General features: G+C 72.7%; 50 protein-coding genes (2 of these 50 cut by a window edge). 15 read left to right on the forward strand and 35 right to left on the reverse strand.

Going from position 1 to position 56997, the window contains the following annotated elements; genetic code table 11:
- Together AB0I49_RS05515 and AB0I49_RS05520 are read left to right on the forward strand one after the other, a co-directional pair.
- On the forward strand, positions 1-740 hold the 3' portion of the coding sequence (locus AB0I49_RS05515) for an enoyl-CoA hydratase-related protein (RefSeq protein WP_363225531.1). The gene continues 79 nt to the left of window position 1, outside the view; only the last 740 of its 819 coding nucleotides appear in the window; the start codon falls outside the window, past its left edge; it ends in the stop codon at positions 738-740.
- 60 nt (positions 741-800) lie between these two features.
- Positions 801-1469: a flavin reductase family protein gene (locus tag AB0I49_RS05520; RefSeq protein WP_363225532.1), complete on the forward strand. Its 669-nt coding sequence runs from the start codon at positions 801-803 to the stop codon at positions 1467-1469.
- A 95-nt stretch (positions 1470-1564) separates the two neighbouring features.
- Here the strand turns inward: AB0I49_RS05520 and AB0I49_RS05525 are convergent, their stop codons facing one another.
- The 5 genes from AB0I49_RS05525 to AB0I49_RS05545 form a co-directional block, all read right to left on the reverse strand.
- Positions 1565-2533: a hypothetical protein gene (locus tag AB0I49_RS05525; protein ID WP_363225533.1), complete on the reverse strand. Its 969-nt coding sequence runs from the start codon at positions 2531-2533 to the stop codon at positions 1565-1567.
- Between the two features lie 781 nt (positions 2534-3314).
- Entirely contained in the window at positions 3315-4382 is a 1068-nt protein-coding gene (locus tag AB0I49_RS05530; protein WP_363225534.1) for a Zn-dependent alcohol dehydrogenase, read from the reverse strand.
- Between the two features lie 120 nt (positions 4383-4502).
- Complete coding sequence (locus AB0I49_RS05535) at positions 4503-5966, reverse strand: aldehyde dehydrogenase family protein (RefSeq protein ID WP_363225535.1); 1464 nt, start codon at positions 5964-5966, stop codon at positions 4503-4505.
- Complete coding sequence (locus AB0I49_RS05540; RefSeq protein ID WP_363225536.1) at positions 5963-7168, reverse strand: acyl-CoA dehydrogenase family protein; 1206 nt, start codon at positions 7166-7168, stop codon at positions 5963-5965. Before AB0I49_RS05540 ends, AB0I49_RS05535 begins: the two co-directional genes overlap by 4 nt.
- A 154-nt stretch (positions 7169-7322) precedes the next feature.
- On the reverse strand, positions 7323-8234 hold the full coding sequence (locus AB0I49_RS05545) for an SDR family oxidoreductase (RefSeq protein WP_363225537.1): 912 nt from the start codon (positions 8232-8234) through the stop codon (positions 7323-7325).
- Positions 8235-8332: 98 nt separating this feature from the next.
- On the opposite strand from AB0I49_RS05545, the gene AB0I49_RS05550 reads away from it, so the two are divergent.
- Positions 8333-9259 carry a cyclase family protein gene (locus tag AB0I49_RS05550; protein WP_363225538.1) on the forward strand — a complete coding sequence of 309 codons (927 nt, stop codon included), beginning with the start codon at positions 8333-8335 and terminating at the stop codon, positions 9257-9259.
- Between the two features lie 248 nt (positions 9260-9507).
- Here AB0I49_RS05550 and AB0I49_RS05555 read toward each other — a convergent pair whose 3' ends face one another.
- The 4 genes from AB0I49_RS05555 to AB0I49_RS05570 form a co-directional block, all read right to left on the reverse strand.
- Entirely contained in the window at positions 9508-10032 is a 525-nt protein-coding gene (locus AB0I49_RS05555; RefSeq protein ID WP_363225539.1) for an ATP-binding protein, read from the reverse strand.
- 414 nt (positions 10033-10446) lie between these two features.
- A complete protein-coding gene (locus AB0I49_RS05560) occupies positions 10447-11409 on the reverse strand; it encodes an acyl-CoA dehydrogenase family protein (protein ID WP_363225540.1) in 963 nt (320 codons plus the stop codon).
- A gap of 2 nt (positions 11410-11411) precedes the next feature.
- Positions 11412-12581 (reverse strand): acyl-CoA dehydrogenase family protein, encoded by a 1170-nt coding sequence (locus tag AB0I49_RS05565; RefSeq protein WP_363225541.1) that lies wholly within the window; start codon positions 12579-12581, stop codon positions 11412-11414.
- Positions 12581-13783: an amidohydrolase family protein gene (locus AB0I49_RS05570; RefSeq protein ID WP_363225542.1), complete on the reverse strand. Its 1203-nt coding sequence runs from the start codon at positions 13781-13783 to the stop codon at positions 12581-12583. Before AB0I49_RS05570 ends, AB0I49_RS05565 begins: the two co-directional genes overlap by 1 nt.
- A gap of 207 nt (positions 13784-13990) precedes the next feature.
- Between AB0I49_RS05570 and AB0I49_RS05575 the strand changes: the two genes are divergently transcribed.
- A complete protein-coding gene (locus AB0I49_RS05575; protein WP_363225543.1) occupies positions 13991-15610 on the forward strand; it encodes an AMP-binding protein in 1620 nt (539 codons plus the stop codon).
- On the opposite strand, the gene AB0I49_RS05580 is transcribed toward AB0I49_RS05575, so the two are convergent.
- The 3 genes from AB0I49_RS05580 to AB0I49_RS05590 all read right to left on the reverse strand — a co-directional run bounded on the left by AB0I49_RS05580 (position 15592) and on the right by AB0I49_RS05590 (position 22642).
- Entirely contained in the window at positions 15592-18375 is a 2784-nt protein-coding gene (locus AB0I49_RS05580; protein ID WP_363225544.1) for a protein kinase, read from the reverse strand. The genes AB0I49_RS05575 and AB0I49_RS05580 overlap by 19 nt on opposite strands.
- Positions 18376-18606: 231 nt before the next feature.
- On the reverse strand, positions 18607-20502 hold the full coding sequence (locus AB0I49_RS05585; protein ID WP_363225545.1) for a serine/threonine-protein kinase: 1896 nt from the start codon (positions 20500-20502) through the stop codon (positions 18607-18609).
- Between the two features lie 433 nt (positions 20503-20935).
- The gene (locus AB0I49_RS05590; RefSeq protein ID WP_363225546.1) at positions 20936-22642 is read right to left on the reverse strand and encodes a glycerol-3-phosphate dehydrogenase/oxidase; all 1707 of its coding nucleotides are present in this window, start codon (positions 22640-22642) and stop codon (positions 20936-20938) included.
- Positions 22643-22836: 194 nt separating this feature from the next.
- Here AB0I49_RS05590 and AB0I49_RS05595 point away from each other — a divergent pair, with 194 nt between their 5' ends.
- Positions 22837-24099, forward strand: coding sequence for a nucleotide sugar dehydrogenase (locus AB0I49_RS05595; protein ID WP_363225547.1), 1263 nt, complete (start codon positions 22837-22839; stop codon positions 24097-24099).
- Between the two features lie 57 nt (positions 24100-24156).
- Here the strand turns inward: AB0I49_RS05595 and AB0I49_RS05600 are convergent, their stop codons facing one another.
- Complete coding sequence (locus AB0I49_RS05600) at positions 24157-25308, reverse strand: rod shape-determining protein (RefSeq protein WP_363225548.1); 1152 nt, start codon at positions 25306-25308, stop codon at positions 24157-24159.
- Positions 25309-25398: 90 nt separating this feature from the next.
- Between AB0I49_RS05600 and AB0I49_RS05605 the strand changes: the two genes are divergently transcribed.
- The gene (locus tag AB0I49_RS05605; RefSeq protein WP_363225549.1) at positions 25399-25890 is read left to right on the forward strand and encodes a hypothetical protein; all 492 of its coding nucleotides are present in this window, start codon (positions 25399-25401) and stop codon (positions 25888-25890) included.
- Positions 25891-26138: 248 nt separating this feature from the next.
- Positions 26139-26765, forward strand: coding sequence for a hypothetical protein (locus AB0I49_RS05610; protein ID WP_363225550.1), 627 nt, complete (start codon positions 26139-26141; stop codon positions 26763-26765).
- A 108-nt stretch (positions 26766-26873) separates the two neighbouring features.
- On the opposite strand, the gene AB0I49_RS05615 is transcribed toward AB0I49_RS05610, so the two are convergent.
- From AB0I49_RS05615 to AB0I49_RS05630, 4 genes are all read right to left on the reverse strand, one after another.
- A complete protein-coding gene (locus AB0I49_RS05615) occupies positions 26874-28001 on the reverse strand; it encodes a GuaB3 family IMP dehydrogenase-related protein (RefSeq protein ID WP_363225551.1) in 1128 nt (375 codons plus the stop codon).
- Positions 28002-28177: 176 nt separating this feature from the next.
- Positions 28178-29680 carry an IMP dehydrogenase gene (guaB, locus tag AB0I49_RS05620; RefSeq protein ID WP_363225552.1) on the reverse strand — a complete coding sequence of 501 codons (1503 nt, stop codon included), beginning with the start codon at positions 29678-29680 and terminating at the stop codon, positions 28178-28180.
- Between the two features lie 336 nt (positions 29681-30016).
- Positions 30017-30592, reverse strand: coding sequence for a sigma-70 family RNA polymerase sigma factor (locus AB0I49_RS05625; RefSeq protein WP_363131920.1), 576 nt, complete (start codon positions 30590-30592; stop codon positions 30017-30019).
- A 370-nt stretch (positions 30593-30962) separates the two neighbouring features.
- On the reverse strand, positions 30963-31574 hold the full coding sequence (locus AB0I49_RS05630; protein WP_003948568.1) for a response regulator transcription factor: 612 nt from the start codon (positions 31572-31574) through the stop codon (positions 30963-30965).
- A 396-nt stretch (positions 31575-31970) separates the two neighbouring features.
- Here AB0I49_RS05630 and AB0I49_RS05635 point away from each other — a divergent pair, with 396 nt between their 5' ends.
- Positions 31971-32285 (forward strand): WhiB family transcriptional regulator, encoded by a 315-nt coding sequence (locus AB0I49_RS05635; RefSeq protein ID WP_363225553.1) that lies wholly within the window; start codon positions 31971-31973, stop codon positions 32283-32285.
- 190 nt (positions 32286-32475) lie between these two features.
- Here AB0I49_RS05635 and AB0I49_RS05640 read toward each other — a convergent pair whose 3' ends face one another.
- Entirely contained in the window at positions 32476-33387 is a 912-nt protein-coding gene (locus AB0I49_RS05640) for a LysR family transcriptional regulator (RefSeq protein WP_363225554.1), read from the reverse strand.
- 80 nt (positions 33388-33467) lie between these two features.
- Here AB0I49_RS05640 and AB0I49_RS05645 point away from each other — a divergent pair, with 80 nt between their 5' ends.
- A complete protein-coding gene (locus AB0I49_RS05645) occupies positions 33468-34187 on the forward strand; it encodes an MOSC domain-containing protein (protein ID WP_363225555.1) in 720 nt (239 codons plus the stop codon).
- Positions 34184-34957 carry an SDR family oxidoreductase gene (locus AB0I49_RS05650; protein WP_363225556.1) on the forward strand — a complete coding sequence of 258 codons (774 nt, stop codon included), beginning with the start codon at positions 34184-34186 and terminating at the stop codon, positions 34955-34957. Before AB0I49_RS05645 ends, AB0I49_RS05650 begins: the two co-directional genes overlap by 4 nt.
- A gap of 180 nt (positions 34958-35137) precedes the next feature.
- Here the strand turns inward: AB0I49_RS05650 and groL are convergent, their stop codons facing one another.
- Positions 35138-36760 carry a chaperonin GroEL gene (gene groL / locus AB0I49_RS05655; RefSeq protein WP_363225749.1) on the reverse strand — a complete coding sequence of 541 codons (1623 nt, stop codon included), beginning with the start codon at positions 36758-36760 and terminating at the stop codon, positions 35138-35140.
- A gap of 136 nt (positions 36761-36896) precedes the next feature.
- On the reverse strand, positions 36897-37205 hold the full coding sequence (gene groES, locus AB0I49_RS05660; RefSeq protein WP_363131915.1) for a co-chaperone GroES: 309 nt from the start codon (positions 37203-37205) through the stop codon (positions 36897-36899).
- Between the two features lie 771 nt (positions 37206-37976).
- Here groES and AB0I49_RS05665 point away from each other — a divergent pair.
- Positions 37977-39188, forward strand: coding sequence for a methyltransferase domain-containing protein (locus AB0I49_RS05665; protein WP_363225557.1), 1212 nt, complete (start codon positions 37977-37979; stop codon positions 39186-39188).
- A gap of 52 nt (positions 39189-39240) precedes the next feature.
- Here the strand turns inward: AB0I49_RS05665 and AB0I49_RS05670 are convergent, their stop codons facing one another.
- Positions 39241-39618 (reverse strand): hypothetical protein, encoded by a 378-nt coding sequence (locus AB0I49_RS05670; RefSeq protein ID WP_363225558.1) that lies wholly within the window; start codon positions 39616-39618, stop codon positions 39241-39243.
- A gap of 87 nt (positions 39619-39705) precedes the next feature.
- On the reverse strand, positions 39706-41181 hold the full coding sequence (locus AB0I49_RS05675; RefSeq protein ID WP_363225559.1) for an MFS transporter: 1476 nt from the start codon (positions 41179-41181) through the stop codon (positions 39706-39708).
- A gap of 98 nt (positions 41182-41279) precedes the next feature.
- On the opposite strand from AB0I49_RS05675, the gene AB0I49_RS05680 reads away from it, so the two are divergent.
- On the forward strand, positions 41280-42002 hold the full coding sequence (locus AB0I49_RS05680; protein WP_363225560.1) for a TetR/AcrR family transcriptional regulator: 723 nt from the start codon (positions 41280-41282) through the stop codon (positions 42000-42002).
- A gap of 57 nt (positions 42003-42059) precedes the next feature.
- Here the strand turns inward: AB0I49_RS05680 and AB0I49_RS05685 are convergent, their stop codons facing one another.
- Together AB0I49_RS05685 and AB0I49_RS05690 are read right to left on the reverse strand one after the other, a co-directional pair.
- A complete protein-coding gene (locus AB0I49_RS05685; protein WP_363225561.1) occupies positions 42060-42998 on the reverse strand; it encodes an alpha/beta hydrolase in 939 nt (312 codons plus the stop codon).
- A gap of 307 nt (positions 42999-43305) precedes the next feature.
- Complete coding sequence (locus AB0I49_RS05690; protein ID WP_363225562.1) at positions 43306-44568, reverse strand: phenylacetate--CoA ligase family protein; 1263 nt, start codon at positions 44566-44568, stop codon at positions 43306-43308.
- A 183-nt stretch (positions 44569-44751) separates the two neighbouring features.
- Between AB0I49_RS05690 and AB0I49_RS05695 the strand changes: the two genes are divergently transcribed.
- Complete coding sequence (locus tag AB0I49_RS05695) at positions 44752-45645, forward strand: arylamine N-acetyltransferase (protein ID WP_363225563.1); 894 nt, start codon at positions 44752-44754, stop codon at positions 45643-45645.
- Between the two features lie 65 nt (positions 45646-45710).
- Here AB0I49_RS05695 and AB0I49_RS05700 read toward each other — a convergent pair whose 3' ends face one another.
- The 4 genes from AB0I49_RS05700 to tsaB form a co-directional block, all read right to left on the reverse strand.
- Positions 45711-45911: a hypothetical protein gene (locus AB0I49_RS05700; RefSeq protein ID WP_363225564.1), complete on the reverse strand. Its 201-nt coding sequence runs from the start codon at positions 45909-45911 to the stop codon at positions 45711-45713.
- A gap of 73 nt (positions 45912-45984) precedes the next feature.
- Positions 45985-46338 (reverse strand): hypothetical protein, encoded by a 354-nt coding sequence (locus AB0I49_RS05705; protein ID WP_363225750.1) that lies wholly within the window; start codon positions 46336-46338, stop codon positions 45985-45987.
- A 174-nt stretch (positions 46339-46512) separates the two neighbouring features.
- Positions 46513-47007, reverse strand: coding sequence for a ribosomal protein S18-alanine N-acetyltransferase (gene rimI, locus AB0I49_RS05710; RefSeq protein ID WP_363225751.1), 495 nt, complete (start codon positions 47005-47007; stop codon positions 46513-46515).
- A gap of 32 nt (positions 47008-47039) precedes the next feature.
- Positions 47040-47726: a tRNA (adenosine(37)-N6)-threonylcarbamoyltransferase complex dimerization subunit type 1 TsaB gene (gene tsaB / locus AB0I49_RS05715; RefSeq protein WP_363225565.1), complete on the reverse strand. Its 687-nt coding sequence runs from the start codon at positions 47724-47726 to the stop codon at positions 47040-47042.
- Between the two features lie 160 nt (positions 47727-47886).
- On the opposite strand from tsaB, the gene AB0I49_RS05720 reads away from it, so the two are divergent.
- Positions 47887-48465, forward strand: coding sequence for a L,D-transpeptidase (locus AB0I49_RS05720; protein ID WP_363225566.1), 579 nt, complete (start codon positions 47887-47889; stop codon positions 48463-48465).
- 34 nt (positions 48466-48499) lie between these two features.
- On the opposite strand, the gene AB0I49_RS05725 is transcribed toward AB0I49_RS05720, so the two are convergent.
- The 4 genes from AB0I49_RS05725 to alr all read right to left on the reverse strand — a co-directional run bounded on the left by AB0I49_RS05725 (position 48500) and on the right by alr (position 52056).
- Positions 48500-48706 (reverse strand): hypothetical protein, encoded by a 207-nt coding sequence (locus tag AB0I49_RS05725; protein ID WP_363225567.1) that lies wholly within the window; start codon positions 48704-48706, stop codon positions 48500-48502.
- A gap of 250 nt (positions 48707-48956) precedes the next feature.
- Complete coding sequence (gene tsaE, locus AB0I49_RS05730) at positions 48957-49490, reverse strand: tRNA (adenosine(37)-N6)-threonylcarbamoyltransferase complex ATPase subunit type 1 TsaE (RefSeq protein WP_363225568.1); 534 nt, start codon at positions 49488-49490, stop codon at positions 48957-48959.
- Positions 49491-49669: 179 nt separating this feature from the next.
- Entirely contained in the window at positions 49670-50899 is a 1230-nt protein-coding gene (locus AB0I49_RS05735; RefSeq protein WP_363225569.1) for an alpha/beta hydrolase, read from the reverse strand.
- A complete protein-coding gene (gene alr / locus AB0I49_RS05740; protein WP_363225570.1) occupies positions 50896-52056 on the reverse strand; it encodes an alanine racemase in 1161 nt (386 codons plus the stop codon). The genes AB0I49_RS05735 and alr overlap by 4 nt, the downstream gene beginning before the upstream one ends.
- Positions 52057-52240: 184 nt before the next feature.
- Between alr and AB0I49_RS05745 the strand changes: the two genes are divergently transcribed.
- Entirely contained in the window at positions 52241-53668 is a 1428-nt protein-coding gene (locus tag AB0I49_RS05745; RefSeq protein ID WP_363225571.1) for an NAD(P)H-hydrate dehydratase, read from the forward strand.
- Between the two features lie 77 nt (positions 53669-53745).
- Here AB0I49_RS05745 and AB0I49_RS05750 read toward each other — a convergent pair whose 3' ends face one another.
- The 3 genes from AB0I49_RS05750 to glmS form a co-directional block, all read right to left on the reverse strand.
- Positions 53746-54981, reverse strand: coding sequence for a helix-turn-helix transcriptional regulator (locus AB0I49_RS05750; protein ID WP_363225572.1), 1236 nt, complete (start codon positions 54979-54981; stop codon positions 53746-53748).
- 645 nt (positions 54982-55626) lie between these two features.
- Positions 55627-55995, reverse strand: coding sequence for a holo-ACP synthase (locus AB0I49_RS05755; protein WP_363225573.1), 369 nt, complete (start codon positions 55993-55995; stop codon positions 55627-55629).
- Positions 55992-56997: the 3' portion of a glutamine--fructose-6-phosphate transaminase (isomerizing) gene (gene glmS / locus AB0I49_RS05760; RefSeq protein WP_363225574.1), read on the reverse strand. 848 nt of this gene lie beyond the right edge of the window; 1006 of the gene's 1854 nt are visible here — the last part of the coding sequence; its start codon lies off the right edge, out of view; the stop codon is at positions 55992-55994. The genes AB0I49_RS05755 and glmS overlap by 4 nt, the downstream gene beginning before the upstream one ends.

Genomic DNA, 56997 nt, shown 5'->3' on the forward strand with positions numbered 1-56997 from the left:
ACCGCCCCGCAGCGATGAACGCCGTCACCTGGGACCAGCGAGAACGCATCATTTCGCTGCTCGACGAAGCCTCCGCCGACCCGGCCGTACGAGCCGTCGTGATCACCGCGACGGGCAAGGGCTTCTGCGCCGGCGCGGACCTCCGCGGCGCCCCCGCCACCGGCGGCGCCGAGCGCGTGGCGGGCGATGTGGCCCGTACGATCCGGCGCGGCGCCCAGCGGCTGGTCAGCGCCGTCCTGGACTGCGAGAAGCCCGTCGTCGCCGCCGTCAACGGCACCGCGGCGGGGCTCGGCGCGCACCTCGCGCTCGCCTGCGATCTCGTGCTGGCGGCGGAATCGGCCCGGTTCATCGAGGTGTTCGTGCGGCGCGGACTCGTACCGGACGGGGGCGGCGCGTACCTCCTGCCGCGGCTGGTGGGTCCGCAGCGCGCGAAGGAGCTGATGTTCTTCGGCGACGCGCTGCCCGCCGCCGAGGCGGAGCGGCTGGGCCTGGTCAACCGGGTCGTGGCCGACGCGGAGCTGGCGAAGGTCGCGCGGGAGTGGGCCGAGCGGCTGGCCACGGGCCCCACCCGCGCGCTCGCCCTCACCAAACAGCTGGTCAACGCCTCGCTCGACACCGACCGTACGACTGCCTTCGCGGCCGAGGCCGCCGCGCAGGAGATCAACATGACGACATCGGACGCGCGGGAGGGCGTCGCGAGCTTCGTCGAGCGACGCACCCCCGAATACCGAGGAGGCTAGCCAAGTGTCACGTTCTGTCCATCACTTCCCATCCAAAACCTCGTCAGATTCAATGAAGTCATGATGGGACACGCAGGGATGGCAGCCACCGCCGTGCGCTATCTGCGGTCGGTGGGTGCGCCCACCACAGCCGGTCAGCCGGTCGATCCGCTCCCCCGCCCCGACCTGCGCGCGGTCGGCGAGGACGAACGCTCCCCCGTCGAGGCGGCCGAATTCCGGCGCGTCCTCGGCAATTTCGCGAGCGGCGTCACCATCGTCACCGCGCCCGCCGAGCCGGAAAACGGGACAGGCAGGCCGGACCCCAGAGCCCCCTCCGGCCCGGCCGGTTTCGCCTGCCAGTCCTTTTCGTCGCTCTCCCTCGACCCGCCGCTGGTCGCCTTCATGGTGGCCCGTACGTCCACGACCTGGCCGCGCATCGCCCGCGCCGGCGTCTTCTGCGTCAACATCCTGGGCGCCGGGCAGGGCGACCTGTGCCGCGGCTTCGCGGTGAGCGGCGCGGACAAGTTCGCCGGGGTGCCGTACGAGCCGTCGCCGGTGACCGGATCGCCGCTGCTCACGGGCGTACCCGCGTGGATCGACTGCACCATTCACACCGTGCACACGGGCGGCGACCACCTCATCGTCGTCGGCCGCGTGGAGGCGCTCGGCGCTGCGGAGGACGAGGACGTGACCGCGGCGGGTCCGCTGCTCTTCCACCGGGGGACGTTCGGCTCGTTCGGCAGCCTCTGAACCACACCGTCGGGCTCAGGGCCAGTCGGGCTCAGGGCCAGTCGGGCTCAGGGCCAGTCGGGCTCAGGGCCGAGGGGTCCGCTCGTCAGCGCTGATCAGTGCCCGTCGGCGCCGACGGCACCGGCACGGTCCTGGCCGCTGCCGTGGTCATGGCCGTGCGAGCCGTGGTTCCGTCGCGCCTGCTGCTCGGCCTTCTTCTTCGTCGTCTTCGTCAGCACATAGCGCTTGCCGGAACCCGGCTTCCCTATCTCGTGGAACATCCGCGGCTTCTTGGCCGTACCGCCGACGCTCCACTCCCGCACCAGTTCACAGGCGTTGATCCGCATGGACACGCCCTGGACGTGACCGCTCTCCTTCACCGAACTCCAGGTCCCGGTGCCCTCGCAGTCCTTCGGCTTGTCCTTGCCGGTGCCGTCCCACACGAAGTTGTCGAGCCCCTCGGCGACGGCCTTCCCGTCCTTGGCCAGCTCCACCATGCCGCCGTGCCCGTCGCTCCAGGTGCCCTCGATGTCCGAGGCGCTGAGGCGGGGCGGTTTGTAGACGCTGACCAGCCCGGTTCCGTACGCGGCCGTGCCGAGCACAGCGACGCCGAGCCATGCCACGGCGGCGTTGCGCGCGACCCGCCGCACGAGACGCCCGCTGCGGCCCTCGCGGGCCCGCCCCCCGGCGGTCCGCGCGACCACGGTCGCCGGCGCGAGGGCGGCGGTGAGGGCGGCCCACCACTCCAGGTACGTCAGGGGCTGCGCGAGCGCCCGGCTGCCGAGCGCGGCCACCGCCCCGAACGCGCCGACCAGCACCGCCGACACCACCGGTACGGCCGCGAGGGCCCTCCACCAGTTGTCGGTGCGCTCCTTGCGCCGCGCCCACCAGCGCGCGAGCGACAGCGCGGGCATGACCGCGATGGCGGAGACGAAGCCGCTCAGCAGCACGCCGACGAGGCCGAGGGCGAGCACCGCCGCGACGATCACCGCGGCGCTGCCGGGCAGGCCGTCGTGCTCGCGCGCGAGCACGACGAAAACGGCCAGGGTCCCTCCGATGACGGCTTCGGCGCACAGCGTCGCCATCGAGGAGCAGAAAGCCGACCCGAAACCGTCCTCTACGGCCTCTGCGTCCTTGCCGGTCTCGGCGGCCTCTGCGTCTTCGGCGCCCTTGGCGCTCTGGACGCCTCCGGCGTCTTCGGCCTTCTCCGGAGGCGTATCCTCCGCGGCCTTCCCGTCTCCCGCGACCCCCTCGTCCTCCGCCGCCTCCCGGGGCTTTCGGGGCTTCCGAGGGCTCGCCTTCGTCAGGTCGACGCGAGCGGAGGCCGGGCCGGGGGCGGCATCTGGCCCAGGAGCGTCGTCCTGCCCAGCGGAGGCATCCGGGCCAGGTACACCGGCCGGACCAGGAGTACCGGCCGGTCCGGGGGCGGAGCCCGGGGCTGTCCGGGGAGCGGCGGGCGCGGCCGTTTTCGGGCGCACCGATTCCCCGTCCGCCTCCGCCGGTATAGCGCCAGGCCCCGTCTGCTGAGTCATATCCGCCCCTCTCACCAAGAATGATTCCTTGTGGGGCCGGAAGGTTCCGCTCCAAATGGGCCGGCCGTCGGGGCTCTCAACGGGCGACGGCACGCGCCGGTGCCCGCACCTCTCCTACGGGGCCGCCCTCTGAACCGCACGCCGGCCCCGTCACCGCCTCAATCGCCCGGCGAATCGGTCCTGTTGATACCGACACGCACCGACTGTCCCGTACGCACCACCCACCCCGTACGTACGGGAACCCTCACCCGGAGCCAACAGTGTGGTCCTCGTCACTATCGGCCGCTCATCGCACCCTCAGGGGCGGGCTCCGCAGGCTGTGCGGTACGGAGTGTCAGAAGGTGAGCACGCAGCGCGCCACCCGCCCGTGGTGGGCGTCGTCGGCGGCTTTCGCGAAGTCCTCCACCGGATAGGTCTCCGTGATCAGCTCGTCCAGCAGCAGCCGGCCCTCGCGGTAGAGGCGCGCGTAGAGGGCGATGTCGCGCTGCGGTCGCGAGGAGCCGTAGCGGCAGCCGAGTATCGACTTGTCGAGGTACATGGACGAGACGAGGAAGGACGCCTGCGCGTCGGCCGGGGGCACGCCGAGCAGGACGGCCTGGCCGTGCCGGTCGAGGAGGTCGACCGCCTGCCGGATCAGTTTGGTGTTGCCGACGCATTCGAAGGCGTGGTCCGCGCCGGTCGGCAGGATTCCCTTCACCGCGGCCGAGGTGTCCGGCGTGGTGGAGGCGTCGACGAAGTGGGTCGCGCCGAACAGCCGGGCCGCCGCTTCCTTCGACGGATTCGCGTCCACCGCGACGATCGTCGACGCCCCGGCGAGACGCGCCCCCTGCAGGACGTTGAGGCCGATGCCGCCCGCGCCGATGACGACGACCGATTCGCCCTGGCCGACCTCGGCCCGGTTGAGCACCGCTCCTACGCCGGTCAGCACTCCGCAGCCGATGAGCGCGGCCGAGGTCAGCGGCACATCGTCGGGGATCTTGACGGCCTGGACGGCTTTGACGACCGTGCGCTCGGCGAAAGCGGAGTTGGAGGCGAAGTTGAAGAGCTTCGCGCCGCGCCGCGTGAAGGGCTGCCCCGGCATGCCGATGGCCTTGCGGCACATGGTCGGACGGCCCCGGTCGCACTCGGCGCACGTGCCGCAGTTGGCCAGGGTGGACAGGGCCACGTGATCGCCGGGCGCCACGTGCACGACGCCCGCGCCGACCGCCTCGACCACGCCCGCGCCCTCGTGGCCGAGCACCACTGGCACCGGAAAGGGGATGGTGCCGTCGATGACCGAGAGATCGCTGTGGCACAGGCCGGCCGCGACGACCGCGACCAGCACCTCGCCGGGGCCCGGCTCGCGGATCTCCAGGTCATCGACGACCTGGGGCTGTTTGCCGTCGAAGATGACGCCTCGCATTTTGCCGTCCCTTCAAGGTGGCCTTGACCAAGGCCGGAGAGGAAATCCACAGAGGAATCCGGTGCGGAAGGCGGGGTCCGGTTCCCGGGCCCCGCCGCGGTGCCCTTGCGTTGCCGCTGGTCAGGAGGGCCAGACCACGGATTGGAGCTCGCTGTACGCGTGCAGGCCGAACGATCCGCCGTCGCGGCCGACGCCGCTGTCCTTGAAACCGCCGAACGGGGTCTCGGGGTGCCGCTGCACGGTGTTGATGCCGATGTTGCCGCTGCGCAGGCGGGCCGCGAGCGCCCATGCGCGGCCCGCGTCGGAGCTGAAGATGTAGTCGTAGAGGCCGTACGAGGTGCCGTTGGCGATACGGACGGCCTCGTCCTCGTCGTCGAAGGGGATCGCGACGACGACCGGGCCGAAGAGCTCCTCGCGCGCGACCGTCATATCGGGGGTGACATCGGCGATGAGGGTAGGCGGGACGTAGAAGCCCGGCTTGAGGTCGGGGCGCGCGCCGCCGACGACGATGCGGGCGCCCTGGTCACGGGCGCCGGCGATATACGCCTCGACGCGGTCGCGCTGGGCCGCGGAGATCAGCGGGCCGACGATCGTGGAGTTATCCACAGGGTCCCCGACTGTCAGTGCTCGCGCGTACTGTTTGAGATCGGCGACGACCTTCTCGTACAGCGATCGATGGACGAGCACGCGGGTCGGCGCCGTGCAGATCTGTCCGCTGTGGAACGACCAGACCGAACCGACCGCCCTGATCGCCGACGCGACCGTCTTGTCGTCGGCATCCCCCAGGACGATGGCCGCGCCCTTGCCTCCCAGCTCCATCAGGGTGCGCTTCATCGACCTCCCAGCGGACTCGGCGATCTGCTTTCCCACCGCGGTGGACCCGGTGAAGCTGACCATGTCGACGTCCGGGTGGGACACGAGTTCCTCCCCGGCGGCGACCCCCGATCCCGTGACGACGTTGAAGGCGCCGTCCGGCAACCCGGCCTCCTTGAGGATGGGGCCCAACTCCAGGCAGGCCAGCGGGTCTTGCGGCGCCGGCTTGGCGACCACGGTATTGCCCATGGCCAGGGCGGGCGCCGCCTTGCCCGCGAGGTTGACGATGGGGAAGTTGTAGGAGGTGATGCACCCGATCACGCCCATGGGGCGGCGTACGGCGGCGGCGCCGATGAGTCCGCCGGGGGCCAGCGCGCTGGCCCGCACGGGCTGCGGCGCCAGCGGGACGACATCCGGTTCGAGCGCGCCGCGCGCGTAGCGGCGGAAGCGGTCGGCCGCGGTGGGCACCTGCATGGTCGAGGCGAGGCGCATGGTCGCGCCGGTCTCGGCCTGGAGCAGGGGCACGAGGTCTCCGCCGTGTTCGGTGAGGAGATCGGCTATCCGGTCCAGCACGGCCGCGCGTTCGCGCGGGTCGGTGCGGGACCAGCCGTCATAGGCGGCCCGCGCGGCGGTCACGGCAGCGGCGACTTCGGCTCGCGTCGCTTCCGGGGCCTCCCCGACGACCTCTTCGGTCGCCGGATTGACAACTGCATAGTGCCCTTGGGCGGGCTCGCACCAGGAGCCGTCGATCCAGTGCCCGTACGCGGTCATCGGGACTCCTTCGGCAGGCCGAGCACCCGCTCGGCGATGATGTTGCGCTGGATTTCGTCCGAGCCGCCGTAGATGGTGTCGGCGCGTGTGAAGAGGAAGAGGCGCTGGAGGGCGTCGAGTTCGTATGGGCGCTCGGTGTCCCAGGCGGCGGGGCCGAGGGCCGAGGCCGTGCCGCGGACCCGCATGGCCAGTTCGCCGAGCCGCTGGTGCCAGCCGCCCCACAGCAGTTTGGCGACGCTGGGCGCGCCGGGCACATCCGTGCTGCCCAGCGTCCGCAGGGCGTTCCAGCGCATCGTCTGGAGCTCGGCCCATTGCCGTACGAGCCGGTCGCGCAGTACCGGTTCCGCTGCGGTGCCGCGCTCCAGGGCGAGGCGGATCACCTGGCGCAGCTCGGCGGCGAAGCCGATCTGCTGGACGAGCGTGGAGACTCCGCGTTCGAGGGCGAGGAGGCCCATGGCGACCTGCCAGCCGTTGCCCTCCCGGCCGACGAGGTGGTCGGCGCTCGCCAGCGCCCCGTCGAAGAACACCTCGTTGAATTCGGCGGTCCCCGACATCTGCCGGATGGGCCGGACCTCGATGCGGCCCGGCTGGTCCATCGGCACGAGCAGGAAGGAGAGTCCGTGGTGGCGGCGGGAGTCGTGGTCCGTTCTGGCCAGTACGAAGCACCAGTGGGCGTCCTGGGCGAGCGACGTCCATATCTTCTGGCCCGTGATGCGGTACGGGCCGCCGGGCGCGGCATCGCGGGTGGCCGTGGTCCGCAGTCCGGCCAGGTCGGAGCCGGCGTCGGGCTCGCTGTAGCCCTGGCACCACAGTTCCTGGCCCCGGGCGATGGGGGGCAGGAACCGCTCCCGCTGCTTCTCGTCCCCGTAGGCGATCAGGGTCGGGGCCAGCAGGTTCTCGCCGATGTGGCCGACGCGTCCGGGCGCACCCGCGCGGGCGTATTCCTCGGCCCAGACGACCTGTTGGGTCAGGGTCGCGGCGCGGTTGCCGTAAGAGCCTGCCGTGCGGTCCCAGCCGAGCCCGATCCAGCCGGCCGCGCCGAGTTCACGCTCCCAGGCACGGCGGATCTGGGGGAGCTCATGTTCGCTGCCGGGTCCGCCGTGGCCCGCGGCCTGGGCGAACTCGCCGGTCAAGTGTGCCGAGAGCCATTCCCGCGCCTCTTCGCGAAAGGTCTCGTCCTGTGGCCCGAAGGCGAAATCCACGGCGTCTCCTTCCTTCCGCGCGCACCGCGCGGGTTCGCCCGGCTGCGCGCCGGCCGGGCTGCGGCTCGGGGCCGCCGGGCCGAGGCCGCCTCGCAGGGGCCGCCTCCTCGGGGCCGCCTCGTGGGGGCGGCACTCCGCGCCATTGCCAGCGGCTTCACGCGTTGGGGCGCTCCTTGGCCGCCGCGGCGGCCGCCATCGCCTCCAGTTGCGCCAGCATCGGCATGGGGTCCGTGCCGACCGTTCCGGGCAGGAAGTCGGCGATCTTCTCGGGGGTCCACGCGCCGTCCGCGTAGGCGGACCGCAGTTCACGGGGCTGGGCCCAGACCGCGATCTTGGGGCCGGCGATCGTATAGACCTGCCCGGTGATCTTCTCCTCGCGGGCTCGTTCGCTGAGCAGATAGACGACGAGCGCGGCCACGTCCTCCGGTTCGCCGATCTCCTTGAGCTCCATCGGCACGTTCGCCGACATCCGGGTGCGGGCCACAGGGGCGACGCAGTTGGCGGTCACCCCGTATTTGTTGAGGCCCAGGGCGGCGCTGCGCACCAGGGAGATGATGCCGCCCTTGGCGGAGGAGTAGTTGGCCTGGGCGACGCTGCCCTGGTGGTTTCCGCTGGTGAAGCCGATGAGGGTGCCGGAGCCCTGCTTGCGCATCACCGCCGACGCGGCCCGGAAGACGGTGAAGGTGCCCTTGAGGTGGGTGGCGATGACCGGGTCCCACTCCTCCTCGGACATGTTGAAGAGCATCCGCTCGCGCAGGATTCCGGCGACGCATACGACGCCGTCGATCCGCCCGTACCGCGTCAGGGCCGCGTCGACGATGCGCTGGCCGCCCTCCATCGTCGCGACGTCGTCCGCGACGGCGACAGCCTCGCCGCCGGCCGCTTCGATCTCCTTCACCACCGACGCGGCGACCTCGCTGGTGGGCTCGCCGCCCTCGATGGATACGCCGTAGTCGTTGACGACGACCTTCGCGCCCTCGGCGGCGCACGCGAGGGCCACCGCTCGCCCGATGCCGCGGCCGGCCCCGGTTATGGCGATCACCTTGCCGGCCAAGAAGTTCCCCACGTCGCGCCCCTTCCCGCGTTTTCTGACGGACCGTTAGATTTTTGAGCAGACGGCAGCCGAGCACAAGACCCAGTGGACAACCGATCCCAGGAGGACCCGTGGCCCTGCCACCCGAGTTCCACGACATCGCCAAGCGCGTCAACAACTGGGGGCGTTGGGGTGAAGCCGACGAGATCGGCACCCTCAACCTCATCACCGCCGACACCGTCCGCGCGGCCGCCGGGGCGGTACGGAGCGGGCGCCGCATACCCCTGGCCGTCCCGCTGCAACAGGACGGCGTACAGACCGGGATGATCCCCGGCAGGGTCAACCCCCTGCACACGATGGTCGCCGTCAACATGGAGATGTTCGGCCCCGACACCGTCGCCACCAGCGACGACGTGGTGACCATGGGCCTGCAGGCAGGGACCCACTGGGACGGGCTCACCCATGTCTCGCACAGCGGCAAGCTCTACAACGGCCGCCCGGCGGACTCGATCACCGCGCACGGCGGAGCCACGTTCCACGGCATCGAGAAGGCCGGCCCCCTTCTCTCGCGCGGGGTCCTGCTGGACGTCGCCCGCGCCCGCGGCGTCGACCGCCTGGAAGGCGGGCACGCCGTCACGCCGGAGGACCTGGCAGCGGCGGAGGAACTGTCCGGCGCCGAGGTCCGCTCCGGCGACATCGTGCTCATCCGGACCGGCCAGATCCAGCACTACCTGGCGGGCGACAAGCACGCCTACGCGTTCCCCTCGCCCGGACTCTCCATCCGGACGCCCGAGTGGTTCCACGCCCGCGACGTGGCCGCCGTCGCCAACGACACCCTGACCTTCGAGATCTTCCCGCCGGAGATCGAGGATCTCTGGATGCCCGTGCACGCCCTCGATCTCGTCGAGATGGGCATGCCGCAAGGCCAGAACTGGAATCTGGAGGAGCTGTCCCAGGCGTGCGCAGAGGAAGGCCGCTACGCGTTCCTCCTGTCAGCCCCGCCCGAGCCGTTCGCCGGCGGGACGGGCGCACCAGTCGCGCCGGTGGCCGTGCTGTGAATCCGGTCCGGCCGCGCGACGGGCCGGACGGTCGGGCGGCGGTGCGCGCGTACGCGCCCCGAGCACGGCACAGCGCACCGCCACCCGGCTCCGACGCTCAGACCACGTGGGCGCGTCGGGCCACGACCCGCACTCGCCGAGACTGCCCGGTCTACACCGGACTCTCGACGTCCCCTCGCGACGAATCGCTCAACCCAAGAGTGATCAAACGGACACGACACGTCAACACCTGGTCTGGACTTTGTGGGTTACGCCCCATTTGTCACGGCGCGCGGCGGGTCATACGCCCCGGCCAAGAGCGACTGGGCGCGGTCCACCTCGCACCAGATGCTCTTGCCCGCACCCTCCGGCCGCCAGCCCCACCGGTCGGCGAGCCCGTCGACCAGCTCCAAGCCGCGGCCGCCCGTCTCCTCGCCGTCCGCGTGCCGCTGACGCGGCGGACGCGCGCTGATGTCGGCGACCTCCACGCGGACCGTGCCGACGCCGACGCCCGCCTCCGTCGCGGCGGCCCCGCCACGGCTGTCGGCGTCACGCCGCCCGTCGCCCCCGAGACCGGCGCGGACGACCGGGAAGAGCATGCGGAGCACGGCCGGACAGCCCGTGTGCACCACCGCGTTGGTGACCAGTTCCGAGATCAGCAGCAGGAGCGTGTCGGCCAGCGGCTCATCCGCGCCTACCCCCGAACCGGCGAGCCGCGAACGGGCCCACCTCCGGGCTCGCCCCACCTCCGCGGGGTCGGGCCTGATCTCCATCTGCACCTGAAGCACCTGCACCGCTCACACCATCCGAACCGGCGGACACATCGCCTCGCATCTCCGAGAGGTCACGGACCGTGATCCCCTTGCGAGACAGCATGGTTGACGTTCAGTCACCCCAACAAGCGCTTCGGGCATATTCCGGCGCAAAGGAGTATGCGTGCTGCATACTGTGCGACGCGCGCCACGGGGACTCGAACAATCGAGGTTTACGGGCCTCCACCCGGCGGGAGCGGCGCACATTCCCTCTTCCGGAGTTGCCTCATCGGCAACGCCAGGGGGGTTGCGCCTCAGAACCACTCGCACCCAAGGGAGCGTACCCGAGCCCGGGACCGACTCCCCCCTGTGACGAGTCACCCTTAGGACACAACCCGGTATCAACGCTCGGTGACCGCTTATATGGTGCAGATAGGTGATTTCACCCGATGTCCTCTACGGGATGACATTCCCCTCGGCCAGCAGTTCTTCCGCGAGTTCCTCCTCACCGGCAGCCGCCGACTGCCACCGCCGCGCCCTCAGCCAGGCCCGCTTGAGGTGCAGATGGACATCCGCCTCCCACGTGAACCCCATGCCGCCGTGCACCTGCAGACAGTCGCGGGCGTTGCGCACGGCGGCCTCGTCGGCGAGCAGTTTGGCCGCCGCGACATCTCCGGGTTCCCGCGTGACCGACGCCGCGTACACCGCGCTCCTGGCCACCTCGGCACGCACGAGCATCTGCGCGCACAGATGCTTCACCGCCTGGAAGCTCCCGATCGCCCGGTCGAACTGGGTGCGCTCCTTGGCATACGAGACCGCCGCCTCGACCGTACGGACAGCACTGCCCAGCTGTTCCGCGGCGGTCAGCAAGGCCGCTTCCCGGCGGAGCCGGGAAGCGGCGCCCCCGAGCGGACAGCCCCCCTCGGGCACCACGACGCGGGCCAGCGGCGTCAGCGGGTCGACGGAGCGGATCGCCGTCGCGGCCAGGGAGGACGGGTCGACGCTGTACAGCTCAGGGTCGCCGAGGAAGATCAACTCCTCGCATTCCGCCGGGTGTTCCCAGAGCCCCTCCTTCGCTGTCGCGTCGCACATCCCGACGACCCGCTCACCGCTCGCCGCCCCCGCCACCAGGCCGGCCGCGAGGTGGGTGGCGATCAGGGGGCCCGGCAGCAGCACGCGGCCCGCCTCCTCGAAGAGGAGCACGGCCTCGGGCAGCCCCAGCCCCACGCCTCCCTCGTCCTCCGGCAGCCGCAGGCCGAAGAGCCCGGCCTCGCCGAGTTCGCGCCACAGGGCCCGGTCGACGACCGGCCCGTCGCCGTCCGCGGCGGCGCGCAGCCGCTCCCGCGGAAACCGGCCCGCCAGCAGCTCGCGCACGCCGGACCGGAGCGCCCGCTGGTCCTCGGTCAGCTGAAAGTCCATGATCACCGCCCTTTCGGAAGACCGAGGATGCGCTCGGCGACGATGTTCGCCTGGATCTGGGACGTACCGGCCGCGATCGTGTACGACAGCGACGACAGCCGGTCCGCCACCCACTCGTGGTCCACGTCCAGCGCCCCCTCCCCCAGGACCTCGGCCGCCGCGTCGTACAGCTCCTGCCTGGCGTGCGAGTAGCGCAGCTTGAACACGGAGCCGCCCACCCCCGGCACGCCGCTGCCGCCGTCCCGCAGCGACCGCTGCGCCTCGCTGACGTTCCACTGGGTGAGCCGCCACAGCGCGCGGAACTCCGCGGACAGCCGGCCGAGCCGCCGGCGCAGCACCGCGTCGTCCCAGAGCCCGTTCGCGCGGGCCGTTCGGGCCAGCTCGCCCAGCACCCGCCGGCAGGCGACGACCTCGCCGACGAAGGCCGTGCCGCGCTCGAAGGAGAGCGTCACCATGGTCACGCGCCAGCCGTCGTTCTCCGCTCCGATCCGGTGCGAGAGCGGCACCCGCACCTCGTCGAGGAACACCTCGGCGAACTCCGCGGACCCGGCCAGCGTCCGCAGCGGCCGGACGGTGACGCCAGGCGCGTCCATCGGCATGGCGAGCCAGGAGATCCCCCGGTGCTTGGGGGCCGAGGTGTCCGTACGGACCAGCAGTTCGCACCAGTCGGCGATCTCGGCGTGCGAGGTCCAGATCTTGCTGCCGCTGACGACGTAGGAGTCGCCGTCGCGGACCGCCCGGGTCCGCAGCGCCGCCAGGTCGGACCCGGCGTCGGGCTCCGAGAACCCCTGGCACCACACCTCGTCGCCGCGCAGGATGGGCGGCAGCCAGCGCGCCCGCTGCTCGGGCGTCCCCTCGGCCGCGATGGTGGGCCCCGCGTGCAGGGTCCCCACGAAGTTGGCCCCCACATACGGCGCGCCCGCCCGTTCCGTCTCCTCCAGAAAGATCAGGTGCTGGGTGGGCGTGGCCCCCTGGCCGCCGGCATCGCGGGGCCAGTGCAGTCCGGCGTACCCGGCTTCGTACAGCGCCCGCTGCCACGCGCAGTCGTAGGCCCGGCGGCCCGGCCAGTCGGCGGCCTCGGGCTTCGCCGGGAGTGCGGCCAGCGCCGGACCGAGCCAGGCGCGCAGCCGCCGACGGAAGTCCTCCTCTTCCTCTGTGCGGGAAAGGTCCATCAGCGGCGGGGCTCCCGGTCGAGGTCCAGACCGAGCATGCGGATGGCGTTGCCCCGCATGAGTTTGTAGACCGTCTCGTCGTCCAGGCCCTTCACGTGGTCGAGCGCGACCTCCTTGGTGTGGGGGAAGGTCGAATCCACATGCGGGTAGTCGGTCTCGAACGTCGCGTTGTCGCGGCCCACCACATCGAGTGACGCGACACCGTGTTTGTCGCGGAAGAAGCAGCAGAAGATCTGCCGGTAGTAGTAGGAGGACGGCGGTTCGGGGATCAGGTCGCGCACCCCGCCCCACGCCCGGTGCTCCTCCCACACGTCGTCCGCGCGCTCCAGGGCGTAGGGGATCCAGCCCATCTGGCCTTCGCTGTAGGCGAGTTTGAGGGTCGGGAACTTCACCAGTACGCCGCTGAAGAGGAAGTCCATCATCGACGCCATGGCGTTGTTGAAGGAGAGGGACGCCTGCACGGCGGGCGGTGCGTCCGGGGAAGCGGCGGGCATCTGCGAGGACGAGCCGATGTGCATGTTGACGACGGTGCCGGTCTCCTGGCAGACGGCGAAGAACGGGTCCCAGTAGCCGGAGTGGATGCTGGGCAGCCCCAGATAGGTGGGGATCTCGCTGAAGGTCACGGCCCGCACGCCCCGCGCCGCGTTCCGCTTGATCTCCGCCACGGCGAGGCCGACGTCCCAGAGCGGGATGATGCACAGCGGGATCAGCCGCCCCCCGCTGTCGCCGCACCACTCCTCCACCATCCAGTCGTTGTAGGCCCGTACGCAGGCGAGGGCCACTTCCTTGTCGTGCGCCTCGGCGAACGTCTGCCCGCAGAAGCGGGGGAAGGTCGGGAAGCAGAGGGACGCCTCCACGTGGTTGAGGTCCATGTCCCGCAGCCGCTCGGCGGGGTCCCAGCAGCCGCGCCGCATCTCGGCGCGGGTGATGCCCTCCAGCGTCATGTCGTCGCGGTCGAAGCCGACGGCGGCGATATTGCGCTTGTACGGGAACTTGAGGTCCTCGTAGATCCACCAGTCCGTCGGGGGGCCGTCCGGGTCCATGGTGATGACGTACTTCCCGCCGGTGTACTCCAGTTCGCCGATCCCTTCCGTCAGCGGCTTGGGTCCGCGGTCCCGGTATCTGGCCGGCAGCCAGGTATCGAAGAGGTGCGCGGGCTCGATCACGTGGTCGTCGACGCTGACGATGCGCGGTAGCTCCATGGTTTCCCCTCACGCATGGCGATGATCTCTATGGCGCGGACTGCTCGGACTGCTCGGACTGCTCGGACTGCTCGGACTGCTTCCAGGCCATTTCTGATGGGTCGTCAGATATGCAGGCTAGCCCCGCCCCCTCTGGACCGACAAGGCGCAGCGGCCTACGCTTCGCGGATATTCTGACGGTGCATCAGATCAGCGGAGGCGGCACTCATGCGCGAGCACACTGATCCCGGCAACGGCACCCGACTCGCCCACGAGCTGGAGGGCTCCCGCACCCTGTGGGAGCTCCTGGACCGCCGCGCGGCCCGCACCCCCGAAGCGCCGGTCCTCATCGACGCCGCTCCGTCGCCCGGCGACGACCGGAAACTGACATTCGGCGCGCTGCGCGACCGGGCCGAACGGGTCGCGGCAGGACTCCACGGCCTCGGCGTGCGCCCCGGCAGCCGCGTCGCCTGGCAGCTGCCCACCCGCATCGAGACCGCCGTCCTGACCTTCGCCCTCGCCCGCGTCGGAGCCGTGCAGACCCCGCTCATCCCCTTCTACCGCGACCGCGAGGTCGGCTTCGCGCTCCGGGCGGCCGAGGCCGAGTTCTTCGCCGTCCCCGGCACCTGGCGCGGCTTCGACCACACGGCGATGGCCCACCGCGTCAGCCGCGAACTCCCCGCTCCTCCAAGCGTCTTCGAGGCGTACGACGCGCTCCCCGAGGGCGACCCGGCGGTCCTCCCCCCGCCCCCGGCGGACGGCACGGCGGTCCGCTGGATCTACTGGACCTCGGGCACCACCTCCGACCCCAAAGGGGTCCTGCACACCGACCGCAGCCTCATCGCCGCCGGCGCCTGCCTCGCCCACGCCCTGCGCCTGAGCACCGAGGACGTCGGCTCGATGGCCTTCCCGTACGCCCATGTCGCCGGGCCCGACTACACCGTGATGCTGCTGCTCCGCGGCTTCCCCGCCGTCATGCTGGAGCACTTCTCGATGCCCGGCTCACTCGACGCCTACCGCCGCCACGGCGTCACGGTCGCCGGCGGCTCCACCGCCTTCTACTCGATGTTCCTCGCGGAACAGCGCAAGGACCCCGGCCGCAGGCTCCTCCCCGCGCTCCGGCTCATGGCGGGCGGCGGCGCGGCCAAGCCGCCCGAGCTGTACTACGAGGTGGTCCGCGAGATGGGCTGCCAGCTCACCCACGGCTACGGCATGACCGAGGTCCCGATGATCACGATGGGGGCGCCCGACGACACCCCCCACAACCTCGCCACCACCGAGGGCCGGCCGCCCGAAGGGATGGAGATCCGCATCGTGGACGGCGACGGCACACCCCTGCCCGCCGGGCAGGACGGGGCCGTACGGCTGCGCGGCGAAGCCGTCTGCCGCGGCTACCTGGACGCCGCGCAGACCGCCGAGGTCTTCGACCGCGACGGCTTCCTCATCACCGGCGACCTCGGCCACCTCACGCCCGGCGGCCACCTCGTGCTCACCGGCCGCGAGAAGGACATCATCATCCGCAAGGGCGAGAACATCTCCGCCCAGGAGATCGAGCGGCTCCTCTACGAGCACCCGGACGTCGAGGACGTCGCCGTCATCGGCCTCCCCGACCGGGACCGCGGGGAGCGGGTCTGCGCCGTCGTCCAGCAGCCGGCCGGAGCGGCCCCGCTCGGCCTCGGCGCCGTCTCCGCGTACCTGCGCGCCGCGGGACTCTCCGTGCACAAGGTCCCGGAGCAGCTGGAGCTGGTCGAGGCGCTGCCGCACAACGAGACGCTGCGCAAGGTGCTCAAGTACCGGCTGCGCGAACAGTTCTCCGAGCCCGCCCCCGGTCAGACCTCCGCGCGGTAGGTGGCGGTGGCCTGGTCGTAGAACCGGTCCACGGCGCGCTGCTCGTTGGCCGGACCGATCACCTGGAGCAGGTGGTAGCGGCCTTCGATGATCATCGCCGCGTTGCGCACGTACACCTGGCGTCCGCTGCTGTCGTTCCAGGTGAACGTGCCCTCCGCCATCGCCGTTCGCCCCACGTCGATGCGGCGCAGCCCCGAGGCGCCCGACCAGGACGAGGAGCGGTACGGGGCCAGCTCCGGCTCCTTGTCCTGCTGGTACGCCATCGGGTCGGACCCGTACTCCGACACCTTGTCCCGGCCCGGCACCACGATCAGCTCGTAGTCCCCGCCGATGTAGACGACCTGGCCGCGGTCGTTCTCGCCGCGCCGCTGCCAGGTCTTGTCCACGGACACGGCGAACCCCTTCGGGTCCTGGCGCAGCGCGAAGCCCTTGGCGACCCCGGCGGGCTCGGACGTCTGGGGCTCCTGTTCCCCCATGGAGGCCGCGGCGGAGGAGCCGGGCGCGCGCTTCGCGCCCGTGCCGTCGGGTGCGGCGCTCTGCGCGCCGGCCGCGCCCGTACGGTCCGTACGCCCCTGGCCCGCGGTCTTCTCGCCGCGCGGCATGAACAGCAGGGCGTAGGCGATGGCCCCGGCCAGCGCCACGAGGATGAGGAGCAGCAGGAGCCGCCCCAGCCGCCGGGGAGCGCGCCTCTGCCCCTCGCGCGCGGGCCGGGCGGTCCGCTCCGGCCGCTCGGTGTGCTCCATCTTCAGCTGCTGCGAGCGCGGCGGGGCCGGCTGCTTGGTAACGGTGCGGTGCGGCGTCCTATGGGCCTTCTTGTGCCGGCCGTGCGGGACGGCCGCCGACGCGCCGGAGCGCCGCCTGCGCACCAGTTCCCCGCGCCGCCGCTTGATGGGCAGCCGGCTCGGGTCGGAGGGCGCGCCCGGACCGATGGACGGCACGGTGACGGTGCGGCTGCCGAGTTCCGGCTCCGGGGCGGACCGGATCAGCGAGCGGAGCCAGCCCCGCAGCTCCTCGAAGTCGGGGCGCTCGGCCGGGTCCTTGCGCATCAGCGACTCGACGACGGGGCGCAGCGACCCGCACTCCTCCGCGTAGGCGGGCGGCTCCGCGCAGACGAGCTGGACCAGTTCGGCGGCGGTCTCCTCGGGGTAGGGCGCGTGTCCTTGCACGGCCCGGAACAGCAGGGTTCCCAGGGCCCACAGGTCGGCGGCCGGGCCGACGGGCGGCGCGAGCCGCCAGTTCTCGTGCACCGGTCCGGCCTGCTCGGGCGCCCACCGCTCGGTGACGGGGCCGACGACCACCATCCGGGCCTGCCGCGCCCGTTCCGCGTCCAGGGCCGTCTGCGGGCCGCGCCCCTGATGGCCGTTTCCGCTGTGGCCCCACGGCTCCGTGGAGTCCGTACGCGCACGGCCGTTGCCGCCTGGACCGGCGGACACGGCCGCCCCGCTCGCCGCGGCGGCACTAGCCGCCCCTTCGACCCCCACACCGGCCTCGTACCCGGCGCCCCCTTGGGTCACGGGCGCGCCCGAGGAAGGATGGGGTACGGCCTCTTCGCCCGTGGGTCCGGCGATCCGGCGGAGGGTGCTCTGCAATCCGGTCTTCACGAGGGCGTCGGCGCTCCACGCGGTGCTGTCCGGCGCGGGCCCCGTGGGCGCGGTGCCGCTCGCGGCACTGCCGCCGCCCCATGTCGCGGTCCCTCCGGAGGCTTGGGAGGAGTCGTCCGGCGCGTCCGTGTCGGCGTTCGCCCGCGCGGCGGCCTGCGTTCCGGCCCGGTATGCGGCTATCGCCCCGGCCCGCACGGCGCGCGGGTCCGGCCCGGCCGCACCGCCCTGCGGGGGCCCCTGCGCCCCGGCGCGCGCGCCGGGCTGGGGCGTGCCGGCCTGGGGCAGGAAGCCGCCCGCCGCTCCCTGGTCGCGGTAGGCGGGGCCGGTGGGGGCCTGGGGCAGGGACCCGTTGCGGGCGGGTGCGGGAGGCCGCTGTCCGGAGCCGCTGTCGGCCGCGCGGGCCGCGGCTATCGCGGCCCGGCCGCCGGACGACGGCCCCACGGGCCGGCCCGGCGCGGAAGCGGAACCGGCCGGGCCTTCCACCGACCCCGCGGGCACGGCGGGCCGCGGGCCGGCGCCGTCGCCTCTCGGGTACTCGGGCGGCACCGGATCGTAGCCGCAGAGCGCCTCTTCCGCCGCCCCCGCCGCGAGCCCGGTGAGGACCGCCCGGCCGTCATCGCAGACCAGGACCGTACGGGCGGTGATGTTGCGGTGGGTCCAGCCGTGCGCGTGCAGCGCGCGGAGGGCGGTCAGGACGTCGGCGGCGACCTCGGCGGCGCGGTGCGGGGTCAGCGTGCGTTCGGCGAGGAGCGCGGCCAGCGGCCGGGCGGGGATGAGTTCGCTGACGATCCACAGGCTGCCGGCCTCGGCGAAGACGTGGAAGACCTGGTCGAGCCGGGGGTGGTCGGGCACCTGGGCCGCGGCGGTGGCGGCGTCGAGGGCGCGGCGCACGGCCGGGTCGCCCGCGCCCTGGGTCGTACGCCCGCCGCGCGGGCCCGCGGTCCGCCCGCCGTTCCCGGCCTCCTCGCCGACGGCTCCTCCGCCGAGGCCCCCCTCGCCGACGACCTCCGCGTCGACGACCTCGGGCAGCGGGATCTGCCGTATGAGGACCTCCTGCCCGCTGTAGGCGTCGAAGGCCCTGGTCTCGACGAGTTCGAACTCGTCGGAAGGCGGCAGCGGAAGGCGGTAGCGGTCGGCAAGGACCCGTCCCGCGTAGTCGTCCACGACGCCTCCCCAAGCACGAGACTCACCATCTCGCGCCAGCTATCGCCCGAAACCTCGACAGACCCCGTCAGCAACCGCCAAGTGCGGTCGTTCTCCTGCTATTTGTGGCTGCGTACGGTCCACGGGCTCTCACGATACGTGCCCAGCCGCCCCCTTGGGACCGTACGGCCCAGTACGTCGCTTCGTACGCGTGCTGTGAGCCATTTCGGCCGGGGTGCGGTGCCGCCCGGCTCAGCCCTCGGGTTTGAAGGAGGCGAAAGCGGCCTCCCGCAGCTCCCGACACTGGGCGTCCTTCCACTTGTCCTTCTCGCAAGTGATCATGATGGCGTAGCCATGGCTGTCGTCGACCTTGAAACCCCGGTTGACGACCTGCACCCGCTTGCCGCTCTGGTCCCGCTCGAAGTTCCAGTCCGCGACGGTCGGGTAGTCGTGACCGGCCCACTTGCCGACGGTCTCGATGCCGAGGCCCTGATAGCCCTTCATCCCGCCGTTCTCCGCGCCGCTCTGCGCCGATCGCCACGCCTGCGCCGCGTCCGACTGCGGCTGTGAGCCGAAGTCGACCTGGAGGCGCGGGAAGCCGCCCGCCGCGCTGTATATGGCGCCGGAGTGATCGCCTGCGGTAGCCGTCTGCTCCCAGCCCTTGGGCATCGCGATGCTGAAGTGGTACTCGCCGTTCTTGACCGGTTCGTACCCCTCGGGGAGGCCGCCCGGGTCCGCCGTGCGGGCCGGTTTGCGGTCCGCTTCGTCCGTCGAGGCCGATCCGGTCGGCTGCCCGGCTCCCTTCTCGCCCTTCGCGCCGCCGGCCGCCGCGGGGGCCGAGCCGGAGGACGCCGCCTTGTCGTCCTTGGAGTCGGAGGAGCCCTTGCCCTTGTCGTCATCGCCGCTGAGGGCGACGGCGAGCACCGTGGCGAGCACGGCGAGCACCACGACCGCGGCCACCACCAGGAGCGTCCGCTTGGGCACCACGTCCGTGATCGACGCGCGCGGCGGAGTGCCCGGAGCCGAGCCGCCGCCGGGCGCGGACGACGAGGTGTTCCGGCCGTCGGTCCCGGACGCCTTGGACTTGGCCGCCTCCGTCGCGGACGCCGCCGCGTTCCGTACGGACTTCAGGGCTCCGCGCATACGGTCCGCCGCCGCGTCCGCGGCCCGCGGCCCGGTGCCGGATTTCTCCAGCGACAGCGGCGGGGAGGAGGGGACGGGCGGCACCGGGGCCGGGGCCGGGGGCAGCGCCATCGCGCGCGTCGGCTCGACGACGTCCGGCTCGGGGGTCTTGCGGCCCTGGTCCTCGGGCGCGTTGACCGCGCTGGTGAGCAACGCCCGCGCCCCGGACTCGTCCAGCCGCTTCTCGGGATCCTTGGCGAGCAGGCCGTAGATGACCTCCTCCAGCGCCCCGGCGTGCTTCGGCGGCTCCATCGGCTCGGTCATCACGGCGGTGAGCGTCGCTATGGCCGAACCCTTGTCGTACGGCGGTACGCCCTCCACCGCGGCGTACAGCAGGCCGCCGAGCGACCACAGGTCGGCGGGCGGTCCGGGCTTGTGGCCGCGGGCCCGCTCCGGCGAGATGTACGAGGGGGCGCCGACCAGCATGCCGGTGGAGGTGACCGACGGGTCGCCCTCGACCTGCGCGATACCGAAGTCGGTGAGCACGACGCGGCCGTCGTCGGCGATCAGGACGTTCGACGGCTTCACGTCGCGGTGCAGGATGCCCTCGCGGTGCGCGGCGCGCAGCACGTCGAGGATGGCGAGGCCGGCCTCGGCCGCCCGTCTCCACGGGAGGGGCCCGTCCTCCCGGATCGCGTCGGCGAGCGAGCGGCCCTCGATCAGCTCCATGACGATCCACGGCCGGTCGTCCTCGTCGACGACGTCGTAGACCGTGACCGCGCCGTTGCTGCGGATGCGGGCGATCGCCTTCGCCTCGCGCAGCGTACGGGTGATCAGGCGGCGCTTCTCGTCCTCGTCGATGCTGGACGGGAAGCGCAGTTCCTTGACCGCGACCGTACGGCCCAAGGTCTCGTCGCGCGCACGCCACACCGTGCCCATGCCGCCCCGGCCGAGTACCTCACCGAGCCGGTACCGACCAGCCAGGAGGCGCCCTGTCGTGCCCTGCGTCTCTTCCGCCTCCGACATGCGTCCCCTCTGGCAATCAGCTCTGCGATCAACCCACCCTGGCAGAGCGTCCATTGTCTCTCATCCGCGGACCGGGGGAAGGCCAGGGTCCGAGTGCTGACATGAGGGGCGTATGCCGAACCACGCCGGTCTCTCCCGCATCATCCCCGCATCATCGTCATCGCGGCCGCGCAGGCGTCGGCGTTGACGGCGTGCGGCGGGTCGTACCGCGCTCCCCTGTTCAAGAGCCGACGGACGGCAGTTCGGTTCCCGGCGCCGCGAAGCTGTCACACGACGCTCATGGGGCGCGCCGCACGGCGGCCGGCGTGGCGGACAGGGGTACGTACGCGCTGGGCGGCCGCCGGGCGGCACGGCCGGCGACCGCCCGGCTAACGGGTCGACAGCGCGGCACGATCCGCTCCGACGCCCCAAAAGTCCGTTCTGGAAGCGAAGTTCACCGGGGCTGGATGTCCGGGGCGCCGAGCCGTGCCGCGTCCGCTGTCAGGTCGTCAGGCTGGCGCTGCGACTCGCGCTCCGCCTCCACGCGCTTCTCGTAGTGCTCGACCTCCCGCTCGATCTGGCCCTGGTCCCAGCCGAGCACCGGCGCCATCAGCTCGGCGGCCTCTCGGGCGCTGCGCGTGCCCCGGTCGAAGGTCTCGATCGAGACGCGGGTGCGGCGCGTGAGGACGTCGTCGAGGTGGCGCGCGCCCTCGTGCGAAGCGGCGTAGACGACCTCGGCGCGCAGATAGTCATCGGCGGCGGCCAGAGGTTCACCGAGTGTGGGGTCGGCGGTGATGAGCGCCAGCACCTCGTCGATCATCGAACCGTACCGGTTGAGCAGGTGCTCCACGCGCGCCACGTGCAGCCCGGTGCGCTGGGCGATGCGGGCGCGGGTGTTCCACAGCGCCTTGTAGCCCTCCGCGCCCATCAGCGGTACGTCCTCGGTGACGCAGTCGGCGACCTTCTGGTCGAGGCCGTGCACCGCCTCGTCCACCGCGTCCTTGGCCATCACCCGGTAGGTCGTGTACTTGCCGCCCGCCACGACCACCAGGCCGGGCACCGGGTGCGCGACGGTGTGCTCACGGGACAGCTTGCTGGTGGCGTCCGACTCGCCGGCCAGCAACGGGCGCAGCCCCGCGTAGACGCCCTGCACGTCGTCCCTGGTGAGCGGGGTGGAGAGGACCCCGTTGACGTGCTCCAGGAGGTAGTCGATGTCGGCGCTGGACGCGGCGGGGTGCGCCTTGTCCAGGTCCCAGTCGGTGTCGGTGGTGCCGACGATCCAGTGCCGTCCCCAGGGGATGACGAACAGCACGCTCTTCTCGGTACGCAGGATGAGCCCGGTGGTGGAGTGGATGCGGTCCTTGGGCACCACCAGATGGATGCCCTTGGAGGCCCGTACGTGGAACTGGCCGCGCTCCGCGATCAGGCCCTGGGTGTCGTCCGTCCACACGCCGGTGGCGTTGACCACCTGGCGGGCACGGATCTCGAATTCGCCGCCCTGCTCCAGGTCGTGCACCCGGGCGCCGACGACCCGCTCGCCCTCGCGCAGGAAGCCCACCACGCGCGCGCGGTTGGCGACGTCCGCGCCGTAGGCGGCGGCGGTGCGCACGATCGTGGCGACATAGCGGGCGTCGTCCACCTGGGCGTCGTAGTACTGGAGGGCGCCCACCAGGGCGTCCTTCTTGAGGCAGGGGGCGACGCTCAGCGCGTGCTTGCGGGTGAGGTGGCGGTGGGCGGGCAGGCCGCGGCCGTGGCCGGAGGAGATGGACATGGCGTCGTAGAGGGCGACGCCCGAGCCCGCGTAGAACCGCTCCCACGCCTTGTGCTGGAGGGGGTAGAGAAAGGGCACCGGGCGCACCAGGTGGGGGGCGATCCGCTCCAGCAGCAGCCCGCGTTCCTTGAGCGCCTCCCGTACGAGCGCGAAGTCGAGCATCTCCAGGTAGCGGAGTCCGCCGTGGATGAGCTTGCTGGAGCGGCTGGAGGTGCCCGCCGCCCAGTCGCGGGCCTCCACGAGGCCGGTCGCCAGTCCGCGGGTGGCCGCGTCCAGGGCGGTGCCCGCGCCGACGACGCCGCCGCCGACGACCAGCACGTCCAGTTCGCGCTCCGCCATCCGGGCGAGCGCCTCGCCGCGCTCGGTCGGGCCGAGTGTCGCTGTCCTCACCACTGCCTCCCGTGTGATCGGGCCCGCGCTCCCCCGTCCGACGATTCTGTCCGCGTCGGGGGCGCGCGACCAGGCTTCACCCGGCTTGGCAACACCGGGTCAATGCCACCGTCCAATACTGAATATGAGTCATATTTCCGCTTAGTCTGAATTCACGCCATCCGGAATCGCCTCGGGAAGGACGGCACGACGCCATGCCCGCAGATCTCGCCGTCATCGGCCTCGGCCATCTCGGTCTCCCCCTCGCCCAGGCCGCTACCGCCGCCGGAGTGAACACCGTCGGCTACGACCCCGACCCGCGCGTCATCGCGGACCTACGAGCCGGCCGGCCGGCGGTGGACGGCTCCCTCACCGCCGCCGAGATCCGCCGCATGCTCTCCGGGGGCCTGCGCACCACCGCCGAGGACGCCGAGCTGGGCCGGGTCCACACGGCCGTGATCTGCGCGCCCACCCCGCTGGGCGAGGACCGCTCGCTGGACCTGCGCGCCGTCGGCGACGCCGCGCACACCCTGGCGGCCCGGCTGCGGCCGCACACCACTGTTCTCCTGGAGTCCACCGCCTACCCGGGGACCACGGAGGAATTCCTGCGCCCCATCCTGGAGAAGGGCTCCGGGCTGCGCGCCGGGCGCGACTTCCACCTCGCCTACTCCCCCAGCCGCCTCGACCCCGGCAACCGCGCGTACGGCTACGGCAACATGCCCAAGGTCATCGGCGGCCTCACCCCCGCCTGCACCGAGGCCGCCGCCGCCTTCTACGGGCGGCTCTGCGACAAGGTCGTACGGGCCCGCGGCCCCCGCGAGGCCGAGACCGTCAAGGTCCTGGAGTCCAACTACCGGCACGTCAACATCGCGCTCGCCAACGAGATGGCCGTCTTCTGCAACGACATCGGGGTCGACCTGTGGGACGTCGTACGGTGCGCCGAGACCAAGCCCTTCGGCTTCCAGGCGTTCCGCCCCGGCCCCGGCGTCGGCGGCCACGGCGTCCCCATCGACCCCAACTACCTCTCCTACCGGGGTCGCAGCCTCGGCTACCCGCTGCGCATGGTCGAGCTGGCCCAGGAGGTCAACGGGCGGATGCCGCGCTACATCATCCAGCGCTGCGCCACCCTCCTCAACGAGCACGGCAAGTCCGCCCGCGGCGCGCGCGTGCTGCTGCTCGGCGTCAGCTACAAGGCCGACGTCGCCGACCAGGAGGGCTCGCCGGCCCGCGAGATCGCCTCCCGGCTCATGGAGCTGGGCGCGCAGGTGAGCTACCACGACCCGCACGTGCCGCAGTGGCGCGTACTGGGCCGGCCCGTGCCGCGCGCGGACTTCCTGTACGAGGCGGCGGCCGACGCCGACCTCACGGTGCTGCTCCAGCAGCACCGCACGTACGACCTCCAGGGGCTGGCCGTGAAGGCGCAGCTCCTGCTGGACACCCGCGGGGCGAGCCCCGCGGGTGCGGCGCACCGCCTTTAGCCGCCAGCGCCGCCGTAAACCCTCAGCCCGCCACAAGCCGCCCAGCGGCCCGCCGGTTCAGCGGCCGGTCGCCAGCAGCCGCTGCGGCTGCGCGTCCAGCACCGTCTTGAGCGACGCGAAGTCCTCGACGCACCGGCCGGTGCCCACCGCCACGCAGTCCAGCGGCTCGTCGGCCACCAGCACCGGGATGTCCAGCTCCTTGCTGAGCCGCACGTCCAGGCCGCGCAGCAGCGCCCCGCCGCCCGTCAGCACGATGCCGCGGTCCATGATGTCGCCGGCCAGCTCCGGCGGGGTCTCGTCCAGCGTCTGCCGGACCGCCGCGACGATGGTGTCCACGGGCTCGACCAGCGCGTGCCGCACCTCGTCCGCCGTCAGCTCCAGGGTCTTGGGCAGGCCGCTGACCTGGTCGCGCCCCCGGATGGTGCAGCGGTCCGGCGGCAGCAGGCCCTGGGTGTCCTCGGGGTCGCCGTTGTCGTCGGAGAGGCCGTCGTTCTTCTCCAGCTGCTCGGCGAGCGCGCTGAGCCCCGCCGCCGTCCAGTAGCCGGTGGCCGTGGCGGAGCCGATGCTCATCTTGAGCGTCTCCGCGGTCCGCTCCCCGATCGCGAGGGAGTACTCCTTCTTCACGTACGAGATGATCGCCGCGTCCATCGCGTCGCCCGCGGTCCGCACCGAACGGGCCGTCACGATGCCGCCCAGCGAGATCACCGCGACCTCGGTGGTGCCGCCGCCGATGTCCACGACCATGCAGCCGGTCGGCTCGCTCACCGGCAGCCCCGCGCCGATCGCCGCGGCCATCGGCTCCTCGACCAGGTGCACCTGGCGGGCCCCGGCGCGGCTCGCCGCCTCGATGACCGCGCGCCGCTCGACGCCCGTGATGCCCGACGGCACGCAGACCACGACCCGCGGGCGCGCCAGCCTGCGGTTGCCCGTGACCCGCTTGATGAAGTGCCGGAGCATCCGCTCGGCTATCTCGAAGTCGGCTATGACGCCGTCGCGCAGCGGGCGGACGGCCACGATGTTCGAGGGCGTCCGCCCGATGGTCTCTCTCGCCTCGAAACCCACCGAGAGCACCCCGCCGTCGGCGGCGTTCACCGCGACCACCGATGGCTCGTTGAGCACCACGCCCTTCCCCCGCACGTACACCAGCGTGTTCGCGGTGCCGAGGTCGATGCCCATGTCCCGTCCGTTGAACGACTTGCTTTGCGCCATAAGTTGCCATTATTCCCTATGCCCGAATCTTTATACGAAGCACACATCGGACGCTCGCTGACATTGGCCGCGCTGCTAGCGTGCGAAATCATGAGCGTGCCCGCACCGCGATCCGAGACCGCTCCGCCTTCGCCGGACCGCCCCGCGGCCGAAGGCCGGCCCGCGCGGGGCCTCGCCGCGGGCGCCGCCACCGCGCTCCTCGTCGCCGTCGTCCTGGGCTGGGCCCAGGGGCTGACCGGCCCCGGCAGCCACGAGCTCGGCTACTGGGCGCTCGCGATCGGCCTGCTCGTCGGCGCGGCCCTCGGCAAGGCCGGCGGACGCGCGCCGGCGCTCGCGCCGCTCGGCGCCCTGCTGGCCCTGCTCGGCGTCCTCCTTGCCCAGCTCCTCGCCGCCGCCACGACCATGGGCGGGGCGACGGGCGACGCCCTGAGCCACCCGCCGGGCGTTCTCGCCACCCTGCTGCACGACTTCGACGCCGTCGTGGACTACTGGCGCGACGAGATGCTCGGCAGGAACGACATCGCCTTCTACGCCGTGGCGGGGGCCGAGGGGTACCTGGTCGCCAAGCGCGTAGCCGAATAGCTCAGCAGCCGAGTAGCCGAGCGACCAGGACGTACCGGCCTCCGGCACGCCCCGCGCCCCCGGCCGTCCCGCTGGTCCCGCACGCCCTGCCCCCGACCGTCCCGCACGTCCCAACCGTGTCACGGAGCGAGAAACTCCGTGTTGCACCGTCAGTCCTAACTGTTAGCTTATGGCCCGACTTTCATACTGCGCTCCAGCCACTTCCGGCTCAGGAGCGCGGTTCCGCACCTTCACCTCGGGGGAACACCGTGAGCCAGCCCTGGCAGCAGCCGCAGCCGCCTGAACAGCCGCAGCAGCCGAATCCGTACGGACAGCCGCCCCAGCAGCCGGCCGGATACGGCTACCCGCAGCAGCAGCCCGGCGCGTACCCGCCCCCGGCGCCCGGCGGCTACCAGCAGCAGCCCTACCCGCCCCACCAGCGCATGTACGGCGCTCCGGGCGGCTTCCCGCCCCCGCCCCCGGCCGCACGCACAGGCAATCCGGGCCTCGCGGTCGTCGCCGGCGTCGTCGCCATGCTCGTCGGCTCCGCGATCTACGGCGCGATACTCAAGGCCACCGACGGCGCCCAGATCGGCTACCTCGCCGCCGCCACCGGCGCGCTCATCGGCGCGGCCCTCGGCAAGCTCGGCGGCCGCAACGCGGCCCTGCCGGTCGTCGGCGCGGCCCTCGGCCTGATCGGCGTCTACCTCGGCCAGGTCTTCGGCATCGCGCTGGGCATCAGCGACGCCGTGAACGTCCCGCTCACCGAGGTGGTCTTCGACCACTTCGACGTCCTCAACCGGGCGTGGAAGGAGTACCTGGAGTTCATCGACGTGGCCTTCTACCTCCTCGGTGCGGCCGGCGCCTACAGCGCCGCCAAGAAGCTCGCCGGCTGACGGTTCCGGGCGGCGCGCCCGTACCGACGCCCGAGGGCCCGGACCCCCGCGAACAGCGGGTGATCCGGGCCCTCGGCGGCTGCGGCCGCGACCGCGGCCGGCGCGGCGTCAGCGGTTGTCGTGCTGGGACGGGGCGACCGTCACCTCGACGCGCTGGAACTCCTTGAGCTCCGAGTAGCCCGTCGTGGCCATCGCCCGGCGCAGCGCGCCGAAGAAGTTCATCGAGCCGTCCGGGATGTGCGACGGGCCGAGCAGCACCTCCTCGGTGGTGCCGACCGCGCCCAGGTCCATCCGCTTGCCGCGCGGCACGTCCTCGTGGACGGCCTCCATGCCCCAGTGGTGGCCGCGGCCCGGCGCGTCCGTGGCACGGGCCAGCGGGGAGCCCATCATCACGGCGTCGGCGCCGCAGGCGATGGCCTTGGGCAGGTCGCCGGACCAGCCCACGCCGCCGTCCGCGATCACGTGCACGTACCGGCCGCCGGACTCGTCCATGTAGTCCCGCCGGGCGGCGGCGACGTCGGCGACCGCGGTGGCCATCGGCACCTGGATGCCCAGCACGTTGCGGGTGGTGTGCGCGGCGCCGCCGCCGAAGCCGACGAGGACGCCCGCCGCGCCCGTACGCATCAGGTGCAGGGCCGCGGTGTAGGTCGCACAGCCGCCGACGATTACGGGCACGTCCAGCTCGTAGATGAACTGCTTGAGGTTGAGCGGCTCGGCCGCGCCCGAGACGTGCTCGGCGGAGACCGTGGTGCCCCGGATCACGAAGATGTCCACGCCCGCGTCGACCACGGCCTTGGAGAACTGCGCGGTGCGCTGCGGCGAGAGCGCGGCGGCGGTCACGACGCCGGAGTCGCGCACCTCCTTGATGCGCTGCCCGATCAGCTCTTCCTTGATCGGGGCGGCGTAGATCTCCTGCAGCCGCCTGGTCGCGGCAACCTCGTCCAGCTCGGCGATCTCGGCGAGCAGCGGCTCCGGGTCCTCGTAGCGGGTCCACAGACCCTCCAGGTTGAGGACGCCCAGCCCGCCCAGCTCGCCGATGCGGATCGCGGTCTGCGGCGAGACCACCGAGTCCATCGGGGCCGCGAGGAAGGGCAGCTCGAACCGGTAGGCATCGATCTGCCAGGCGATCGAGACCTCCTTCGGGTCGCGGGTGCGCCGACTGGGGACGACGGCGATGTCGTCGAACGCGTACGCCCGGCGGCCGCGCTTGCCGCGCCCGATCTCGATCTCAGTCACGTGTGTGGCCTCTCAAATTCCTCGGCGCTCCATCTGCCGATTCCAGTATCCCCGACATGCCGGAACCCGCGGCCGGTAGTCCGGTCCGCGGGTTCTGACCAGGGATTTCGCCGTGTATCAGGGCGTTGTCAGGGGGTGTGTCAGGGCGTATGTCAGGACATGTGCCGGGACGTGGGTCAGCGGCGGGAGTAGTTCGGGGCCTCCGTGGTCATCTGGATGTCGTGCGGGTGGCTCTCCTTGAGCCCCGCCGACGTGATGCGCACGAAGCTGCCCTTGTCCTTCAGCTCCTGGACGTCGGCGGAGCCGACATAGCCCATGGAGGCCCGCAGACCGCCGATGAGCTGGTGCGCGACCGAGGAGAGCGGACCGCGGTAGGGCACCTGGCCCTCGATGCCCTCGGGCACCAGCTTGTCCTCGGAGAGCACGTTGTCCTGGAAGTAGCGGTCCTTGGAGAAGGAACGGGCCTGGCCGCGGGTCTGCATCGCGCCCAGCGAGCCCATGCCCCGGTAGGACTTGAACTGCTTGCCGTTGATGAAGACCATCTCGCCCGGCGACTCCTCGCAGCCCGCGAGCAGCGAGCCGAGCATCACGGTGTCCGCGCCGGCCGCGATGGCCTTGGCGATGTCGCCGGAGTACTGCAGGCCGCCGTCGCCGATCAGCGGCACGCCCGCCGCGTGGCACGCCTTGGCGGCCTCGTAGATCGCCGTGACCTGCGGAACGCCGATGCCCGCGACGACCCGGGTCGTGCAGATCGAACCGGGGCCCACGCCGATCTTCACGCCGTCCGCGCCCGCGTCGATGAGCGCCTGCGCGCCGTCGCGGGTCGCGACGTTGCCGCCGACGACGTCGACGGCGACCTGCGACTTGACCTTGGCGATCATGTCGAGGATGCCCCGGCTGTGGCCGTGCGCGCTGTCGACGACCAGGAAGTCGACGCCGGCCTCGACGAGCGCCTGCGCCCGCTCGAACGCCTCGTCGCCGACGCCCACCGCCGCGCCGACGACGAGCCGGCCCTCGGCGTCCTTGGCGGCCTGCGGGTACTTCTCGGCCTTGACGAAGTCCTTGACGGTGATGAGGCCCTTGAGGACGCCCGCCTCGTCGACCAGCGGCAGCTTCTCGATCTTGTGGCGGCGGAGCAGCTCGATGGCGTCCTCGCCGGAGATCCCGACCTTGCCGGTGACCAGCGGCATCGGCGTCATGACCTCGCGCACCTGACGGCCGCGGTCCAGCTCGAAGGCCATGTCGCGGTTGGTGACGATGCCCAGCAGCTTGCCCGCGGGGTCCGTGACCGGCACGCCGCTGATGCGGAACTTCGCGCACAGCGCGTCGGCGTCGGCCAGCGTCGCGTCGGGGTGCACCGTGATCGGGTCGGTGACCATGCCCGACTCGGAGCGCTTGACGAGGTCGACCTGGTTGGCCTGGTCCTCGATGGAGAGGTTGCGGTGCAGAACGCCGGCGCCGCCCTGGCGGGCCATGGCGATGGCCATCCGCGCCTCGGTGACCTTGTCCATCGCGGCGGACAGCAGCGGGATGTTCACGCGTACGTTCCGCGAGACACGGGACGAGGTGTCGACCGCGTTCGGCAGCACCTCGGAGGCGCCCGGCAGCAGCAGCACGTCGTCGTACGTCAGCCCGAGCATCGCGAATTTCGCAGGCATTCCGTCGACGTTGTCAGTCATGACACCTTCCCAATGGTCTTGCCTCGGCGCGGACGTCCATGCTAACGGGAGCCACAGGTGTCTCATTCCACGACGAATGAGGGACTCATCACTCGTGCGTTCCTACGGCGTGCGCACGGCATACGGGCAGTCTCGCGCCCATCGCCGGCGCCCGTACGACCCCCGCGTCACGACCGTACGGGCAGCGGCGCCCACGACCGTACGGGCAGCCGCCCCCTCACGCGTACGGGCGGCCGGTTCCGTACGCGCGTACGGAATCGGCCGCCCGTGGCCGTACGGACCGCCCGACCGGCCGCGCCCCGCACTGCGGCGCGGCGTCCGCCGCCCTGCTGCTCGCTACTGCTCGGCCAGCGCGCGGAGCCGGCTCATCGCGCGGTGCTGCGCGACCCGCACCGCGCCCGGCGACATCCCCAGCATCTGCCCGGTCTCCTCGGCCGTCATCCCGATGGCCACCCGCAGCAGCACCAGTTCGCGCTGGTGCTCCGGCAGATTGGCGAGAAGTTTCTTGGCCCACTCGGCGTCGCTGCTGAGCAGCGCCCGCTCCTCCGGGCCGAGCGAGTCGTCCGGCTGCTCCGGCATCTCGTCGGAGGGCACGGCCGTGCTGCCGGGGCGGCGCATGGCGGCCCGCTGGAGGTCGGCGACCTTGTGCGCGGCGATCGCGACGACGAACGCCTCGAAGGGCCGGCCGGTGTCGCGGTAGCGCGGCAGCGCGCACAGCACGGCCAGGCAGACCTCCTGGGCCAGGTCGTCCACGAAGTGGCGGGCGTCGCCGGGCAGACGGGAGAGCCGGGTGCGGCAGTAGCGCAGGGCGAGGGGGTGCACCAGGGCGAGCAGGTCGTGCGTGGCCCGCCGGTCCCCCTCGGCGGCGCGTGTGACGAGGGCGCCGATCGCCGTGTTCTCGTCGTCGCGCATCGGTCCATGGTGCCTTGACGCCCAGCGATCCATGGCACCGCCTTCGTAGTTGTGCATCGAACCGTTACGCGTCGATGTCCTCGCACTCACGTCTCGCGCCTCCCCATCCGGGTATTTCCGCCCCCGCGCCAACGACTCCACCGATGGCCTGCGCCGGTGTCGTGCGGCACCGGTTTCGAGCCTGTCCGTCATGAGGTCACTGCCGGCCGAGTGAGGAACCTCGGCCTCCGCCGGGGAGGAGTCACACACCCAAGGATGCGGCATCCCTCGGGGTTTCGGCGTCGGACGCCGACGCAGTGAGGTCGCGGCGCGCACCACCCGGACGAGTGGTGCGCGCCGCGACCTCACAACGCCGCACGCCGCATCGGTCTCAGCGGACCAGACCCCAGCGGAATCCGAGCGCCACGGCGTGCGCGCGGTCGGATGCGCCGAGCTTCTTGAACAGCCGGCGCGCGTGCGTCTTGACCGTGTCCTCGGAGAGGAAGAGCTCGCGTCCGATCTCCGCGTTGGAGCGGCCGTGGCTCATGCCCTCCAGCACCTGGATCTCGCGCGCGGTCAGGGTCGGCGCGGCGCCCATCTCGGCCGACCGCAGTCTGCGCGGGGCGAGCCGCCAGGTGGGGTCGGCGAGCGCCTGTGTGACGGTCGCGCGCAGCTCGGCGCGCGAGGCGTCCTTGTGCAGATAGCCGCGGGCCCCGGCGGCGACGGCGAGCGCCACCCCGTCGAGGTCCTCGGCCACCGTGAGCATGATGATGCGGGCCCCGGGGTCCGCCGAGAGCAGCCGCCGTACGGTTTCGACGCCGCCGAGGCCGGGCATCCGCACGTCCATCAGAATCAGGTCCGAGCGATCGGCGCCCCAGCGGCGGAGGACTTCCTCGCCGTTGGCCGCCGTCGTCACACGCTCGACACCGGGAACGGTCGCCACCGCACGGCGGAGCGCCTCTCGGGCAAGCGGGGAGTCGTCACAGACGAGGACGGATGTCATGGCTGTCCTCCGCGGCTCTCACAGCTGCTGCGCGTCACCTTGAGCCTCCAGGCTGGTACTGATCGTCACCTGCGCGATCGACGCGCTCGGACATCTGCCCGAGTCCTTAATCCGTCAACCGCCTCGCACTCTCAACGACGGTCACCCGAAAGAGTTACGGCCTCGGGCGACCGCCTTCAGCAGTCCACGCGAGGGGGCCGACACGGGACAGGCCGTGCCCGGCCCGACCACCTCGCCTTTACCCTATGCCCCATTTGCCTATCTTCTGGGATTTTTCTTCCATTTTGGAGGTGTCTATGGCTAGATTCGCAATGAGTCATATTTACATCTGCTTACACAGCGGATGTACGGTCATGGGCAGTGCGTCCGGATCAGAACGTTCCGAGGGGATAAGCAATGGCAGATTTCTCCCGCCTTCCCGGTCCCAACGCCGACCTGTGGGACTGGCAGCTCCTGGCCGCCTGCCGAGGGGTCGACAGCTCCCTCTTCTTCCACCCGGAGGGTGAACGCGGCGCCGCCCGCAGCGCGCGCGAGGCCTCGGCGAAAGAAGTGTGCATGCGCTGCCCCGTGCGCTCGGAGTGCGCGGCGCACGCGCTCGCCGTACGGGAGCCGTACGGCGTCTGGGGCGGCCTCACCGAAGACGAACGCGAGGAACTCATGGGCCGCGCCCGGCACCGCGTGATCGCGGCCTCCGGCGCGACGGCCCTCTGACGGGACAAGCCCTCTGAAGAAACGTTCACCCGCCATCCGGCCGAGCCGAGGCCAGCCAAGGCCGGCCGAGGCAAGGCGGGGCCGGCCGAGGCAAGGCGAGGCGAACCGGCCCGCGGGGCAGCCGGTACGAGCGCCCGCGCATCCCCGGACGCGCAGGCGCCCCGCGCCCCGCGCCCCGCGCCCCGCGCCGTCAGCGGGCCGCGGCCGTCGCCAAGCGGTCCAGCATCGCCGCGACCGCGGGGACACGGTCGAGGTCGGGAAGGGTGAGGGCGACGATCTCGCGTTCCACGGCGGGCTCCACGCGGACCGTGCGGGCGCCCTTGGGGCGCAGCGTCTCCAGCGCCAGCTCGGGCATCACCGCCACCCCCATACCGGCTCCGACCAGGCCGAACACCGCCGGGTAGTCATCCGTCGCGAAGTCGATCCGCGGGGTGAAACCCGCACTCTCGCACACCCGCTCCAGATGGCTGCGGCAGCGCGGGCAGCCGGCGATCCAGGGCTCGTCGGCCAGGTCGCCGACGGCGATCCGGTCCGCGTCGGCGAGCCGGTGCCCCTCGGGGACGACGCCCACGAGCCGGTCCGTCAGCAGGTGGCGTACGACCAGGTCGTCCCACTCCGCGTCGGCCGCCGGGTCCGCGCCGCGGACGTCCGGGTAGCGGAAGGCCAGCGCGATCTCGCAGTCGCCCGCGCGCAGCATCTCCACCGAGCGCGGCGGCTCGGCCTCGACCAGCGAGATGCGGGTGCCCGGATGCGCCGCGCGCATATCGGCCAGCGCGGTGGGCACCAGCGTCGAACTGCCGCTGGGGAAGGAGACCAGCCGCACCCGCCCGGCCCGCAGCCCGGCGATGGCCGCGACCTCCTCCTCCGCCGCCGTCAGCCCGGACAGGATGCCGGTCGCGTGCCGCACCAGCGCCGCGCCGGCCTCGGTCAGGCGCGTCTCACGGCCCGTACGGACCAGCAGCGGGGTACCGGCCGACTGTTCCAGGGCCTTCATCTGCTGACTGACGGCGGGCTGGGTGCAGCCCAGTTCGCGGGCCGCGCCGGAGAGCGAGCCCGTGGCGGCGACAGCGCGCAGCACCCGGAGATGTCGAGCCTCGATCATACTGCGAGCATAAGGGCATCTTGGGGGTGTCCGAAAATATTCGCACGCCGCTTTGGGATGCTTCGTCTACGCTGCTGCCCATGCGTCTGCTCACCGTGAATTCCGGCCGACCCATGACCGCCGACTACACCGACTGGGACGGCGGCACGGGCATCGACAAGCGCCCCGTGGACGGCCCGGTGGCCGTGGCCGCGCCGGGCCCCAAGGGCGCCGCGGGCAGCGGCGTCGCCGGGGACGCCGTCTGCGACCGCCGTCACCACGGCGGCGACGACCAGGCCGTATACGCCTACGCCCGCGAGGATCTCGACTTCTGGGAGCGGGAGTTGGGGCGCGAGCTCGCGCCCGGCGTGTTCGGCGAGAACCTCACCACCGTCGGAATCGACGTCACCGGGGCGCTCGTCGGCGAGCGCTGGCGCGTCGGCCCGGACCTGCTGCTGGAGGTGACCTCGCCGCGCATCCCCTGCCGTACGTTCGCGGGCTGGCTCGAAGAGAAGGGCTGGGTGCGGCGGTTCACCCGGGCCGCGCTGCCCGGCGCGTACCTGCGGGTGCTCGAACCCGGCGAGATCCGCGCCGGCGACCCCGTCGAGGTCGTGCACCGGCCCGACCACGACGTGACGGTCTCCCTCCTCTTCCGCGCGGTCACCACCGAGCGCGAACTCCTGCCGCGCGTACTGGCCGCGGGCGACGCGCTGCACCCGGACGCGCGGGAGACGGCCGTCAACTACGTCGCCCGCAAGGCGGAGGACGACCGGCGAGCGGGGAGCGGCGAGGGCGCGCCGGGCACTAACGTTCGCGTATGACGACTGCACTGATCACGGGAGCGACGGCCGGCATCGGCGCCGCCTTCGCCCGGCGGCTGGCCTCCGACGGGCACAACGTGGTGCTGGTGGCGCGCGACCCCGAGCGCCTGCGCGACCAGGCGACCGAACTCCACGACCGGCACGGCGTGGAGGCGGAGGTGCTCCGCGCCGACCTCTCGCGGGACGAGGGGATCGCCGCGGTCGAGGAGCGCGTCGCGGACCGTACGCACCCGGTGGACCTGCTGGTGAACAACGCCGGGTTCGGCAACAAGGGCAACTACCTCGACGTGCCGATGTCCGACGAGCTGACCATGCTCAAGGTGCACTGCGAGGCGGTGCTGCGGCTGACGAGCGCGGCGGCGGTCTCGATGCGCGAGCGGGGGCGCGGCGGCGTGGTGAACGTCGCCTCGGTGGCGGCGTTCGTGCCGCGCGGCACGTACGGGGCGAGCAAGGCGTGGGTCGTCCAGTTCACCCAGGGCGCCGCGCGGGACCTGGCCGGGAGCGGGGTGCGGCTGATGGCGCTCTGCCCCGGTTTCGTACGGACCGAGTTCCACCAGCGGGCGGGCATGGGCACCGGCAGCATCCCGGGGTGGATGTGGCTGGACGCCGACAAACTGGTCGACGCGGCGCTGCGGGATCTGGCCCGCGGCAAGTCGCTGTCCGTGCCGGACCCGCGGTACAAGGCGCTGACGGGCCTGGCGAAGCTCGCGCCGCGCGGTGCGCTCTCGCGCGTCTCGTCGTCGACGGGCCGCAAGTACGGACCGCAGTAGCCGCCGCCTCACGGACGTACGGGGTGTACGGACGTACGGACCGTGTAGCCGCCGCTTACGGACTTACGGGCGCGCGTACGGGCCGGAGCGGGACCTGCCCCGACGCGCGGAGACCCGGCTCCCCCGAAGGGGCGCCGGGTCTCCGCGCGCTACGGCCGCCGGCTCGGCGGCCGCGTACCACTAGTGGGCGTGGCCGTGGCCCTGACCGGCCTCCGGCTCCTCCTCCGCGGGCTTCTCGACGACCAGGGTCTCGGTCGTGAGCAGCAGCGACGCGATGGACGCGGCGTTCTCCAGCGCGGAGCGGGTGACCTTGACCGGGTCGATGACGCCGGCCTTCACCAGGTCGCCGTACTCGCCGGTCGCGGCGTTGAAGCCCTGGCCCTTGTCGAGCTCGGCGACCTTGGAGGTGATGACGTAGCCCTCCAGGCCGGCGTTCTCGGCGATCCAGCGCAGCGGCTCGACGACGGCGCGGCGGACGACGGCGACACCGGTGGCCTCGTCGCCCTCCTTGTCGAGGGAGTTCGCCAGGACCTTCGCGGCGTGCACGAGCGCGGAACCGCCACCGGAGACGATGCCCTCCTCGACCGCGGCGCGGGTCGCGGAGATGGCGTCCTCCAGGCGGTGCTTCTTCTCCTTGAGCTCGACCTCGGTGGCCGCGCCCACGCGGATGACGCAGACGCCGCCGGCGAGCTTGGCGAGGCGCTCCTGGAGCTTCTCGCGGTCCCAGTCCGAGTCCGTGGACTCGATCTCGGCCTTGATCTGGTTGACGCGGCCGGCCACGTCGTCGGCGTTGCCGCCGCCGTCGACGATGGTGGTGTCGTCCTTGGTGACGGTCACGCGGCGGGCGGTGCCCAGCACGTCCAGACCGGCCTGGTCGAGCTTGAGGCCGACCTCCTCGGCGATGACGGTCGCACCGGTGAGGGTGGCGATGTCGCCGAGCATGGCCTTGCGGCGGTCGCCGAAGCCGGGGGCCTTGACGGCCACGGCGTTGAACGTGCCGCGGATCTTGTTGACCACGAGGGTGGAGAGCGCCTCGCCCTCGACGTCCTCGGCGATGATCAGCAGCGGCTTGGAGGCGCCGGCCTGGATGACCTTCTCCAGCAGCGGCAGCAGGTCCTGGATCGAACCGATCTTGCCCTGGTGGACCAGGATGTACGGGTCGTCGAGCACGGCCTCCATACGCTCCTGGTCGGAGACCATGTACGGGGACAGGTAGCCCTTGTCGAAGGCCATGCCCTCGGTGAAGTCGAGCTCCAGGCCGAAGGTGTTGGACTCCTCGACGGTGATGACGCCGTCCTTGCCGACCTTGTCCATCGCCTCGGCGATGAGCTCGCCGACCTGCTTGTCCTGGGCGGACAGGCCGGCGACGGCCGCGATGTCGGCCTTGTCGTCGATCGGACGGGCGGTGGCGAGGAGCTCCTCGGACACGGCCTTGACCGCGGCGTCGATGCCCTTCTTCAGGGCGGCCGGGGAGGCGCCGGCGGCGACGTTGCGCAGGCCCTCGCGGACCAGCGCCTGGGCCAGCACGGTGGCGGTGGTGGTGCCGTCGCCCGCGATGTCGTTGGTCTTGGTCGCCACCTCCTTCACCAGCTGGGCGCCCAGGTTCTCGTACGGGTCGTCGATCTCGACCTCGCGGGCGATGGTGACGCCGTCGTTGGTGATGGTGGGGGCGCCGAACTTCTTGTCGATGACGACGTTGCGACCCTTGGGGCCGATCGTCACCTTGACGGTGTCGGCAAGCTTGTTGACGCCGCGCTCAAGGGCGCGACGGGCGTCCTCGTCGAACTTCAGGATCTTCGCCATGAGTTGCTTCAAGTCCTCTCGTTGCGATCCCCGGCCACGCGGCGGCGACCGCTGTCGCTCAAATGAACTGCGCCCCGGGCGCCCGGCTTTTCAGACGCGGGGAACCAGGGGCGCAGAACAGGCAAACTTCGGTGAATTACTTCTCGATGATCGCGAGCACGTCGCGAGCCGAGAGAACGAGGTACTCCTCGCCGTTGTACTTCACTTCGGTGCCGCCGTACTTGCTGTAGAGCACGACGTCGCCGACGGCGACATCGAGCGGAAGACGGTTGCCGTCCTCGAAGCGGCCCGGGCCCACGGCCAGGACAGCGCCCTCCTGGGGCTTCTCCTTAGCAGTGTCCGGAATAACCAGGCCAGAGGCCGTGGTCTGCTCGGCGTCGAGCGGCTGGACCACAATGCGGTCCTCGAGCGGCTTGATGGCAACCTTGGAGCTGGCGGTCGTCACGATCCGACCTCCCCCTTCGGAGATCTCACGGGGTTAACTGTCTGAGGTGGCGACCAGGTGTGATCCGTCGTCGCGGGTGCCGGATCTGCCCGTCGCTGTGTTTGGCACTCCCCGGTGGAGAGTGCCAGATGCGAGACTATGACGCGGTTAGCACTCGGTCAAGCGGAGTGCCAACGCGGCGCAATTCTGCGCGACGCGACGGGGGGTGCCGAGTGCCTGGGCGCACCCCGGCTGCCGGGGCTCTGCCCCGGACCCCGGCCCTCAAACGCCGGGCAGGCTTGGTTGATGTGCGCTGAGCAGACTTGGTTGGCGTGCGCCGGGCGGGCTCGATCGGTGGGTGGCGGGCGGACCTGGTTGATATGCACCGGGCGGGCCTGGTTGATGAGCGCCGAGCGGGCTCGATCGGTGGGTGGCGGGCGGACTTGGATGATGTGCGCCGGGCGGACTGGATCGGTGGGCTCCGGGCGGGCCTGGTTGATATGCACCGGGCGGGCTCGATCAGTGGGTGGCGGGCGGGCCTGGAGGATGGGCTCCGGGCGGGCCTGGATGGTGTGCACCGGCGGGCTCAATCAGTGGGCGCCGGGCGGGCCTGGTTGGCGTGCACCGGGCGGACTGGACCGATGGGCGCCGGGCGGACCTGGTCGATATGCGACGAGCGGGCTCGATCGGTGGGTGCCGGGGGACCTGGTTGGCGTGCACCGAGTGGGCTCGATCGGTGGGTGGCGGGCGGGGGCCCGGGTCGTGGGCTGGTCTTGTGGGGAGAATGGGCGGGTGTCCGTACCGAATTCCGCTTCCGATCCGTCCGACGCCGGTGACGCCGGCTTCGCCGCGCTGCTCACCGAGGAGGGGCAGCGGCTGCTGGCGGAGTTGCGCGACCATGAGCCCGCCCAGGAGCTGGCCACAGCGACCCGGCTGCGCCGCGACCACCCCGCCGAGCTGGTCTCGGCGGCGCTCGGGATGGCCCGGCTGCGGCAGCGGGCGGTGGCGAAGTTCGGGGCCGAGGACGCGTACCGGATGTACTTCACGCCCGGCGGCGTCGAGCAGGCCACCCGCGCCGCCGTGGCGGCCCACCGGGCGCGGCGCTTCGCGGAGCTGGGCGTGCGGAGCGTCGCCGATCTGTGCTGCGGCATCGGCGGCGATGCCATCGCGCTCGCGCGGGCCGGCATCTCGGTGCTCGCCGTCGACCGGTCCGAGGCGACCTGCGAGGTCGTACGGGCCAACGCCGCCGCCCTGGGCCTGGACCACCTCATCGAGGTGCGCCGCGCGGACGTCGCCGACGTCGACACGTCCGGCTGCGACGCCGTATTCGTGGACCCGGCCCGGCGCGGCGGCCGGGGCCGGATCTTCGACCCGGAGGCGTACTCGCCGCCCCTGTCGTGGGCCGTCGAGGCGGCCCGTACGGCCCGGCACGCCGCGCTGAAGATCGCGCCGGGCATCCCGCACGAGATCATCCCCGCCGAGGCGGAGGCCGAGTGGATCTCGGACGGCGGCGACGTGAAGGAAGCCGTGCTCTGGTTCGGCGCCGGGGCGCCGGGCGCGCGCGGGGCGACGCTGCTCCCCGGCCCGCACACCTTGCGCGGCGCGGGCCTGCCCGACCCCGAGCCGGGCCCGGTCGGAGCGTTCCTCTACGAGCCGGACGGCGCGGTCATCCGCGCCCACCTCGTCGCGGACGTCGCCCGGCAGGTCGGCGGCCGGCTGATCGATCCGACCATCGCCTATGTGACGGCGGACGAGCTGCGGCCGACCCCGTACGCCACCGCGTACGCGCTCACGGACGTGCTGCCCTTCAACCTCAAGAAGCTGAAGGCGATCGTCCGGGAGCGCGGCATCGGGGTCGTGGTCGTCAAGAAGCGCGGTTCGGCGGTGGAGCCGGAGGAGCTGCGCAGGAAGCTCAAGCCCTCCGGGCCGAACTCCTGCGTGATCTTCCTGACCCGGGTGGCGGGCGCGCCCGCCATGCTGCTGGGACAGCCGGCCGAAAGCTGAGCGGACTGAGCGGACTGAGCGGTCCGAACAATGGCCTGAAATACGGCCTGAACTACGCCAGGTCCGTCAAGTCCTGCGCGTAGAGCGTCGTCAGCGGCTGCGGGCCCACGTATTGCTGGCAGTTGCACACGCCCGGCTCGTACTGCACCGGCTTCTTCTCCGCGTCCCAGGCAACGGGCACCTCGACCGTCTCATGACACTTGCCCTGCTTGTCATGTTTCGCGAGGTGGTGCCCGCAGCCGCAGACCGGCTCCGGCTGCTTGTTCGCCGCCTCGACGGCCTGCCGCTCCGCCTGGCGCTCGCGCCGCTCGGACTCCAGCAGCTCCAGCTTCCGCTCGTGGCGGGTGCGGAAGGCGGTACGGGCGGTGTCGGCGAGCTTGGTGAAACCGCCCAGGGCGAAGAAGATGAACACCCACCAGAACCAGTGCATCTGCGAGACCGCCCTCCCCGTCCACGCGGCCCACCACGGAACTCCGCGTGAGCCCTGACTTCGCTTCGTCCGAAGCCAAGAGTACGCTCAGCGCGGCGCGCCCTCCTGTGCGCTGTCACGCTCGGCGCCGGCCCCGGAGTCCGCGGAGTCCACGGCCGAGTCGGCGGTACGCGCCTCCCCCACGCCCGTACGGGCCGGGAGCAGCAGCGCCGTCAGCGCGGCCGCCGCCAGCAGCACGGCCCCCACCCCGAAGGCCGTCGCGTACCCGTTGGCCTGCGCCTCGACGCGGCTGCCGCCCGCCGCGCCCGCGGCGACGGTGACGAGCGCGGCCAGCCCCACCGAACCGCCGATCTGCCGGGAGCTGTTGAGCAGCCCCGAGGCCATGCCCGCCTCCGTCGGCGCGACCCCTTCGGTCCCGGCCGTGCCCAGCGGCACGAAGCACATGCCGATGCCGAAGCTGGCGAGCAGGAACGGGCCGAGGATCGAGTCGGCGAAGCCCCCGTCGACGCCGACCGCCGCGGCCAGCCAGGCGAACCCGGCCGCGCCCAGCACCCCGCCGACGACCAGCGTCCAGCGCATCGAGAGCCGGGCGATGAGACGCGGCGCGAGCAGCGACCCGGCCACCAGGCCGACGCAGAAGGGCAGGAACGCGACGCCGGTCGCGGTGGCCCCGTAACCCAGCACCTGCTGCATGTAGAGCGAGGAGAAGTAGAAGGCGCCGAACTGCCCGGAGGCGAGCAGCAGCATGAACAGGTTGGCCGCCAGCACCGGCCGGTGCGTCAGCAGGCCCATCCGCAGCAGCGGCTGCCCCACCCGCAGTTCGACGGCGGCGAACGCGGCCAGCAGCACCGCCGCGACCGCGAGCGTGCCGATCGTCATCGCGGAGTCCCAGCCGTACGTCTCGGTCCGCACCACGCCCAGGACCAGCACCATCATGCCGGCCGTGATCAGCAGGGCGCCGCCCGCGTCGAGCCGCGGTGCCGGGCCGGTGCGCCGGTCGGCGGGAACGGAGCGGCGGGCCGCCGCGTAGGCGAACACCACGATCGGGACGTTGACCAGCAGGACGGTCCGCCAGCCCGCGGCCTCCGTGAGCACCCCGCCCGCCAGCACCCCGATCGCGCCGCCCGCGGCCCCCGCCATCCCCCACAGCCCGAGCGCGCGCGAGCGCGCCGGACCGGCCGGGAAGGTGACGGTGATCAGGGCGAGCGCCACGGGCGCGAGGGCCGCGGCCGCGACGCCCTGCGCCGCGCGGGCGGCGATCAGCCCGCCGGGCGACCAGACCAGGCCGCCGCCGAGGCTGGCGAGGCCGAAGAGGGCGAGCGCCGCCATCAGGGTGCGGCGGCGCCCCGCGATGTCGGTGAGCCGGCCGCCGAGCATCAGCAGGCCGCCGAAGGCGAGCGCGTAGGCGTTCACGACCCATGGGAGGCCCGCGGCGCTGAAGCCGAGGTCCGCTTTCATGTCGGGCAGCGCGACGTTCACCACCGCCATGTCGAGCGCCACCGTGAACTGCACGGTGAGCGCCACCACCAGTAGCCAGCGCGTCTGCCGGGCCTCGTCGCCCACACCCGTCCCCTTCCGTCGTGTTCCGTCATGCCTCGCGGAACAGCCCGTCGATGGAATTACTATACGCGTATAAAAATAGCCGCTGAGAGAATGGGACCGTGACGAAGGACGTGGCGCAGGACGTGGCTCAGGACACAGCGAAGGCAGCGCGCAAGCGGACCGTGGGGCGGCCCCGCCGGCTCGAACTGGAGACGATCGTCGCGACCGCGCGCCGCGTCCTGGAGGAGGAGGGCGTCGCGGCCCTGAGCATGCGGCGGCTCGCCAAGGAGGTCGGCAGCACGCCGATGGCCCTCTACCACCACGTCCGGGACAAGGACGAGCTGCTGATGCAGGTGCTCGTCGGCACCGCGCGCACCCTGCCCCGCCCCGACCTCCCGGCGGACCCGCGCGAACGGCTCCTCGCCGTCGCCGTCCACATGCACGACGTGCTGCGCCGCATGCCGTGGGTCGTCGAGATCCTCGGCCTCGGCGACGTCACCGACCGGCACGCGCTGTGGATGGTCGAGGAGATCATCGACTCGGCGATGGCCTGCGGCCTCGGCGAGCGCCGGGCCGTGCGGATGTACCGGACGCTGTGGCACTACGTCTACGGCGAACTCGTCTTCCAGACCGCCATGGCGCGCCGCGCGGAACAGCCCGACCGCCGCCGGTACTTCCCCGAGATGCTCGCCTCCCCCGACGCGGCCGACCCGGCCGAACTGCCCCGGCTGACCGCGCTCGCCGACCGCTGGCAGGAGCTGACGGAGGACTACACCGTCGCGGAGGAGATCGCCGCGATCATCGACGGCCTGCTGGCCCGCGGGAGCGACGGCGAGAAGTAGACACGGAAGGGCTCAAACGAACATACGGGCGTACGTACAGACGGTACGGGCCCCCGCCTACCGCCCGGCGCCCCGCCCCGGAGCCACCGCGGCCAGGCGGCCCGTACGCCCGAAGTACTCGACCGGCCCGCAGTAGTCCAGGCCGGTCAGCGGCCGGCCCTCGAAGAAGCGCACCGCGAGGTCGACGACCTCGGCGGGCCGCTCCAGGTGGGCCATGTGGTCGGTGCCCTTGATGGTGGTGAAGTGCGCGTCGCCGCAGCGGGCCGCCGCCGCCCGGCTCAGCAGCGGCGTCGTCAGCGGGTCGTACTCGCCGGTCGCGACCAGGATGGGGACGGTGGCGGGCTCGTCCTCGGAGCCGCCGGTGTAGTCCAGCAACCGGGTCGTGTTGTCGCGGTACTTGTCGAGCTCGTCCGCCGTCATGTTGTTGAGCATGCTGGTCAGGCAGCGGATGACGACGTTGCGGCGGGCGATGCCGGCGTCCGGCTCGAAGCACACCAGGCCGTCCAGCACCTGCTCGACGAACTCCTCGTGGCGCCCCTGCTCCGCGAGGTCGAGGGTGCGCTGGAGCACCGCGCGGACGTGCTCCGTCATCTGCGCCATGGTGCCGAACAGCAGGAGCCGGGCGCAGTGTTCGGGGTGGAGCTGGGCCCAGCGGTAGGCGACGGCGCTGCCGTAAGAGGCGCCGAAGACGTTGACGGGGCCCGGGGCCACCGACCTCAGCAGGTGGTCGAGCGCGCCGGTGAGGAAGTCGAAGCCGCACTCCGGCGGCAGCCGGTCGGCGTCGCCGCCGCCGGGCAGGTCCATGGTGATCACGGTCGCGTCGGCCAGGAACCCCTGCTCCACCCGCCCCCAGCCGTCCTTGGTCTGGAAGGCGCCGCCGACCAGGACCACGGGTGCCAGGCGGGCGCCTGGCCGGTGCACGATCCGCCCCTCGTACGCGAGGCCGCCGAAGGTGAGCGGAATGATCTCCTCCCCGGCAGCGGTGAGCGTCGTCACGAGTGCGTCTCCGTTCGCTGGGCAAGCGTCGCTTGCGGTGTTCACGAGAGCAACGAGCACTGCGGGGGTGAGGTCACAGCCGCCGGGCGCGGAGGGGCCGCGCGGCGGGGCCGCCAAGGCTTCGACCAACGGCTTTGTGCGGAGGGGGAGTTCGCGTTCGAAGGGTCACCCGCGACGGCCGGACGGCGGGAGCGGACCGGTGCGGATGGGCACGGACGTGGGTACGGGCGTACGTACGAGCGTAGGTACGAGTACGAGCGCGCCGCCCCCGGCCCCGGCGCCCCGGCCCCGCGCCGCCCCCGCCCCGTCAGCCGACGCGCTCGTCGATCAGCCGGAGCCGCTTCCCGGTCCGGGGGTTGCTCACGAGGCCGTCCGGGGCGACCCACTCGATGGCGAGCGGGTGGATCAGACCCAGCTCCAGCGTCTCGGCGAAGTCCTCGACGTGCACGCGCGCCGTGAGGGCCCGCTCCAGCTCGGCACGGCCCTCCCCCGATTCGGAACCGCCCTCCCCAGCGAGCCGGAGCACGAGCTCGTCCAGCCCCTCTCGGTGCCGCACCACGGCCTGCATGCCGACCGACCGGCCCGCGCCGTCGGCGCTCGCCACCAGCCGGTGCAGCCCCTCCAGGTCCACATTGACCGTGCCGACCTTGGCCTCCTCGCCGGAGCGGCCGAGCAGCCGGAACCGGCGGCGGGGGAAGTCGACCCACTCGGCGAGGTCGCCGACGGGGTAGCGCAGCAGCGGCATCAGCCGCCGCGTGAGGTCGGTGACGACCACCCGGCCGGGCTGCCCCGGCTCCTCCACGACCTCGCCGGTGTCGGGGTCCAGCAGCTCCAGCACCTTGTCCCCGAACGCCTCGTGCACACGCGTGTCGGGCTCCCCCGCGACCGGACCGCCCAGTCCGCCCGCGTCCACGCTGCCGTAGCCGCCGGAGCGGACCTCGGCGTTCGGGAACGCGCGGGCGATGAGGGCGAGCTGATCGTCGTAGAACGCCTCCCCGCCGAACAGCACCAGCCGCACGTCCGGCAGCGACCCCACCGACTCGACGGCCTCCGCCGCCAGTCGGCACAGCGAGGTGGGCGGGGCGGCCACCACGGTGGCGGCGAAGTCGCGCATGACGCCGACCGCGAAGTCGAGCGGCGCGTTGCCGCTGATGGGCAGCTGCACGGTGCGTACGGGCAGGTCCTGCACGCAGTCGTAGAGGAAGACGAAGCTGGGGTAGAGCCGCCCGGCGTAGAAGAGATTGGCGACCCGGTCGCCGTCGCGCAGCCCCGCGGCGACCAGCGCCTCCCCGAACCGGCGGCCCGCCGACCGCCACTCGTCCCAGGTGTAGACGGAGATCCGCGGCGCGGAGGTGGTGCCTCCGGTGTTGAAGACGACGCCGTCCGTGTGCGGCCCGGTCATCACCCGGCTCTCGCGCAGGCCGTGCGCCGCCCAGTAGTCGCGCATGGGGATCAGCGGGAGCGCGGCCAGCTCCGCCGTGCCGTCGGGGAGGTCCGCGTACAACTCCCGGTAGAACGGCGAGCGTTCGCGGACGAACTGGATGAGCTCTGCGATCTGCGGATCCTTCACGTGCTTCAACTCCCTGACGACGCACGGCGAGAGCGGCCGACAGACCGCCGTCACCACATGTGATCGCAGGCTAACCCACCGAAGTCGCCGCCTCGCAACCCGCCAGCTCACCGGGGGTCCTAGGCCCAACGGACCACTCGGCTCCCCCCTCTACACACCTGTCACTTCCGTACAGTCATACGCATGCCACCGACTTCCGAGCCCGCGAGCACGACGACAGCCGTGACCGCTCCCGACGGCGCCCCGAACCTCGACCTGGACGCCTACCTGGCCCGCACCGGCTGGACCGGCGAGCGGCGGGCGACGGCGGAGGCGCTGCGCTCGCTGCACCGCGCGCACCTGCACAGCATCCCGTTCGAGAACCTGGACGCCCTGCTCGGCTCGGCCCCCTCGCTGGCCCTGCCCGACCTGGAGGCGAAGCTCGTGCGCGGCGGGCGCGGCGGCTACTGCTTCGAGCACAACACCCTCTTCGCGGCGGTGCTCAGGTCCTTCGGCTTCCATGTCACGCCGCTCACCGCGCGGGTGCTGCGGGCCGGAGGCCCCGCTTCCGTACGGCCGCGCACCCACATGCTGCTGCTCGTCCGCGTCCCCGGCGAGGAGCACCGCCATCTCGCCGACGTCGGCTTCGGCGGCGCCACGGGTCTGCTCGAAGCGGTCCCGCTCGTCGCGGACACCGAGTTCCGGGCCGGCCCGCGCCGGCACCGCCTGGTGCGCAGGGAGCACGACGGGCCGCTGGACCTGTGGGTCCTCCAGTCCCCGGAGGACGGGGCGTGGGCCGACCAGTACGCCTTCACCCTCGACCCCGTCGTGCACGCGGACATCGAGGTCGTCAACTGGTACATGGCCACCCACCCCCGCTCCCCCTTCTCCCGCGTCCTGGCCGCCCACCGCGCCACCCCGGAGGGCCACTTGGCCCTCCGCGGCCGCACCCTCGTGGAAACCGCCCCGGACGGCGCCCACAAGGAACGCGAACTGGCCGACGCGGACGAGGTACTGCGAGTACTGGCCGACGACTTCAAGATCACCGCCCCGGAGGGCGCACGGGCGGCGGTCGCATCGGCGGAGGACCGCTCCTGACGACTGCGCCCCGGGCGGCGGCGGCAGCGGACACCGCGGGCCCCGGCCGAGCGAGCCCGGGTCGGCTAAAGGCTCCCGAACGGCGGAACGATCTTCACGATGATGACCACTCGCAGCCTCGGGGCGACCAGGAAGTGGAACCAGCCGCCGACGGCGTCCATGCGGCGCAGCCCGCCGGCCCGAGGGCCGTGGCCCATGTCCGTGACGTCCACGCCGACCGCGGCGAGTTCGACGAGCTGGCCCGCGAGACGTTCGACCTCGGTCACGATCTCGGCCGGCACACCTCCGGCGACGTGCTCGCGGTCCGAGTCGTATACCCCCAGCTCCAGGCTCCGGTGCTTAACGCTCCGCCCGAGCGACAGCGGCATAGGCGTCGTCGAGGATGCCCCCGATCTCGGCTGCGGCCCTGCGGACCTGTGCGGCGTCATCCGACTCGGCGAGGTCTTCCAGCTCGCGGAGGCGCACGGCGACGCGCGGCTGTCGCTGAATCTGCACATAAGCGGCCCACTGGGTGGCGAAGCGTCGCAGTGGGGCGAGGTCGGAGCCCTGCCTCGCCTGGTCCGCGGCCTGGTCCAGCTCACGGGTGAAGGCAGGAAGCGCCGCCGGAGCGATCTGGGCGATGGCCTGGCGCAGCGCGGTGACGGTAGCGGGCGGCTGCGGGATCAGAGGCTGCTCGGGGGCGCTGGCAGTCATGTTCTCTCCCATGGGCGCGATTCTGAGCCGTCTGCCCAGGGTACCCAGCCCGAACGGCCCCCCGTTCACCCTGATGAGTCGGCGGTCGGACCGCCTCCGCCGCCGTCCTCCGACCCGCCTGCCGCCCCGGTCCGGCCCGTCCGGCGCTTGGGCGCCCCGCCCCCGTCGCGCCCCTCAGACCCGGCTCTCGCTCCCCTGCGGGGCGGGGCCGTCCTCGCCGTGGGCCGGGGGGCCGGTGAGGCGCATGACGAGGGCGTCCACGTTGCCGGGCTGGTAGTAGCCGCGGCGCACGCCGATGGGCTCGAAGCCGAAGCGTTCGTACAGCCGCTGCGCGCGGTCGTTGTCGACGCGGACTTCGAGGAGCACCTCGTGGCACTCGAAGGCCGTGGCGGCGGCGAGGAGCTCGGTCAGCAGGCGGGCGCCGAGGCCGGTGCCCCAGTGGTCGCGGGCGGTGGCGATGGTCTGGATGTCGCCGGTGCCGTCGTTGGCGGCGAGGCCGCCGTAGCCGACGATGCGGCCCTCGGCGTCCTCGGCCACCGCGTAGCGGCGGTTGGCGCCCGGGCCGCGCGCGTGCGCCAGCTCGGACCAGAACAGTCCCTTGGACCAGGCGTCGTCCGGGAACAGTTCGCGCTCCAGCGGCAGCACCTGACCGAGGTCCCACCAGCGCATCTCGCGCACGGACACCGTGGCGGCGGAGGCGGTCACCGGGGCGTGACCACCTTGTAGTTGGCCGGCACCTTGGCGTCCGGGCGGCGCAGGTACATCGGCTGCGGGGCCGGCAGTTCCTCCCCCGCGGCGAGCTTCTCGGCGGCGAGGGCGGCCAGCGCGGCGGCGGACTGGTGCTGGGGCAGGTCGGCCCGTACGTCCCCGAAGTCGTCCGGGTAGAGCAGCGCGCCCGCGCCGACGGCGGGCAGGCCCGCGGTGGTCTCCGCGATGTCGGCGGGGCGGTCGACGGAGGGCTCGCCGAGGCGCGTACGGGCGTCGGCGTAGCGCGCCCAGTAGACCTCCTTGCGGCGGGCGTCGGTGGCCACCACGAACTCCCCGGGCAGCTCGGCCCCCCCGTTCGCCGTCCCGGCCGCGTACGCGATGCCGTCGAGCGTGCACAGGCCGTGCACCGGGACGCCCAGGGCCTCGCCGAAGGAGGCGGCCGTCACGAGGCCGACGCGCAGTCCGGTGTACGGGCCGGGGCCGACGCCGACGACGATGCCGGTCACGGAGGCGAGTCCCACGCCCGCGTCGCCCAGCACGCGGTCGACGGCGGGCAGCAGCAGCTCCCCGTGGCGCCGGGCGTCCACCTGGTTCGACTGGGCTACGACGGCGCCGCCGTCCCCGTCGTAGAGCGCGACGGTGACGGCGGGGGTGGCGGTATCAAGAGCGAGCAGCAGCACACCTACAGCCTACGGCGCGCGGCGGGGCGCCCTGTTCCCCGACCGGCTCGCGCCCACACGGGGCGGGCGGGGCGGCCGCGGCCGCCGACGGCGCGGCGGGGCGGCGGCCGGGTGCTACGGTCAGCCGCAAAGTCGTACGTAGGACGAAAGGGTGCGCAGCGTGGCACGCAGCAGCTCGGGGCCGGTCGTGGCCGGGCTCACCGCGGCGGCACTCGCCGTGGTCGGTTTCCTCGCCTTCCAGGCATCGGCCGCGCCGGACAGCCCGGCGAAGGCCGGCGCCGCGCACTCCTCCCCGTCCGGGCACCCGAAGGACAAGGGGAAGGGCAAGGGCGACGGCGGCAAGGACAAGGCGTCCACCGCCGTTCCGGCCTCGTCCGGCACCGGGCTGCGGGTCGTCTACGCGCTCAAGGCGAAGCGCGTGTGGCTGGTGGGGGAGAACGAGCAGGCGACGCGGACGTTCGAGGTCGCGCCGAGCTCGGTGAGCCCGGAGCCGGGCACGTACAAGGTCAGCGGCCACACCTCCAAGCTGACCGGTTCGGACGGCGTCCCGGTCGAGCACATCGTGCAGTTCCACATCGGGCAGGGCGGCATCGTCTTCGGCTTCAGCGCGGCGATCGACGGTTCGACGCCGGACCCGAACGCGCCGAAGAAGACGGGCGCGGTGCGCGAGCAGCGCGCGGACGGCGCCGCGATGTGGAAGTTCGCCACGATCGGCACGAAGGTCGTCGTGGTCCCGTAGGACCGTTCCCCCGTATGGGCTAACGCCTGAGCGCCTACGCGGCGTGGGGCCCGGCCTCGGCCGGGCAGTCCGTCCCGGCGCTCGCCGGGTCCGCCTCCGGAGCGGCGGCGGGCTCCGGGGCCGTCGGCGGGGTCGAGACGGCGCTGGCGGCGGCGCAGGACGCCAGCAGGTCGCTCATCGAGGGCTGCCGTTCCTCGTCACGCCGGGCTGCCACGGCAGCTGCGGGCTCTTGGGCCGACATGGATGCCTCCTGGGGCTGCTGGGGCGGACAGGTATGGGTTAGGTACACCTAACCGGCTCTCTACGCCTCCATGTGACCACGCGCGACACCGCGCGCGCAACATCTTCCCGACGGCTTGTCGGAATGTGAGCGGCGCCCCTCCGACGGAATGTGAGCGGCGCCCCTCCGACGGAACCCGCCGTACCGGCCGCCGGGCCGTACGGGCTCAGCCCGCCGAACGCCGAAGCCTTGAGATCCCCCGGCTCCCCGGCTACCCCAGGCCCCCCGGCGCCGTCAGATCCACACCCGCCCACCGCGCGCCCACGCCGGTCAGCGTCACCTCGCGCACATCATCGGCGTCGTCCTCGCCGCCCGGCGCGCCCACCGCCCGCTCGATGACGACGTGCAGCCGGTCCTCCGACAGCTCCTCGACCTTCCCGTCGCCCCACTCCACGACCACCACCGACTCCGGCAGCGAGACGTCCAGGTCGAGGTCCTCCATCTCGTCGAGGCCGCCGTTCAGCCGGTACGCGTCCACGTGCACCAGCGCCGGGCCGTCCCCCAGCGGCGGGTGCACGCGCGCGATCACGAAGGTCGGGGAGGTGACGGCGCCGCGCACGTCCAGCCCCTCGCCGAGGCCGCGGGTGAGCGTCGTCTTGCCCGCCCCCAGTTCGCCGCTGAGCAGCACCAGGTCGCCGGGGCCCAGCAGCCCGGCGAGGCCGCGGCCCAGCTCGCGCATGCGCTCGGGCGTCTTGACGGTGATCTGTGCGGTGGCGGCCACGGGCTCCGTGTGCGGGACGTTCATACCGGCCGATGGTACGGGCCCGAGCACCGTGATCTGGAGCCGCGCGCCCCGCGGGCCCGGCTCGTACGGGCGTCGGCACGCGGCACGCACCCGTACGAGCCGCCGGACCGCCCGGCGGAAGCACCGGAACGCCCGCCCGTGCCCGTAAAAGAGCCCTGTGAGGAGCCCCCTGGGCCCTTTCAGCCGCGCTTCGTGCCCTCGCCCGAGGCGGCGCGGGTGGTGAGCGCCTCGCCGGTGCCGGCCGCGGCCACCACCTCCGCCAGCCGTTCGTTCACGGTCTCGGGGTGCTCCAGCATGACCAGGTGCCCGGCGTCCGGCACGAGGGCCAGTTCCGCGTCGGGGAGGGCCGCCGCGATGGCCTCGCTGTGCTCGCTGGGGGTGATCAGGTCGCCCGCGCCCGCGAGGACGAGCACCGGCATGTGGTCGAACGCGCACAGCGCCTCGACCTTGTCGTGTTCGGCGAAGGCCGGGTAGAACTCGGCGACCACGTCGATGGGGGTCGCCTCGATCAGCCGCTCCGCGAACCGCGCCACCCCCGGATCGACGTCCTTCGCCCCGAACGAATAGCGCTTGACGACGCCTGCGAAGAGGTCCGCCGTCGCCCGCCGCCCCTTCTCCACCAGGTCGGCCTGCGAGCCGAGCGCCTTCAGCACGCCGGGCAGCACGCGCCGCACGGCGTTCATCCCGGCGACCGGCAGCCCGTAGTTGACGTCGGCGAGGTTGCCCGCCGAGGTGCCGACGAAGGCCGCGCCGACGACGCGTTCGGCGACCAGGTCGGGGTACTGCGCGGCCAGCGCCATCATCGTCATGCCGCCCATCGAGTGCCCCACCAGCACCAGCGGCCCCTCGGGCGCCGCCGCGTCGATGACCGCCTTCAGGTCGCGGCCCAGCAGGTCGATGGAGACGGGCGCGTTGCTCTCCCGCTGACCGCGCCCGCGCTCGGACCGCCCGTGGCTGCGCTGGTCCCAGTAGACGCCGCGGACCGCGCCGCGCAGGGCGGCCCGCTGGAAGTGCCACGCGTCCTGCCCGAGGCAGTAGCCGTGCGAGAAGACCACGGTGACCGGCTGCCGCGGGGGCCGCCGCCCGAACAGCCGCTTGCGCGGCGCCGCCCCCTCGGCCGCGCCGTCCGGCACGGCCTCGTCCACCTCGTAGTACAGCTCGGTGCCGTCCTCGGCCACGGCCGTGCCGGGTGTGCCGCGCAGCGTCCCGTACGGGCCCGCGGAGTCCAGCGCGAGGCGGGCCCGGCGCCGCATGCCGCGACCGACCGTGAGCCGCTCCAGGGCGACGCCCGCCGCCGCACCCGCCGCGACGACGCCTATCGCCGCTCCCGCCACCCCCGCGCCGCGCTTCCAGCCCCAGTTCAGTCCCGTGGCCGCGGCCGCCGCCGCGCCGCTCGTCGCCTCACTCATGCTTCGCCCCCCGTGGCATCGCTCTCACCTACATAGACGCGGGGCACGCGCGCGGAGATGCGCGTGACGACCTCGTATCCGATGGTGTTGGTGGCCAGCGCCCAGTCCTCGGCGGTCGGCTCGCCCCGGTCGCCCGGCCCGAACAGCACCACCTCGTCGCCGACCACCGCGTCGTCGCCGCCGAGGTCGACCACGAACTGGTCCATGGCCACCCGCCCCGCGACCGTGCGCGGCTTCCCCGAGATGAGCACGGGTCCGGTGCCGGAGGCGGCGCGGGGTATGCCGTCGGCGTAGCCGAGCGGGACGAGGGCGAGGGTGGTGTCGCCGGGGGTGACGTACTTGTGCCCGTAACTGACCCCATGGCCGCCCGGTACGCGCTTCACATTGGCCAGCGAGGCGGTCAGCGTCATCACGGGCCGCAGGCCGAAGTCGCCGGGCGCGCCGATCTCGGCGGACGGCGAGACGCCGTACACGGCGATGCCGGGCCGTACGAGGTCGAAGTGCGATTCGGGGAGGGTCAGGGTCGCCGGGGAGTTGGCCATATGGCGCACCTCCGGCTCCAGCCCCTGCGCCTCGGCGTGGCCGACGCTGTCCCGGAAGACCGACAGCTGCGCCCGGATGGAGGGGTGGCCGGGCTCGTCCGCGCACGCGAAGTGCGACCACAGGCCGGTGATCTTCAGAGTGCCGCGCTGCTCGGCGGCGCGCGCCGCGCCGACCAGGGCGGGCCAGTCGGCGGGCTGGCAGCCGTTCCGCCCGAGCCCCGTGTCGATCTTCAGCTGTACGCGCGCGACCCGGCCGGCCGCGACGGCCGCCGCCTCCGCCTCGCGCAGCGCCCACAGCCCGCTCACCGAGACGTCGACGTCCGCTTCGATGGCCTCGCGCCAGGGGTCGCCGGGCGCCCACAGCCAGCACATCAGCCGCCCCCGGTCGCCGGCGGCGCGCAGGGCCAGCGCCTCCTGCGGCGTGGCGGTCCCCAGCCAGGTCGCACCGGCCTCGCGGGCCGCGCGGGCGCAGGGCACCGCGCCGTGTCCGTACGCGTCGGCCTTGACCACGGCCATCAGCTCGGCACGGGGCGCACGGGCCCGCAGGGCGCGCACGTTGTCCCGCAGCGCGGCCAGGTCGACAACGGCACGAGCGCGCATCTGTGTCTCACTCATCACCGCCAGTGTCTCAGGCATCTCTGCTGCACAGCACGCGCAGCAGCGCGCTGAAGATCGACTTCGCGTTCGGGTATGTGGTGGGGGCACGCACTCCGCATACCCGTACCGCCCCGCACCAGACGACCCGCGGGCCGGGAACCGCCGCCCTGGCGCACCCACCCGATTCCCGGACACTGGGCGCATGAGGACTGGCTACAGCGTGGAGAAAGTACGGGCCGCCGAACGCGAGCTGATGGCACGACTCCCGGACGGCGCCCTCATGGCGCGCGCCGCCGCCGGGCTCGCCGCCGCCTGCGCCGACCTGCTCGGCCGCGTATACGGGGCGCGCGTCGCCCTGATCGTCGGCAGCGGCGACAACGGCGGCGACGCCCTGTACGCCGGGGCGCGGCTCGCCCGGCGCGGCGCGGGCGTGAGCGCCGTACTGCTCGCCCCGGACCGTACGCACCCCGGCGGCCTAGCCGCCCTGCGCGCCGCCGGGGGCCGGACGCTCGCGGCGGCCGACGGCGCGGACGCCGTGGCCCGCGCCGACCTCGTCGTCGACGGCATCGTCGGCATCGGCGGCAAGGGCGGGCTCCGCCCGGACGCGCGGGCCCTGGTGCGGGCCGCGACGGGCACGGTCGTCGCGGTCGACCTGCCGAGCGGCGTGAACGCGGACACCGGCGAGGTCGCCGGCGAGGCGGTACGCGCCGACGCCACGGTCACCTTCGGCGCGTACAAACCGGGCCTGCTCATCGACCCGGCGCACGAGCACGCGGGCGCGCTCCGCCTGGTCGACATCGGCCTGCGGCTGCCGCCCGAACCCGACATCGAGGCGCTCCAGCACGCGGACGTCGCGGCACTGCTGCCGCGCCCCGCCGCGGAGAGCGACAAGTACCGGCGAGGCGTCGTCGGCGTCGTGGCGGGCTCCGCCCGCTACCCCGGCGCGGCCGTCCTGACCGTCGCTGGCGCCCTGCGCGGCGGCGCCGGCGCGATCCGCTACGTCGGCCCCGGCTCGGACGCCGTCATCGCCCGCTTCCCCGAATGCTTCGTCTCACCCGGCCCGCCGAAGAAGGCCGGCCGCGTCCAGGCGTGGATCATCGGCCCGGGGCTGGGCGACGGCGAGGACGCGCGCCAGGCGATGTCCGACGTCCTGGCCTCGGACGTCCCGATCCTGATCGACGCGGACGCCCTGCACCTACTGCCTTCGGCCGACCGGCTACGAACCCGCCAAGCCCCCACCGTCCTGACCCCGCACGCGGGCGAAGCGGCAGCCCTCCTCGGCACGACCCGCGAAGAGGTGGAGGCGTCCCGCCTGTCGTCCGTACGGGCCCTCGCCGACCGCTACGGCGCCACGGCCCTCCTCAAGGGCTCCACCACCCTGATCGCCACCGCCGCCCACCCCGTACGCGCCAACCCCACCGGCACCGGCTGGCTGGCCACCGCGGGCAGCGGCGACGTCCTCTCCGGCGTGACCGGCTCCCTCCTGGCCGCGGGCCTCTCCCCCCACGACGCCGCATCCACCGGCGCCTACCTCCACGGCCTCGCCGCCCGCCACGTAGGCTCCCGCCCCCTCACCTCGGTAGAGGTCGCGTCAGCCCTGCCGGAGGCTTGGCGGGATGTGACGTCCTGACACCAGGGCCTACGCCCTTGAGGCCCTCCCAGGACCGGCCTGTTTCGCAGTCAGCCGCCGCCCACGACCAACGGCGGCTACTCGGTCACACCCAGATGAGCAGCCATTTCCCTTATGTCCTGAGTCAGCGTCCGCTTACGCGACCTGAGAATGTCGCTCACGATGTAACGGGCCATGGCCTGGTGCTTCAGCCACTCGCCCGAGGAGCGCCGGAGCTGGTCCAGTTCCGCCATGGCGTCCTGGTGGGACCCGAGGGCCACATGGGCCTTGGCCACGTCCAGGCGGTGCCGGTCCCAGCTGGTGGCGGTCGGCTTGCCGTAGTTGCGCACGGCCTTCCCGCTCAGCAGGCCGTCGTCCGCGCGCCGCAGCACCCCTCGCGCGTCGCCCGTGACCGACAGATCCTCGACGGCTTTCAGCTCCGCCGTGACGGGACCGAACGACCCCCAGTGGGACGGGAAGTCCTGCTGCTCCGCGTCCAGGGCGCTCGCGGCCGCGCCCGCCATCCGGCGGGCCTCCCGGACCACATCGGGCCGATTGTTGCGAACGGCCGCGGCGGCGACCCGCAGAGACAGCTCCCCCCAAACGGCCAACTGTCCGGGGGCGGCATCCGAGATGCGCGGCTCCATGTCCGCAGCCGTAACGGCGGCCAACTGCTCGCTCTCGTCGAAGCGGTCCTGCCGCAGCAGCAGCCAGCACATGCCGACCACCCCGGTGGCAGCGGTGAGCCTCTGCTCCGCCTCTCGGGCGAGCCGGATTCCCTCGGCGAGCGCGTGATACGCCATGTCGTACTGCCGGACCTGCGTCAGATACTTGCCCGCCAGCAGCAGCGCCTGGGCCCGCACAACCACGGCGTCCCGCCGCTCCTCGCCGTCCGACGCCGCCACGGTCGCCTCCGTGGCCCGCAGCAGTCCGGGCAGCTTCTTCGCCACGGAGGTATAGCGGTCGGCGTAGTAAAGCGCGTGCCCGTCCTTGACCTCCCGCCGCAGGACGGCGAGTTCCCCGGCCTCCCCGTGATCGGAGAACGTCGCGGCGATGCCCACCGGAGGCATCAGCGCCTTCCGCAGTTCCACGAGGTGACGCAGGTTCGCCTCGTCGCCGGTGACCGGCAGCGGGGCCTCCGTCGCGAACAAGGCCGACGTCGTCACGCCGAGGGCCCGGGCCAGTGCGTGCAGGGTCTCCACGCGGACGTCCCCGCCCTGCTCGACCTTGCGCACGACGGCCGGCGAGAGCTCCGCCTCATGGGCCAACGCCTCTTGGCTCAGCCCAGCCACGCGCCGGTACTTCCTGACGTTGTCGGCCAACCCTGTCGTCATAGGATCACCGCTCCCCTCACACCCACGGTATGCCCGGCTCCCACCCCCACGACGCGAACCCACCAAACCACGACCGCCCCAGGGACGGGGAGATGCCCAGTCCTCCCCACGGACAGGCACGGAAGGCACCCTACGGACGGGTACAGGGGGAGCCCCTCAACGCGGGGACAGCCCCAGAACCAGGCAGCGGCCACCCATCGCCCCACCCACACTCAACGCGGGGACAGCCCCCAGAACCAGGCCACGATCACCCCCACCTCCCCCACCCACCCCAAGAGCGGGACGAGCCCCACCCCCGCACCAGCTGCGGGTCCCCCCGGCGCGGGCCCCGGCCGCGGCCCCCACCTCCCCCACCCGCCCCAAGAGCGGGGCGGGCCCCAGCCGCGGGGCGCGGACGGGAGGGGGCGGGGGCGCAGGGGTAGGGGTTCGGGACGCTGACGTGTATTTGCGGGTCGGCTTACGGGAGGGGCCAGCCTTGGCAACACGCTGGCCGGCCCGTAAATATGCGGTCCCGGACCCCTGCCCCGGAGCCCCCGCCCCCGCACCCACCACCGACCCGCACCCGCTCACCACCGGCCCCACGACCGGCACCCGGCACCAGCCCCAAGCCGCCGCTACGCGACCCGGCGGCCCGGCCGCCCCCCGTCACCCCTCAGCGATCACCACAGCGGAAGCGACCCCGGCATCGTGGCTCAGCGACACATGCCACCCCCGCACCCCCAACTCCGCAGCCCGAGCCGCCACCGTCCCCCGCACCGACAGCACCGGCCGCCCGCTCGCCTCCGTCACCACCTCGGCATCCGTCCACAGCAGCCCCGCCGGCGCCCCCAGCGCCTTCGCCAGAGCCTCCTTGGCCGCGAAGCGCGCCGCGAGCGACGCCGGCCCCCGCCGCTCCCCGCTCGGCAGCAGCAGCTCCCGGTCCACGAAGAGCCGCGCCGCCAGCCCCGGCGTGCGGCGCAGCGCCGCGTCGAAGCGGTCGATCTCCGCGACGTCGATGCCGACCCCGATGATCATTCGACGGTCACCGACTTCGCCAGGTTCCGCGGCTGGTCCACCTCGTTGCCGCGCGCCGTCGCCAGCTCGCACGCGAAGACCTGCAAAGGCACGGTGGCGACCAGCGGCTGGAGCAGCGTCGGGGTGGCGGGGATCTCGATGAGGTGGTCCGCGTAGGGGGCCACGGCCGCGTCGCCCCGCTCGGCGATCACGATCGTACGGGCGCCGCGCGCCCGGATCTCCTGGATGTTCGAGACGATCTTGTCGTGGAGCACGGACCGCCCGCGCGGCGACGGCACCACGACGACGACCGGCAGATCGTCCTCGATCAGCGCGATCGGCCCGTGCTTGAGCTCGCCCGCCGCGAACCCCTCGGCGTGCATGTACGCCAGCTCCTTGAGCTTCAGCGCGCCTTCGAGCGCCACCGGGTACCCCACATGGCGCCCCAGGAAGAGCACCGTGTTCTTGCCGGCAGCGGCCACGGACCGCGCCAGTTCCCGTACGGGCTCCATGGTGCCGAGCACGTCGTCCACCTGGGTGGCGATCGCGGACAGCTCCCGGATGACGGAGCCGATCTCGTCGCCCCACTTGGTGCCGCGCACCTGCCCGAGGTAGAGCGCGACGAGGTAGCAGGCCACGAGCTGCGTCAGGAACGCCTTGGTGGAGGCGACGGCCACCTCCGGCCCCGCGTGCGTGTAGAGCACGGCGTCGGACTCGCGCGGGATCGTCGAGCCGTTGGTGTTGCAGATGGCCAGGACCTTGGCCCCCTGCTCGCGCGCGTGCCGCAGCGCCATCAGCGTGTCCATGGTCTCCCCGGACTGCGAGATGGCGATGACCAGGGTCCGCGGGTCCAGGATGGGGTCCCGGTAGCGGAATTCGCTGGCCAGTTCCACCTCGCACGGCATCCGCGTCCAGTGCTCGATCGCGTACTTGGCGATCATCCCCGCGTGGAAGGCGGTCCCGCAGGCGACGATCACCACCTTGTCGGCCTCGCGCAGCACGGACCCCGGCATGCGCACCTCG

Origin of the sequence: Streptomyces sp. NPDC050617, from assembly GCF_040654795.1 — a bacterium.
Taxonomy (GTDB): Bacteria; Actinomycetota; Actinomycetes; order Streptomycetales; family Streptomycetaceae; genus Streptomyces.

Excerpts from the sequence above, each read along its gene's own strand:
- groL (WP_363225749.1), bottom strand. The coding sequence starts at position 36,760 with ATGGCGAAGATCCTGAAGTTCGACGAGGACGCCCGTCGCGCCCTTGAG.
- AB0I49_RS05520 (WP_363225532.1), top strand. The coding sequence starts at position 801 with ATGATGGGACACGCAGGGATGGCAGCCACCGCCGTGCGCTATCTGCGG.
- AB0I49_RS05755 (WP_363225573.1), bottom strand. The coding sequence starts at position 55,995 with ATGATCATCGGGGTCGGCATCGACGTCGCGGAGATCGACCGCTTCGAC.
- AB0I49_RS05625 (WP_363131920.1), bottom strand. The coding sequence starts at position 30,592 with ATGCGCGACGACGAGAACACGGCGATCGGCGCCCTCGTCACACGCGCC.
- AB0I49_RS05605 (WP_363225549.1), top strand. The coding sequence starts at position 25,399 with ATGAGCGTGCCCGCACCGCGATCCGAGACCGCTCCGCCTTCGCCGGAC.
- AB0I49_RS05750 (WP_363225572.1), bottom strand. The coding sequence starts at position 54,981 with ATGACGACAGGGTTGGCCGACAACGTCAGGAAGTACCGGCGCGTGGCT.
- alr (WP_363225570.1), bottom strand. The coding sequence starts at position 52,056 with ATGAGTGAGACACAGATGCGCGCTCGTGCCGTTGTCGACCTGGCCGCG.
- AB0I49_RS05745 (WP_363225571.1), top strand. The coding sequence starts at position 52,241 with ATGAGGACTGGCTACAGCGTGGAGAAAGTACGGGCCGCCGAACGCGAG.
- guaB (WP_363225552.1), bottom strand. The coding sequence starts at position 29,680 with ATGACTGACAACGTCGACGGAATGCCTGCGAAATTCGCGATGCTCGGG.
- AB0I49_RS05600 (WP_363225548.1), bottom strand. The coding sequence starts at position 25,308 with ATGGCGCAAAGCAAGTCGTTCAACGGACGGGACATGGGCATCGACCTC.
- AB0I49_RS05645 (WP_363225555.1), top strand. The coding sequence starts at position 33,468 with ATGCGTCTGCTCACCGTGAATTCCGGCCGACCCATGACCGCCGACTAC.
- AB0I49_RS05570 (WP_363225542.1), bottom strand. The coding sequence starts at position 13,783 with ATGGAGCTACCGCGCATCGTCAGCGTCGACGACCACGTGATCGAGCCC.
- AB0I49_RS05695 (WP_363225563.1), top strand. The coding sequence starts at position 44,752 with ATGCCACCGACTTCCGAGCCCGCGAGCACGACGACAGCCGTGACCGCT.
- AB0I49_RS05725 (WP_363225567.1), bottom strand. The coding sequence starts at position 48,706 with ATGTCGGCCCAAGAGCCCGCAGCTGCCGTGGCAGCCCGGCGTGACGAG.
- AB0I49_RS05635 (WP_363225553.1), top strand. The coding sequence starts at position 31,971 with ATGGCAGATTTCTCCCGCCTTCCCGGTCCCAACGCCGACCTGTGGGAC.
- AB0I49_RS05735 (WP_363225569.1), bottom strand. The coding sequence starts at position 50,899 with ATGAGTGAGGCGACGAGCGGCGCGGCGGCGGCCGCGGCCACGGGACTG.
- AB0I49_RS05670 (WP_363225558.1), bottom strand. The coding sequence starts at position 39,618 with ATGCACTGGTTCTGGTGGGTGTTCATCTTCTTCGCCCTGGGCGGTTTC.
- AB0I49_RS05535 (WP_363225535.1), bottom strand. The coding sequence starts at position 5,966 with ATGACCGCGTACGGGCACTGGATCGACGGCTCCTGGTGCGAGCCCGCC.
- rimI (WP_363225751.1), bottom strand. The coding sequence starts at position 47,007 with ATGCGCTGGTGGGACCTCGGTCAGGTGCTGCCGCTGGAGCGCGAACTG.
- AB0I49_RS05585 (WP_363225545.1), bottom strand. The coding sequence starts at position 20,502 with ATGTCGGAGGCGGAAGAGACGCAGGGCACGACAGGGCGCCTCCTGGCT.
- AB0I49_RS05575 (WP_363225543.1), top strand. The coding sequence starts at position 13,991 with ATGCGCGAGCACACTGATCCCGGCAACGGCACCCGACTCGCCCACGAG.
- AB0I49_RS05525 (WP_363225533.1), bottom strand. The coding sequence starts at position 2,533 with ATGGCGACGCTGTGCGCCGAAGCCGTCATCGGAGGGACCCTGGCCGTT.
- AB0I49_RS05530 (WP_363225534.1), bottom strand. The coding sequence starts at position 4,382 with ATGCGAGGCGTCATCTTCGACGGCAAACAGCCCCAGGTCGTCGATGAC.
- AB0I49_RS05705 (WP_363225750.1), bottom strand. The coding sequence starts at position 46,338 with ATGACTGCCAGCGCCCCCGAGCAGCCTCTGATCCCGCAGCCGCCCGCT.
- tsaE (WP_363225568.1), bottom strand. The coding sequence starts at position 49,490 with ATGAACGTCCCGCACACGGAGCCCGTGGCCGCCACCGCACAGATCACC.
- AB0I49_RS05565 (WP_363225541.1), bottom strand. The coding sequence starts at position 12,581 with ATGGACCTTTCCCGCACAGAGGAAGAGGAGGACTTCCGTCGGCGGCTG.
- AB0I49_RS05630 (WP_003948568.1), bottom strand. The coding sequence starts at position 31,574 with ATGACATCCGTCCTCGTCTGTGACGACTCCCCGCTTGCCCGAGAGGCG.
- AB0I49_RS05640 (WP_363225554.1), bottom strand. The coding sequence starts at position 33,387 with ATGATCGAGGCTCGACATCTCCGGGTGCTGCGCGCTGTCGCCGCCACG.
- AB0I49_RS05595 (WP_363225547.1), top strand. The coding sequence starts at position 22,837 with ATGCCCGCAGATCTCGCCGTCATCGGCCTCGGCCATCTCGGTCTCCCC.
- AB0I49_RS05650 (WP_363225556.1), top strand. The coding sequence starts at position 34,184 with ATGACGACTGCACTGATCACGGGAGCGACGGCCGGCATCGGCGCCGCC.
- AB0I49_RS05560 (WP_363225540.1), bottom strand. The coding sequence starts at position 11,409 with ATGGACTTTCAGCTGACCGAGGACCAGCGGGCGCTCCGGTCCGGCGTG.